General features: G+C 36.6%; 39 protein-coding genes. 26 read left to right on the top strand and 13 right to left on the bottom strand.

Features of this window, described 5'->3' with window-relative positions; translation table 11 throughout:
* Positions 1–1,554: 1,554 nt before the first annotated feature.
* Positions 1,555–1,956, bottom strand: a complete 402-nt coding sequence (locus CD112_RS13935; protein ID WP_373364849.1) for a DUF1828 domain-containing protein — start codon at positions 1,954–1,956, stop codon at positions 1,555–1,557.
* A 252-nt stretch (positions 1,957–2,208) separates the two neighbouring features.
* On the opposite strand from CD112_RS13935, the gene CD112_RS02125 reads away from it, so the two are divergent.
* The 7 genes from CD112_RS02125 (at position 2,209) to CD112_RS02155 (ending at position 9,048) form a co-directional block, all read left to right on the top strand.
* On the top strand, positions 2,209–3,249 hold the full coding sequence (locus tag CD112_RS02125; RefSeq protein ID WP_002481618.1) for a hemolysin family protein: 1,041 nt from the start codon (positions 2,209–2,211) through the stop codon (positions 3,247–3,249).
* A gap of 13 nt (positions 3,250–3,262) precedes the next feature.
* Complete coding sequence (locus tag CD112_RS02130; protein WP_103363766.1) at positions 3,263–4,333, top strand: NAD(P)H-dependent flavin oxidoreductase; 1,071 nt, start codon at positions 3,263–3,265, stop codon at positions 4,331–4,333.
* 120 nt (positions 4,334–4,453) lie between these two features.
* Positions 4,454–5,302 (top strand): DUF72 domain-containing protein, encoded by an 849-nt coding sequence (locus CD112_RS02135; protein WP_057510735.1) that lies wholly within the window; start codon positions 4,454–4,456, stop codon positions 5,300–5,302.
* 11 nt (positions 5,303–5,313) lie between these two features.
* Positions 5,314–6,138 carry a sulfite exporter TauE/SafE family protein gene (locus tag CD112_RS02140; protein WP_002481621.1) on the top strand — a complete coding sequence of 275 codons (825 nt, stop codon included), beginning with the start codon at positions 5,314–5,316 and terminating at the stop codon, positions 6,136–6,138.
* Between the two features lie 14 nt (positions 6,139–6,152).
* Positions 6,153–7,472, top strand: a complete 1,320-nt coding sequence (locus CD112_RS02145; protein ID WP_103363767.1) for a bifunctional metallophosphatase/5'-nucleotidase — start codon at positions 6,153–6,155, stop codon at positions 7,470–7,472.
* 82 nt (positions 7,473–7,554) lie between these two features.
* A complete protein-coding gene (gene lipA / locus CD112_RS02150) occupies positions 7,555–8,484 on the top strand; it encodes a lipoyl synthase (protein WP_002481623.1) in 930 nt (309 codons plus the stop codon).
* Between the two features lie 174 nt (positions 8,485–8,658).
* Positions 8,659–9,048, top strand: coding sequence for a YutD family protein (locus tag CD112_RS02155; RefSeq protein WP_060804870.1), 390 nt, complete (start codon positions 8,659–8,661; stop codon positions 9,046–9,048).
* 55 nt (positions 9,049–9,103) lie between these two features.
* Here CD112_RS02155 and CD112_RS02160 read toward each other — a convergent pair whose 3' ends face one another.
* Entirely contained in the window at positions 9,104–9,397 is a 294-nt protein-coding gene (locus CD112_RS02160) for a DUF3055 domain-containing protein (protein ID WP_002481625.1), read from the bottom strand.
* A 103-nt stretch (positions 9,398–9,500) separates the two neighbouring features.
* Here CD112_RS02160 and hepT point away from each other — a divergent pair, with 103 nt between their 5' ends.
* The 9 genes from hepT (at position 9,501) to CD112_RS02205 (ending at position 17,266) form a co-directional block, all read left to right on the top strand.
* Entirely contained in the window at positions 9,501–9,935 is a 435-nt protein-coding gene (gene hepT / locus CD112_RS02165; protein ID WP_023016020.1) for a type VII toxin-antitoxin system HepT family RNase toxin, read from the top strand.
* On the top strand, positions 9,936–10,715 hold the full coding sequence (nucF, locus tag CD112_RS02170) for a 5' nucleotidase NucF (protein WP_023016019.1): 780 nt from the start codon (positions 9,936–9,938) through the stop codon (positions 10,713–10,715).
* Between the two features lie 8 nt (positions 10,716–10,723).
* Complete coding sequence (locus CD112_RS02175) at positions 10,724–11,689, top strand: 2-hydroxyacid dehydrogenase (protein WP_023016018.1); 966 nt, start codon at positions 10,724–10,726, stop codon at positions 11,687–11,689.
* 425 nt (positions 11,690–12,114) lie between these two features.
* On the top strand, positions 12,115–12,267 hold the full coding sequence (locus CD112_RS02180; protein ID WP_002481629.1) for a teichoic acid D-Ala incorporation-associated protein DltX: 153 nt from the start codon (positions 12,115–12,117) through the stop codon (positions 12,265–12,267).
* Positions 12,268–12,283: 16 nt separating this feature from the next.
* Positions 12,284–13,738, top strand: a complete 1,455-nt coding sequence (gene dltA, locus CD112_RS02185; RefSeq protein WP_103363768.1) for a D-alanine--poly(phosphoribitol) ligase subunit DltA — start codon at positions 12,284–12,286, stop codon at positions 13,736–13,738.
* On the top strand, positions 13,735–14,949 hold the full coding sequence (gene dltB / locus CD112_RS02190) for a D-alanyl-lipoteichoic acid biosynthesis protein DltB (protein WP_023016016.1): 1,215 nt from the start codon (positions 13,735–13,737) through the stop codon (positions 14,947–14,949). The genes dltA and dltB overlap by 4 nt, the downstream gene beginning before the upstream one ends.
* 21 nt (positions 14,950–14,970) lie before the next feature.
* Positions 14,971–15,207 (top strand): D-alanine--poly(phosphoribitol) ligase subunit 2, encoded by a 237-nt coding sequence (dltC, locus tag CD112_RS02195; RefSeq protein WP_002481632.1) that lies wholly within the window; start codon positions 14,971–14,973, stop codon positions 15,205–15,207.
* A complete protein-coding gene (gene dltD / locus CD112_RS02200) occupies positions 15,204–16,358 on the top strand; it encodes a D-alanyl-lipoteichoic acid biosynthesis protein DltD (RefSeq protein WP_023016015.1) in 1,155 nt (384 codons plus the stop codon). The genes dltC and dltD overlap by 4 nt, the downstream gene beginning before the upstream one ends.
* 152 nt (positions 16,359–16,510) lie before the next feature.
* The gene (locus tag CD112_RS02205; RefSeq protein WP_103363769.1) at positions 16,511–17,266 is read left to right on the top strand and encodes a MerR family transcriptional regulator; all 756 of its coding nucleotides are present in this window, start codon (positions 16,511–16,513) and stop codon (positions 17,264–17,266) included.
* A 62-nt stretch (positions 17,267–17,328) separates the two neighbouring features.
* Here the strand turns inward: CD112_RS02205 and CD112_RS02210 are convergent, their stop codons facing one another.
* On the bottom strand, positions 17,329–17,571 hold the full coding sequence (locus tag CD112_RS02210; protein WP_002481635.1) for a NifU family protein: 243 nt from the start codon (positions 17,569–17,571) through the stop codon (positions 17,329–17,331).
* A 92-nt stretch (positions 17,572–17,663) separates the two neighbouring features.
* On the opposite strand from CD112_RS02210, the gene CD112_RS02215 reads away from it, so the two are divergent.
* A complete protein-coding gene (locus tag CD112_RS02215) occupies positions 17,664–17,987 on the top strand; it encodes a YuzD family protein (RefSeq protein WP_002481636.1) in 324 nt (107 codons plus the stop codon).
* A 98-nt stretch (positions 17,988–18,085) separates the two neighbouring features.
* Here CD112_RS02215 and CD112_RS02220 read toward each other — a convergent pair whose 3' ends face one another.
* Entirely contained in the window at positions 18,086–19,150 is a 1,065-nt protein-coding gene (locus tag CD112_RS02220) for an NAD(P)/FAD-dependent oxidoreductase (protein WP_002481842.1), read from the bottom strand.
* A 244-nt stretch (positions 19,151–19,394) separates the two neighbouring features.
* Here CD112_RS02220 and CD112_RS02225 point away from each other — a divergent pair, with 244 nt between their 5' ends.
* The 6 genes from CD112_RS02225 to CD112_RS02250 all read left to right on the top strand — a co-directional run bounded on the left by CD112_RS02225 (position 19,395) and on the right by CD112_RS02250 (position 25,020).
* On the top strand, positions 19,395–19,631 hold the full coding sequence (locus CD112_RS02225; protein WP_103363770.1) for a YuzB family protein: 237 nt from the start codon (positions 19,395–19,397) through the stop codon (positions 19,629–19,631).
* 42 nt (positions 19,632–19,673) lie between these two features.
* Positions 19,674–20,033 carry a HesB/IscA family protein gene (locus CD112_RS02230; protein ID WP_002481844.1) on the top strand — a complete coding sequence of 120 codons (360 nt, stop codon included), beginning with the start codon at positions 19,674–19,676 and terminating at the stop codon, positions 20,031–20,033.
* Between the two features lie 294 nt (positions 20,034–20,327).
* On the top strand, positions 20,328–21,533 hold the full coding sequence (locus CD112_RS02235; RefSeq protein WP_002481845.1) for an NAD(P)/FAD-dependent oxidoreductase: 1,206 nt from the start codon (positions 20,328–20,330) through the stop codon (positions 21,531–21,533).
* 125 nt (positions 21,534–21,658) lie between these two features.
* The gene (locus tag CD112_RS02240) at positions 21,659–23,143 is read left to right on the top strand and encodes a leucyl aminopeptidase family protein (RefSeq protein ID WP_103363771.1); all 1,485 of its coding nucleotides are present in this window, start codon (positions 21,659–21,661) and stop codon (positions 23,141–23,143) included.
* A gap of 159 nt (positions 23,144–23,302) precedes the next feature.
* Positions 23,303–24,616: a Na+/H+ antiporter family protein gene (locus CD112_RS02245; RefSeq protein ID WP_057510771.1), complete on the top strand. Its 1,314-nt coding sequence runs from the start codon at positions 23,303–23,305 to the stop codon at positions 24,614–24,616.
* 29 nt (positions 24,617–24,645) lie between these two features.
* Positions 24,646–25,020 carry a PaaI family thioesterase gene (locus CD112_RS02250; protein WP_103363772.1) on the top strand — a complete coding sequence of 125 codons (375 nt, stop codon included), beginning with the start codon at positions 24,646–24,648 and terminating at the stop codon, positions 25,018–25,020.
* Between the two features lie 155 nt (positions 25,021–25,175).
* Here the strand turns inward: CD112_RS02250 and CD112_RS02255 are convergent, their stop codons facing one another.
* From CD112_RS02255 to kapB, 9 genes are all read right to left on the bottom strand, one after another.
* Positions 25,176–26,324 (bottom strand): NAD(P)-binding domain-containing protein, encoded by a 1,149-nt coding sequence (locus tag CD112_RS02255; RefSeq protein ID WP_103363773.1) that lies wholly within the window; start codon positions 26,322–26,324, stop codon positions 25,176–25,178.
* 134 nt (positions 26,325–26,458) lie between these two features.
* Positions 26,459–26,830, bottom strand: a complete 372-nt coding sequence (locus tag CD112_RS02260) for a Na+/H+ antiporter subunit G1 (protein WP_070848738.1) — start codon at positions 26,828–26,830, stop codon at positions 26,459–26,461.
* Positions 26,808–27,104: a Na(+)/H(+) antiporter subunit F1 gene (locus CD112_RS02265; RefSeq protein ID WP_103363774.1), complete on the bottom strand. Its 297-nt coding sequence runs from the start codon at positions 27,102–27,104 to the stop codon at positions 26,808–26,810. Before CD112_RS02265 ends, CD112_RS02260 begins: the two co-directional genes overlap by 23 nt.
* The gene (locus CD112_RS02270) at positions 27,104–27,583 is read right to left on the bottom strand and encodes a Na+/H+ antiporter subunit E (protein ID WP_002481852.1); all 480 of its coding nucleotides are present in this window, start codon (positions 27,581–27,583) and stop codon (positions 27,104–27,106) included. The genes CD112_RS02265 and CD112_RS02270 overlap by 1 nt, the downstream gene beginning before the upstream one ends.
* Position 27,584: 1 nt before the next feature.
* The gene (locus CD112_RS02275) at positions 27,585–29,081 is read right to left on the bottom strand and encodes a Na+/H+ antiporter subunit D (RefSeq protein ID WP_031262781.1); all 1,497 of its coding nucleotides are present in this window, start codon (positions 29,079–29,081) and stop codon (positions 27,585–27,587) included.
* Positions 29,068–29,418, bottom strand: a complete 351-nt coding sequence (mnhC1, locus tag CD112_RS02280; RefSeq protein WP_002481854.1) for a Na+/H+ antiporter Mnh1 subunit C — start codon at positions 29,416–29,418, stop codon at positions 29,068–29,070. Before mnhC1 ends, CD112_RS02275 begins: the two co-directional genes overlap by 14 nt.
* On the bottom strand, positions 29,418–29,846 hold the full coding sequence (locus tag CD112_RS02285) for a Na(+)/H(+) antiporter subunit B (RefSeq protein ID WP_002481855.1): 429 nt from the start codon (positions 29,844–29,846) through the stop codon (positions 29,418–29,420). The genes mnhC1 and CD112_RS02285 overlap by 1 nt, the downstream gene beginning before the upstream one ends.
* Complete coding sequence (locus tag CD112_RS02290; protein WP_103363775.1) at positions 29,827–32,244, bottom strand: Na+/H+ antiporter subunit A; 2,418 nt, start codon at positions 32,242–32,244, stop codon at positions 29,827–29,829. The genes CD112_RS02285 and CD112_RS02290 overlap by 20 nt, the downstream gene beginning before the upstream one ends.
* Positions 32,245–32,370: 126 nt before the next feature.
* Entirely contained in the window at positions 32,371–32,754 is a 384-nt protein-coding gene (gene kapB / locus CD112_RS02295; protein ID WP_103363776.1) for a sporulation phosphorelay system protein KapB, read from the bottom strand.
* A gap of 72 nt (positions 32,755–32,826) precedes the next feature.
* Between kapB and CD112_RS02300 the strand changes: the two genes are divergently transcribed.
* From CD112_RS02300 to CD112_RS02310, 3 genes are all read left to right on the top strand, one after another.
* The gene (locus CD112_RS02300) at positions 32,827–33,423 is read left to right on the top strand and encodes a peptidylprolyl isomerase (protein ID WP_103363777.1); all 597 of its coding nucleotides are present in this window, start codon (positions 32,827–32,829) and stop codon (positions 33,421–33,423) included.
* A 92-nt stretch (positions 33,424–33,515) separates the two neighbouring features.
* On the top strand, positions 33,516–33,773 hold the full coding sequence (locus CD112_RS02305) for a DUF1871 family protein (RefSeq protein ID WP_002481859.1): 258 nt from the start codon (positions 33,516–33,518) through the stop codon (positions 33,771–33,773).
* Positions 33,774–34,160: 387 nt separating this feature from the next.
* Positions 34,161–48,399, top strand: a 14,239-nt coding sequence (locus tag CD112_RS02310) for a lectin-like domain-containing protein (RefSeq protein ID WP_142380802.1), incomplete at its 3' end; no start/stop codon positions are given.

A 48,399-nucleotide genomic window follows, 5' to 3' on the forward strand; every position in this document is an offset into this window, starting at 1 on the left:
ATTTTTATACATATTTTCGAAAATTTCATAAAAAAATAAACTACCGTTACACTTTTTCAAGTTATAACGGTAGTTTGTCTACGGTCTGAGAGGTTGCTTAGGCAACCTCTTTTTTTAGTTGATAGTAAATATAAGCGTAAATGAATAGTACCATCAACATAGTGCTGTTTTATTTTTGCTGATCTAATAAATTTACTTTTTAATATTTACTTAACATTGGAAATATGTTAAAATGTTCTTTGTTCATCTTTAATTTGCTTAAGTGAACTTGAAGTTTGATTACTTCCATTTCTATTATTTTATATATGCTTTGTGTCACTTGTGTTCCCTTCCTAAAATGCACAAGTGACAATTTTTATTACATATCAATTAGATTAGTACATGACTTTTAATACATTATATTGACTGCATCAAAGTAATGTATTATTATTTGATATACAATACCTTTTTAGGTATTGCCTTACTTATTATTTTTTGCTTTATTTTCTCTTTAATAGAGTGATCCTTACTTTTATTGGTATGACCACTTTTTATGTTACGAATGTTGTTGAAAAAGTCTTGTGTGTAAAGCAATAATAATAAGGAGAGGTTGCTTCGGCAACCTCTTTTTTATTATTGCATGGTTAATACTATTGAAATTATATATTTTTTTGATGAAAAAAGAGAGAAATGTTATAGTAGTTATTGAGTGTTATTCACTCATATATTTTTTTGCGCCTTAAGCGTTATCTGATATAGCCCGCAAACCTACATCAGATGACGCTTTTTAATTTGTAAGATCCCACCATTAAATAGGCAGTTTTTTGATACCATTTTTGATACCATTTTGTTTAAAAACAGAAAAAGTTTAGAAAATTTAAGTGCTTGAAATCGCATGAAATCAACGTTTTAAATTTCAAGAAATCCTAAAAAACTTCATTTTCAATCGAAATGGAAGGTTCTATCGGTTAATCCAATAGTGTTCATTGAATATATGTATTAAAATACGCAGCACGCATACTTAATCGTATGTGTGCTGCTTTTTAATGTCTGAAGTTAAGTGAAAAGATAAGTGTAATGAAACAATAAAGAGATTTACCGAGATTTAAAGAGAGTTAAGTCAGGCATGTCAGACAAGTTCAGGGTTAATACGATTTTTGGTAATTTATTAAGCAAATTAGGACATGTTAGAGTCTACTAATACAATTTATATTGAAATTTAACGTGACGTAAAATTCTGAAATGTGGTATAAGTAAGTGATAAAATAAAGAAAATGTTTAGAGGGGAAACCTATGAAGAATAATCCAACTTTGTTAAAGATTCTAGCAGCAGTATTTATATTGTTAACAATTATCAGCCCGTTATTTGCGATTGGAAGTATAATTTGTAGTGTGAAAATCAAAAAATACAATGATGTCGTTGGAGATCGTTTTCTCACGATTTCTATAATTTGTGCAGTAATATTTATGGCGTTTCATTTTATCTACTATCTCACTTACTTATTTTAAAAGTATATTTTAAAAGCCAGAAAGTAAACAGTTACACTGTATCTTACTTTCTGGCTTTATTTTAGTTCATAAAAGTAAATGATTAAATGATAAAAAGTCGTTAGTTGTATCTTTTAGAGACAAATTCTGTATCGATGTCTTATTGTTGAATAAGTTATTTATACAAATGATTGACTGAGTAAAACTTTGAAGTGATTCATTTAAATTCTGTATAACACATTCAATATAGATTTCTTCAGTGCTTTCATCTATATTTACATTAAATGTTTGAATGTATTTGTATAGTAATTTAAGTGTTGGTTTCTGCTCAAACAACTCAGGTTTTTGAGGTTTTAAATTAAATAGTGTATAGCCATCGTCACAAAGTGTGATAGTCTGCTTATCATCGCTAAAGATAGCATAAAGAATGATGTTATCCATCGTGCAATCTTTAAAAGAAATTTCTACGCGTAGTGTATGTGAATTTATTTTCTTGAAATCTACTTAGTTAGATATCTAACGTTAAAGTGCAGTATTACTCCTAGAGGGATTGTTTTATTAAAAGTATTTTTTAAAGGTACTACAATTCATCTGAAAATTCGGTACAATGGTAATTAATCATTGTACTTCGTGAAAAGCGTGGAACTTGTTCGGTTTACATAAATAGAGAGATGGGAAATTAATAAGAAATATACGCTTTTTGACAGAGTCAATAAGAGTTTTAAGGGAGCGTCGGCCATCATGATTATAGCTATCATTATTTTAATTTTTGTTTCTTTCTTCTTTTCTGGCAGTGAAACGGCATTAACTGCTGCGAATAAAGTGAAATTACAGACTGAAAGCAGGAAAGGAGATCCAAAGGCAAAAAGGTTATTGGCACTTTTAAATAAACCTAGAGATTTTATCACAACGATTTTAATCGCAAATAACAGTGCGAATATCGTGTTGCCTACGCTAGTTACTATTCTTGCTGTACAACATGGTTGGAACGTGGGGATTGCATCTTTAGTGATTACAGTTGTGGTAATTATTGTTTCAGAAGTGATACCAAAATCTATTGCAGCAACTTATCCTGATGCGATTTCTAAATTAGTCTATCCGGTAATTCATTTATTTGTGGTAATCTTAACGCCGATTACTAAAATTTTAAATGGTTTAACTGGTTTGATTAACCGAATGCTTGCGAATGATAAATTCCAAAGCCAAACCATGTCTAAAGAAGAAGTGCGTACAATGGTAACCATTGCAGGGGCACAAGGGGCATTTAATGAGAATGAACGAGATCGTCTTCAAAGTGTTTTAACTTTCCAACAATTGCGTGTTAAAGATGTAGATACAACACCACGTGTCAATGTGACTGCATTCTCAAAAGATACACCATATGACGAAGTGTATGAAATTATTATGTCACACCCATATACACGTTATCCGGTCTATGATGAAGACATTGATAATATTGTGGGAGTCTTTCATTCAAAATACTTATTAATATGGAGTCGTCACTATGATAAAACATTAGAAGATTATATTTCTAAACCACTTTTTGTGAATGAGCACAATAAAGCTGAGTGGGTCATGCGTAAAATGATTGCGACACGTAAACACATCGCCATTGTATTAGATGAATATGGCGGTACGGATGCGATTATTACGATGGAAGACTTAATTGAGCAATTGCTTGGTTTAGATATTGAAGATGAAATGGATCAACATGAACAAAATAAAGTCGATGAACGTTTGAAAAATAGACAAAAGCCAAAAGCGAATCAATCATCTTTATAGGGAGTGTTCACATATGTGGTCAGATACAAAAATCACTGCACAACTTGGAATCAAGTATCCAATTATTCAAGCCGGAATGGCAGGCAATACAACGCCTGAATTAGTCGCTAGTGTGAGTAATAGCGGAGGCTTAGGAACGATAGGCGCAGGGTATTTCAGTTCAGAAAAACTTGCGGAGGAAATAGATAAAGTTAAATTATTAACCACTCAACCTTTTGCGGTTAATTTATTTGTGCCGAGTAAAAAACATATCAAGCGTGCGCAAGTTGATTTAATGAATGCATGGTTAAATCCTTATCGTCGTGCATTGGATTTAGAACAACCCGTAGTGAATTTATCTGAAACACAACAACTTGAACAACAAATTGATATCTTGATTGAAAAACGTGTACCCATTGTTAGTTTTACATTCGGTATTCCAGATGTCCATTTAATTCGTAAAATGCACGAACATCATATGATAGTGATGGGTACCGCGACTTCTGTTGAAGAAGCAATTGTGAATGAAGAAGCGGGTATTGATATTATTGTGACACAAGGTAGTGAGGCAGGCGGACATCGCGGATCATTTTTAAAACAAGAAGACGGAGAATATCCAATGATTGGCAGTATTTCACTTGTACCGCAAGTAGCTGATGCAGTGTCTCTACCTGTAGTCGCAGCAGGTGGTATTATGGACGGCAGGGGTGTACTTGCTAGTCTGATTTTAGGTGCGTCAGGTGTACAGATGGGAACAGCCTTCTTAACATCACAAGAAAGCGGTGCAGATATTGCGTATAAGCAAGCAATTTTAAATAGCACAGAAACATCAACCGTGTTAACAAATGCTTTCAGTGGCAAAATGGCACGAGGTATCCGTAATGATTTTGTAGATTACCTGTCTACATTTCGTGGAGAAGTGCCAGAATACCCAATTCAAAACCAATTGACTTCAGCAATCCGTAAAGCATCGACTGCCAATCATGATCACTCATTAATGTCATTATGGAGTGGTCAGACACCAAGACTTGCGACAAGTCGTAAAGCGAATGAAGTCGTTGAATCTATAGTGCAGCAAATTGAAGATATGCGTTTTCAATCATAGAGATGAAGAGTAATAAGTACTGCGTTGGTCATTGCGCAGTACTTATTTTTACTTCAATTCTAAGATGAAGTGAACAGGTTCTAGACATAAAATATGATAGAATGAGATTGGTGATTATGTATGATAGATATTGGACTGACAGGGTGGGGAGATCACGATTCTCTTTATACTGATCTAAGTCGTAAAACAGACAAATTAAAGACTTATGCGAGTCATTTTCCAGTGGTAGAATTAGATGCGTCGTATTATGCGATTCAACCCGAACGCAACATTAGAAAGTGGATAAAAGAAACACCCGATCGTTTTAAGTTTGTGGTGAAAATTCATCAAGCATTGACTTTGCATGCGGATTTTAAAGACTTTGCTGAGACACGAAATGAACTCTTTGAAGAGTTCAAGTTAATGATTCAACCATTAATTGAAGCGGATAAACTTGCGATGGTACTTGTTCAGTTTCCGCCATGGTTTGACTGCAAGACTCAAAATATTAATTACATACGTTATGTACGTGAACATTTAAAACATGTGCCGGTTTGTATAGAATTCAGAAATCAAACTTGGTTTGAAGGGGAGATGAAAGAACATACTTTAACCTTTTTAACAGAACAAGGCTTGATTCATGCGATTGTCGATGAACCGCAAGTCGGGGAAGGTTCAGCACCTTTCGTCAACCGCATTACAACGGATACAGCCTTTGTACGTTATCATGGACGTAACCGTCATGGTTGGACTAAGCAAGATATGACAGACGAAGCGTGGCGAGATGTCCGCTATTTATATGACTATACAACAGAAGAGTTAGAAGAACTTGCACAACATGTGCGTATTATTCAACAAAAAGCTAAAAAGATTTATGTAGTTTTCAATAACAACTCAGGCGGTCACGCAGCAAATAATGCGAAAGAACTTCAACGAATTCTTGGTATTGACTACGAAGGCTTAGCACCGCAGCAGCTTAAATTATTTTAGGAAGTGATGATATGGTGAGTATTCTCTTACTCATTTTAATAGGAGCCTTATCAGCAATTTTAGGCTCGCTTGTCGGAATTGGAGGCGGATTAATTATAGTTCCGACATTAGTCTATTTAGGTGTGGAACATGATTTACTCCATGGGATTACGCCTCAAATAGCGATTGGAACTTCCTCAATTATTTTAATTGTGACAGGTTTAGTGTCTACATTAGGGTATTTAAAATCTAAGCAAGTAGATACAAAAAATGGTTATATATTCTTATTCGGATTATTACCAGGCTCCTTATTCGGTTCATTTATCAGTCGTTATTTAACGTTAGATTCATTTAATTTGTACTTCGGTATGTTTTTGATTCTGGTTTCGATTTTATTATTAGTACGTAATTCAATTAAGCCGATCAAACTCTTTGAAAAGAAAAAGTATGAAAAAACATATGTAGATAAAGATGGGACGATTTATCATTATCACGTGCCGCCTGTATTTGCGTTCGTGGTAACATTTTTCATTGGAATTACAACAGGACTCTTCGGTATCGGTGGGGGCGCTTTGATGACACCGTTAATGTTGATTGTGTTCAGATTCCCGCCGCACGTTGCGGTAGGTACAAGTATGATGATGATTTTCTTCTCTAGTGTGATGAGTTCTATCGGACATACTTTCCAAGGTCACGTTGCTTGGCATTATGCGCTTGTTTTAGTTATTTCAAGTTATGTCGGAGCTAAAATCGGTGTTAGAATCAACCAATCTATCAAATCTAATACAGTGGTTGCTTTACTGAGAACGGTGATGCTGTTATTAGGGGTTTATCTTATTATTAAATCATTGCTTTAAAGGAGGCGTCGAGTTTGAAATTAACGATTTATCATACGAATGATATTCACAGCCATCTGCATGCTTACGAGCGTATTGCTGCGTATATGGCAGAGCATAGACCATTACTAGACCATCCTTCACTTTATATAGATATCGGCGACCATGTTGATTTATCAGCACCTGTAACAGAAGCAACACATGGCCTTAAAAATATAGAATTATTAAATGACGCACATTGTGATATTGCGACAATCGGTAATAATGAAGGGATGACCATTTCACATGAAGATTTAAATGCATTATATGAAGATGCTGATTTTGCGGTTACTTGCAGTAATGTGTTTGATGAAGATGGCCATTTGCCACACCATATTACATCGAGTTATATTAAAGAAATTGAAGGTGTACGTATCTTATTTGTTGCCGCAACTGCACCTTTCACACCGTTCTATCGTGCTTTAGATTGGGTTGTTACTGATCCGATGGCTGCGATAAAAGATGAAGTAGAGAAACAAGCAGGTAATTATGATGTATTGATGATCATGAGTCATTGCGGTATCTTCTTCGACCGTAAATTATGTGAAGAGATTCCTGAAATTGATGTTATTTTTGGTAGTCACACCCATCATTATTTTGAAGAAGGCGAAATGAAAAATGGTGTTTTAATGGCAGCAGCAGGAAAATACGGTCATTTCTTAGGTGAAGTCAATTTAACGATTGAAAATAAGAAAGTCGTACATAAAACAGCAATCCTGCATCCTGAAGACACCTTGCCAGAAGTTGAAACGAACTTTAAAGAAGAAGGTAAAGCATTGATGAGCACGCCTTTAGTTGATCATCCTGTAAACTTAAAAAGAAAGACAGATATGATTACCAAAACAGCGTATTTACTTGCGGAAAGTGTATGTGAGTTCACACATGCAGATTGTGCAATTATTAACGCTGGGTTAGTAGTCAAAGGCATCGAAGGGCCGAACGTCACTGAATATGATGTGCATCAAATGTTGCCGCATCCGATTAATTTAGTACGTATCAAAATTACAGGCCGTGATTTAAAACAAGTTATCTTAACAGCTGAAGAACAAGCGTATATGCACGAACATGCGCAAGGTTTAGGATTTAGAGGCGATATTTTCGGCGGTTATATTTTATATCAAATGGGTTATATTGAATCAGAATCTCGTTTCTTTGTTCAAGGGAAAGAGATTGTTGATGATCACATCTATACATTAGGAACTGTTGATATGTATACGTTTGGACGTTATTTCCCTCTATTTAAAAACTTGCCGACAGAATATTTGATGCCAGAATTTTTAAGAGATATTTTCAAACAGAAATTATTAGAATTATGAATTATGACTTATAGCGTTTTCATTTTGTTATAAATTCGTTATAATAAGATGAAGATGAGTACACAGGAGGGTATGTGTTGTAATGGCTACAAAAAACAATGAGATTTTACGTAAACCGGACTGGTTGAAGATAAAGCTGAACACGAACGAGAACTATACTGGTCTTAAGAAGATGATGCGTGAGAAGAATTTAAACACTGTTTGCGAAGAAGCAAAGTGTCCGAATATACATGAGTGTTGGGGTGAGCGCCGAACAGCTACATTTATGATTTTAGGTGCAGTATGTACACGTGCTTGCCGCTTCTGTGCAGTTAAAACTGGCTTACCTAACGAATTAGACTTAGACGAGCCGGAACGTGTAGCAGAGTCAGTAGAAATTATGAACTTAAAACACGTGGTAATCACAGCAGTTGCCCGTGATGATTTACGTGATGCAGGTTCAAACGTTTATGCTGAAACAGTAAGAAAAGTAAGAGAACGTAATCCATATACGACAATTGAAATTTTACCATCAGATATGGGTGGCGACTATGATGCGCTTGAAACATTAATGGCATCTAAACCAGATATTTTAAACCACAATATCGAAACAGTACGTCGTTTAACTCCGAGAGTTCGTGCGCGTGCAACATATGACCGTACTTTAGAATTCTTAAGACGTTCTAAAGAATTACAACCAGATATTCCAACGAAATCAAGTATCATGGTTGGATTAGGCGAAACAATTGAAGAACTTCATGAAACAATGGATGATTTACGTGCAGCAGATGTAGATATTTTAACAATTGGACAATACTTACAACCTTCACGTAAACACTTGAAAGTTGAAAAATACTATTCACCATTAGAATTCGGTAAATTACGAAAAGTAGCAATGGAAAAAGGATTCAAACATTGCCAAGCTGGACCATTAGTACGTAGTTCTTACCACGCAGATGAGCAAGTTAACGAAGCTGCGAAAGAAAAACAACGTATTGGTGAAGAAAAATTAAACGAATCAACTGAAGCATAATTGATAAGTATAGATTTGAATGGGGAAGAAGCGGGCTGAATCAGTCCGCTTCTTTCGTCATTCAACTACTGTTATAATGTATAATATAAGTAAATCTTCAAGATTGAAGTCAATAATACACGAGACATTGAAACAAGCAAAAATGCTCAAGAATAGAATTGATAGGTGACATACATGATAAAAGTAGGAGATAAATACTTCGAAATGATCGAACAATATCGTGATTGTTTCGATGAAGAACAATTTGCGAACCGTTATTCAGAAATACTAGATAAATATGATTTTGTAGTCGGTGACTTCGGCTATGAACAATTAAGACTCAAAGGTTTTTACAAAGACTCTAATAAAAAAGTAGAAATCAGTAAACGCTTTGCGACGATTCAAGATTACTTACTAGAATACTGCAACTTCGGTTGTGCTTATTTTATTTTACGTCGCATTCCTGAACGTGAACTGAAAAAACTGCGTGCACAAGAAGAAATAGAAGCCGATGCATCAGATAAATTACATGATGTTAAAATTGCGCCAAGTTTACCTTCTGACCAAAAACAAAAGGACAGCTGATCGATAGCTGTCCTTTTTGTTATATCAATTTTAAAGTTGTTATTAGTGTTTAATATTAGTACTCTCCACTATCAAATGTGCCACTAGGGATAACATCTTTTAAATATGCTGTCAGTTCTTCTCCCTCTGCTTCACTGACACCTAATGTATAAGCAATATAACCATCTTCTGCTAAGTCGTCTGGTCCAATAATTCCAAATTTGTTTGTCTGCATGTTAAGTACAAGTACTTTTCCGTAATGACGATTGGTTTGGAACATCATTAAATCATAACGACTTTCTTCTCCGACCATTCCAACATATTGTACATCAGCTTCTTCGTTATCATCGTATAAAAACATCTCTATCATGATTTCATTGACTCCTTTGTACATTCTCTTTTCTCAAGTATAAACAGAAATGATTTGTACTGCAAAGATGTGATATGATTGAGGGGATGAGGAGTTGAATAACATGTATTTTGTTGATAAAGATAAATTGACGTATAAGCTGAATTACTTACAAAAGTTAACAGAAGATTATTCAGAAAATAAAGAGAACCATTATGCATTTGAAAGAATTGCACAAATGTTGATTGAGTCTTCCGTAGATATTGGAAATATGGTCATTGATGGTTTTGTTTTAAGAGATCCAGGTAATTATAAAGATGTCATTGATATTTTAGAATTAGAAGGTGTGATTTCTAAAGAAACACAACAAGGTATCAATCAAACCGTAGATGTACGTAAACGATTTGTACATCAATATGATCAATTAGATACAAAAGATTTAATCCCTTTATTTGATGCTTCACTTAAAGACTATGAACGTTTTATTGATGAAGTCATCAATTTCTTAAACAATGAAAATGTACCCGTTACAGCATTTGGAAAAGGAGACCAGAAATAAATGAAACAATACAAAGGTTATCTGATTGACTTAGATGGCACAATGTATAAAGGCGCTGATGAAATTGACGGCGCTAAGCAATTCATTGATTATTTAAACCAACACGACATTCCACATTTGTATGTGACAAACAATTCTACTAAAGTGCCAGAAGATGTTGTGAAGAAATTAGCTGGATTCGGCATTGAAGCGAAACCAGAAGAAGTAGTTACATCTGCTTTAGCAACAGCACATTATATTAAACAAGAAAATGCGCAAGCTTCCATTTATGTCATCGGTGAAGGCGGACTTCGTCAAGCATTATTAAATCAAGGTTTAACATTGATTGATGACACACATGTGGATTATGTCGTAGTCGGTTTAGATACTAAAGTCGATTATGATAAATTCTCACAAGGTACACTCGGTGTGCGTAATGGTGCGAAGTTTATTTCGACAAACCAAGATATATCTATTCCGAATGAACGTGGTTTCTTACCAGGTAATGGCGCAATCACAAGTGTGATTACAACATCTACTAAAGTACAACCGACGTTTATCGGTAAACCCCAGCCGATTATTATGGATATGGCAATGGATGTTATTAATTTGCCGAAAGAAGAAGTCGCAATGGTCGGCGATTTATATGAAACTGACATTATGTCAGGTATCAACGCAGGCATTGATACGATTCATGTACAAACAGGTGTAACAAGTAAGGAAGAATTAGCAGAAAAAGATCAACAACCAACTTACACATTCAAAGATTTGAATGAGGTAATCAAAGACTTAGAAGGGTAGGTGTTACGATGACCAAAGTGTTAGTGACACGTAAAGTACCAGATAAATTTATTCAACAATTAGAAGAATTTGCGGATGTGAAAATGTGGGATGAAGAATTCGTTCCGATGCCGCGCGAAAAATTCTTAGAAGAAATCAAAGATGCAGAAGCAGCATTTATCACGCTAAGTGAAAGAATTGATGAAGAAACATTAGAAGCGGCACCTAATTTAAAAATCGTTGCGAACATGGCTGTTGGCTATGACAACATCAATATTGCTTTAGCAGAAGAACATGGTGTAACCGTAACGAACACACCAGGTGTCTTAACTGAAACAACAGCAGAGCTTGGCTTCACATTAATGCTTGCGACAGCACGCAGAATCGTAGAAGCAGCAAAGTATATTAAAGATGATGAATGGAAAAGCTGGGGACCTTACTTGCTTGCAGGTAAAGATGTCCATGGTTCCAATGTAGGTATCTTCGGTATGGGTGATATCGGTAAAGCCTTTGCACGTCGCTTAAAAGGTTTTGAAGCGAACGTCATGTATCATAACCGCAGTCGTCACCGTAGAGCTGAAAAAGAATTGGGTGTACTCTATGTCTCATTTGATGAACTGTTAGAAAACAGTGATTTTGTCGTATGTACAGCACCTTTAACAGAGGAAACAAAAGATAAATTTAATGCGGCAGCCTTTAAGAAAATGCGTAATGATGCAATATTTATCAATATCGGCCGTGGTGCAACGGTTGTTGAAGATGACTTGCTGCAAGCATTAAAAGAGGGTGAAATCGGCGGTGCAGGTTTAGATGTATTCAGAGAAGAACCAATCCGTGCAGATCATCCGTTATTACAATTACCAAACGTTACTGCTTTACCGCACATTGGTAGTGCGTCAGTTGTAACGCGTGATAGAATGATTCAACTTTCTATTAATAATGTGAAATCAGTACTGCAAGGCCAACCGGCTATTACACCAGTTACTGATAAATAATAAACAGAAAAAGAATGCAGTGTACATACGAACAGTGTGTATCACTGCATTTTTCTTATTTTACATTTTAATTTTGTGATAGGGCTGAGGGCGGATGTGACAAGCAAATAAAAAGCATTACAATTCTGTTAGGGTGGAAAGGATTGTATTTCCAACTGAAGAGAAGTAAACTGTAAATGCTAAAATATTAGTGCATTTAATAGATATAAAACCGGCTGATAGCGCATTGGTACAGAACACCAAACTTGGTCTGTATTAATTATGAACAAATGAAAAAGATTGTATGGTTTTTCCAATATACAATTGAAAATACATGAGAAAAAGATTATAATGAATTATAATTTTGTTGAATTGGAGAAGACATTCAGCAGGAAGCATTGAGTCGCAAAAAAGAGAAAAAGATGACCGAGATAGAGGGGTGTAAGATGAAATCCAAAGAACAAAATACTACTTCAGAAACATTTAACAAATTAAAACCATATTTATTGACTGCTCTTTATTTAGCGATATTTATTACATTGTATTTGATATATGGCTCAGGAGACACACACAATAACTTTATATACAATGAATTCTAATTAAAGGAGTATAGTTATGACAGATATTATTAGTGTATTACGACATTTCGCAGATAAACAACCGGATACAGTGGCGGTAAGACACATCGATGATACTTTAACGTATCAACAATTAGATGAGAAATCTGACCAATTGGCTTCTCTTATCGAAGAGAGTCAAAAACCAGTTGTGTTATATGGCCATATGTCACCTTATATGATCGTAGGGATGATGGCTGGTATTAAAGCAGGATGCGGTTATGTACCGATTGATACTTCAGTACCTGAAGATCGTACGGCAATGATTATTGAAAAAACACAACCTGAATTTATTTTTGATGTATCAGAACAAGTATTAACTTTTGAACATGGCAAAGTCTTAACTGTCGAAGCTTTAGAAACAGCTTCAAATGCTTCATTTGAACCACGTATGCAAGCTGAAGATGTGGTTTATACAATCTTCACTTCAGGTTCAACAGGCGAACCTAAAGGTGTTCAAATTGAATATGCAAGCTTAACTGAATTTGCGACATGGATGAAAGATTTGAATCAATTCGGTGAAAATCTTGAGTGGTTGAACCAAGCACCATTTTCATTCGACTTATCAGTGATGGCAATTTATCCATGTTTAGTTACTGGTGGTACATTGAATTTAGTAGATAAAGACATGATTAAAAAGCCTAAATTGCTGAATGATATGTTACAAGCGACTCCAATCAATGTTTGGGTTTCAACACCTTCATTTATTGAAATGTGCTTATTATTGCCAACATTAGATGAAAAACAATATCCAAGCTTGAAAGAGTTCTTCTTCTGTGGAGAAATTCTGCCGCATCGTACTGCACAAGCGTTGCTTACACGCTTCCCATCTGCAGTAGTCTATAATACGTATGGTCCGACAGAAGCTACTGTAGCGGTTACTAGTGTACAGATTACACAAGAAATTTTGGAACGTTTCAATCCGCTTCCAGTCGGCCAAGCACGCCCTGGCACAACACTTTCTACAACAGAGGAAGGTGAATTGCTGATTGCAGGCAACAGTGTCAGCGCAGGTTATTTAAAAAATGAAGAAAAATCTAAAGAAGTCTTCAGTAACGTCGATGGCGTACGTGTCTATCGTTCAGGAGACAAAGCAAAATTTGAAGATGATCAATGGTTCATCCAAGGACGTATCGATTTCCAAATCAAAATGAATGGTTATCGTATGGAACTTGAAGAAATCGAAGCATTGTTGAGACAGTCAGATTTAGTGAGAGAAGCGGTAGTCGTACCGATTTATAAAAACGGCAAAGTCGTTCAATTAATCGGCGCAGTCGTACCGACACAAACAGTGGAAGACAATGCGCAGTATTCGCATGATCTTAAACAACAATTGAAATCCAGCTTACCCGAATACATGATTCCAAGAAAATTTGTATGGATGGATCAATTACCATTAACAAACAACGGTAAATTAGACCGTAAACAAATCGCTGAGGAATTGAATTCATGATTCCTTATGGTACGTTTAGTTTCTTCCTGATTGCATTTATTATTCTTATACCTGTTATTATCTTAGGTTTCTTAGGTAAGCGAAGCTATATTTATAATGGTATCAGTACAGCAATCATGGTTGTGATTATCTTTTCTTCCGATAAGTTGAACTTGTTCGGGCAGAAATATTTAAGTATCCAACTGATTAGCTTTATAATATATGTGGTTTGGCAAGCACTTTTAATTATGTGGTATTACCATTCGCGACCTAAGAAGAATACTTTCTTAAAATTCTTTATCGTGATGGCATTATCAATTTTGCCGTTAGCCATTGTTAAAGTATTGACAAGTACATGGCTCGGTGGTCAGCAAATTCAATTCCACGAACACAAATTAATCCAATTTGTCGGCTTTTTAGGTATTTCTTATGTTACCTTTAAAAGTGTACAGTTGATTATGGAAATTCGTGACGGTTCTATTAAAGAAATTAAGTGGGGGAAAGTTTTCCAATTCATTTCATTCTTCCCGACGATTTCATCTGGACCGATTGACCGCTATAAACGATTTGTAAAAGATGATAAAAAAGTACCGACTAAAGATGAATACCGTGGTTTAATCTTAAAAGCAGTGCATATGATTATGCTAGGGTTCTTATATAAATATATTATCGCGTATTTTGTGAATCAATACGGTGTGATGCCGTTGCAATTGCACTTACATGGTTTCACAAACTATTGGTTATATATGTATGCTTACAGCATGTATTTATTCTTTGATTTCGCAGGTTACAGTTTGTTCGCAATTGCGTTTAGTTACATTTACGGTATCAAAACACCTCCAAACTTTAACCAGCCGTTTAAAGCGAAGAATATTAAAGACTTCTGGAACAGATGGCATATGACGTTATCATTCTGGTTCCGTGATTGTATTTATATGAGATCGCTCTTCTACATGTCTAAAAAGAAATTATTAAAGAGTCAATTCGCAATGTCGAATGTCGCGTTCTTTATCAACTTCTTTATCATGGGTATCTGGCATGGCATCGAAATTTATTACATTGTTTATGGTTTATACCATGCGGCAGGCTTTATTGGTTATGGTTATTATGAACGTTGGCGTAAGACACATCCGCCTCGCTTTAATAACAAGTTCACAACAGCACTCAGTGTTATTATCACATTCCACTTTGTCACTTTCGGATTCTTAATCTTTTCAGGTAAATTGATTTAATAAAGGAGATTTAATAATATTATGGAATTTAGAGAACAAGTTTTAGACTTATTAGCAGAAGTAGCAGAGAACGATATCGTTAAAGAAAATCCAGATGTTGAAATTTTTGAAGAAGGTATTATCGATTCATTCCAAACAGTAGGATTACTATTAGAAATTCAAAATAAATTAGGTATCGAAGTTTCAATTATGGACTTTGATCGTGATGAGTGGGCGACTCCTAATAAAATTGTTGAAGCTTTAGAAGAACTTAAATGAGTTCAAAAATAAAGCCATTTTTGCCGATATTAATCAGCGGTGCCATTTTTATTATCTTTGTATTGCTGCCAGCGAGCTGGTTTACTGGACTCGTTAATCAAAAAACACTTGCTGAAAATCGTGTGTCATTGACTGACCAAGTATTAAAAGGAACTTTAATACAGCAGCGTTTATTTAAACACAACGATGAATTTTACCCGATTTATGGTTCAAGTGAATTAGAGAAAGATGATCCATTCAACCCGGCGATTGCATTAAATTCGCATAATGCATCACGTAAACCTTTCTTAATCGGTACCGGTGGGAATACAGATTTAGTCAATGGTATTGAACTTGCATCAAATTATGATGAATTAAAAGGAAAGAAAATTGCTTTCATTATTTCACCGCAATGGTTCACAAATCATGGTTTGACGAATCAAAACTTTGATGCACGTGTTTCCCAAAACCAAATCAATCAATTGTTCCACCAAAAAAATATGAGTGATGAACTGAAACAACGCTATGCGAAACGATTGCTGCAATTCAAACACGTCCACAATAAAGACTTTTTAAAAGCAACAGTAAAGCATAATGGCAAAACGGATGGCAATTATATTTCTAATTTTAAAGAGAATCAATTAGTTAAAATTGAAGCAATCAAAAGTTTAGCTAATTTTAAAGACGTTCCTTTAGAACATGTAAAACCTGTAACAAGTGAAAAAGCATCATGGTCAGAAATGAGAGATGTTGCGACACAATATGGCGAAGCGCATTCGAAATCGAATGAATACCATATCCGAGATAAGTATTGGAAATTAATTCAAGCGAATAAACGTCGTGTTAAACGTGACTATGAATTTAATATCAACTCACCAGAGTTTAATGACTTGAAATTACTTGTAGATACAATGAGAGAAGCAGGGGCAGATGTTGAATATATCAGTATTCCCGCAAATGGAAAATGGTATGATCACATCGGTGTTGATTTAGAGAAACGTAAACCTGTTTATGAAAAAATCAACCGTGTCGTTACTGAAAACGGTGGCCAAATTTATGACCTGACAGATAAGGACTATGAACCTTATGTCATCACAGATGCAGTCCACATCGGCTGGAAAGGCTGGGTCTACATCGACGAGCGTATCGCACAACACATGAAGGAAAAATAATGAATCAAAACGCAAATGGTATGTGAATATCATTTGCGTTTTTTAGTTTGTTAAAAATGTTGAAATTGATTGTTAAATGTGAAAAATATTGGAAAATGAGTTGACCTTCACGTTACGTCAACCCTTAATGTAAGTATCAGGAGGTGAAAAACATGCAGTATACAGTAAGTGAGCTGTCTGAATTAACAGGACTAAGCAAACGGACGTTACGGTATTATGACGATATTGGTTTGTTTAAAGCACGTAGAATAAAAGAGAATGACTACCGTGTGTATCAATCAGAGGATTTAGATACATTGTCTATAATCATGTTGCTACGTCGACTAGACTTTCCGTTATCGAAGATTCAACAAGTATTAGCACAAAATACAAATACACAACAGCTTTTAGCAGAACAAAAGAGACAGTTATTGGAGAAACAACAGAAAATTCAATCTTTAATTCAGTGGACTAATAAAATAGAACAGGAGGAAGTTATGATGCCAGATAAAGAAAAGTTTGAAGTGTTTAAACAAAAGAAAATAACCGAAAATCGTGAACAATACGGTGAAGAAGTGATCGAACGTTATGGTGAGGAAGCGTTAGGTAAGGCAGAGCATCACTTGAGTCATCTTTCAGAATTAGAATATGAACAAGCACAACAGCAAGAACAAATTATCAAAGAAAAACTAAATCAATTATTAGAACATAATCAAATTGATGTACAAGGTTCAGATGCTGAAGCGGTATTTAACGCACATCGTCAATGGTTGAAATTGATGAGTGGCCAATATAGTGAAGGTTATCATCAAGCTATGGCTGAGCTTTATATAACAGATGATAGATTCAAAAAATATTATGATGATTTAGTAGGTAAACAAGACGCAGCAGAATGCCTAAGTCAGATTATTAAAGCTTATACAAAATAAAAAAGAAGCACAGCTGTTAAAACAGACTGTGCCTATCTCGTCATGCGATTTATTTAAGTTGATTAGAAGACTTGTTCTACTTCAACTACACCAGGTACTTCTTCAAGCAATGCGCGCTCGATACCTGCTTTTAATGTGATTGTAGAACTTGGGCATGTGTTGCATGCACCGTGTAATTGTAATTTAACAATACCGTCTTCCACATCGATTAATGTACAATCTCCGCCATCTCTTAATAAGAATGGACGTAAACGCTCGATTACTACTGCGACTTGATCAAACATTGTTGTATTTTCAGTTGGCATGGATATATCTCCTTCCAAGTATATAATTTCATATTTTGCTTGTTTATTTATTATAATAGACTTAGAGAAAAAAATCTATGGAGGGGAACCAAATGACTAAAGTTAGCGTAGTAGTTTATGGGGCAGATGTAGTATGCGCAAGTTGTGTGAATGCGCCGACATCTCAAGACACGTATGATTGGCTGAAAGCCTTGTTAGAACGTAAATATCCTGATATCAACTTTGAATACACATATATTGATTTTGAAAAAGATACTGAAAATTTAACAGATCACGATCAACAATTTATCGAACAAATTGAAAATGATGAATTATTTTATCCATTAGTTACAATGAACGATATGTATGTGGCAGACGGCTATGTACAACTTAAACCAATTACAAGATTCATTGATGAACATTTTGTAGCACAATAAAATCAACAGCTAAAACAAAAGAGGGCTTGTTTTTAGTTTGAAAACGCTCAAGTACATGTATTTCAGTACTTGAGCGTTTGTGTATAATCATCTTTTTATTAACCGTTATGATATTTATACAACCATAAGACACCTGATTTCAAAATAGAGGCGATGCGTCCTGTGAGTGGACGGTCCATCACATAAGCGAAACCTTGTTTGTCTCCAAGTGACCCTAGGAAGCCTTGTACTTTAAGTTCAGGCATTTTATCAGGTAATGCTTCACCTTGCCATTGTTTCTTCAACACATCAGCAATTTGGTCTCCTTGAACCTCAGCAAGTTGTGCACTTGGTGCATGCGGTAAGTTTGCGCAATCACCAACGACATAGACATTGCGATAAGTCGGTACTTGGTGATATTGGTTAATAATCACTGCACCGTTTTTATTAACATCTACAGGTAAATTTCGCACCACTGAAACAGGTTGAATCCCTGCAGTCCATACGACTAAATCTACTTCTTCAGGTTCATCATGATTATAAATCAGACCTGGTTCTACTTTATTGATATTTGAATTTGGTACGACTGTCACGTTATGCTTACGGAACCACTTTTCAATAAAGCGACTTAATTTTTCTGGGAAACGTGCTAAAATACGTTCTCCGCGATCGTAAAGTTTGATGTCTAAATCTGAACGACTTTCACGCAACTCACTTGCAAGCTCAATACCGCTAAGTCCAGCACCCACAATTGCGACTTTTGCCCCCGCTTGCAATTCGTTAATCGTATGGTAAGTTTTACGAGATTTAGATAGTGTTTGAATACTGTAAGTGAATTCATCAGCACCTGGTACATTATGATACTTATCCTCGCACCCAAGTCCGATAATAAGTTCATCATAATCTACTTTGGTATCACCGACAGAAACAATTTGGTCATCTAAATCAATAGCTGAGATTTCCCCGTAAACAACATTAAGTTTCTCAGATTCCGGAAACTGTAATCGTACATCTTTATCTGATTTGGTCCCCGCTGCCAGAGCATAATATTCTGGTTTCAAACCGTGATAAGGCATACGATCAATCAAAGTGATAGTGTAGTCCTTTGGTAATGCATCTGGTAAAATATGCGATAAAACACGCATGTTACCATAACCGCCACCTAACATTACTAAATTCTTCATTCCGATAACCCCTCTTATCAAGATTTATATAACGCTGCATCACTGCTTGATGACTGAAAGCTATGTTGAATTGTAACCAACGTCATTTTAGAAGCTTTCTCTAAAAATACGCTTTCATTTATTATAATCTTTTTTCACATTTCAGACAAACAATGTTCTAAAAGGAAAAATTCTGTTCAAACCCAAGAGAAAGTCAGTGAAATATGTTATAATTGTATGACTCAAAAATATGAAGAGGTGCATTATGAATCCAATTGTAGAATTTTGCATTTCAAACATGGCAAAAGGCGGAGACTATGTATACAATCAGTTGGACCAAGACCCAGGTATAGATGTCTTAGAATATGGTTGTCTGCAAAACTGTGGTGTATGTTCGAGTGGCTTGTATGCATTAGTGAATGGTGATATTGTTGAAGGAGATTCACCAGACGATTTATTGCAAAATATTTATAAGCATATAGAGGAAACTTGGATTTTCTAAGTTTTATTCAATAGAAAGACGTGTTACAAGGAGGAATATAATATGTCTACAGTGATTTTGACAGAAGCTGCAGCTTATGAAGTCAAAAGTATGTTAGAAAGCAACGATATGCCAGACGGATACTTGAAAATTAAAGTGAACGGCGGCGGTTGCACAGGTTTAACTTACGGCATGTCAGCAGAACAAGAACCAGGGGAGAACGATGAAGTTATCGAATTCTACGGTCTTAAAGTATTAGTCGACAAATATGATAAACCAGTACTTGAAGGTACAACAATTGATTTTAAACAATCATTAATGGGCGGCGGATTCCAAATTGATAATCCAAATGCGATTGCATCATGCGGTTGCGGCAGCTCATTTAGAACAGCGAAAGTAGCTGGACAACCTGAAGATTGTTAATCAATTTTCATTTATACAATTCAGAGTTGGGGATATTCCTCAACTCTTTTTTAGTTGGAAAATGTTTTTACTTTAAAATTCCAACTAACTATGACCATAATAAAGGTACTTGAGAATCAGTAAATTCTGAAATTATCAGTTGTTTTCTTAGTATTACCTTGAAAAAGTGTTTGGTTAATTATAGAATTAAGAGGAATGGCATTTGTCTTTATTTTGACATTTTTTCAATCAAATGGGGTATATATTAAGATAGCGTATACTAACAAAAATTTTAAGAAAGCATAGGTGAATAAAATGGCTGAAACAAAAAAAGTTATTGTTTTAGGGGCAGGTTATGCAGGTTTGCAAACTGTAACAAAATTACAAAAGATTTTACCAGCTGGCGAAGCTGACATCACTTTAATCAATAGAGATGATTATCACTATGAATCAGTACTTTTACATGAAGCATCAGCAGGTACTGTAAACTATGAAGATATTATCTTCCCAATCGAAAGTGTAATCAAGCAAGATAAAGTGAAATTCCTTAAAGCAGAAGTAACAAAAATCGATCCACAAGCTAAAGTAGTAGAAACAAACAATGGTCGTTTCAACTATGACATCTTAGTGGTTGGTTTAGGATTCATCAGTGAAACATTCGGTATCAAAGGTATGTTAGAACATGCTTACCAAATCGAAAACATCCACACTGCACGTGAATTATCTCGTCACATCGAAGATAAATTTGCGAACTATGCATCTTCAAAAGAAAAAGATCCTAAAGATCTTGCATTCTTAGTAGGTGGTGCAGGCTTCACTGGTATCGAATTCTTAGGTGAATTAACTGAACGCGTTGATGAATTATCAAACAAATACGGTGTAGACCGTGACAAAGTTAAAATCACTTGTGTTGAAGCAGCACCTAAAATGCTTCCAATGTTCGACGACGAATTAGTTAACCACGCTGTTAACTACTTAGAAGAACGCGGCGTTGAATTCAAAATCGGTACACCGATTGTTGGCGCAAACGAAAAAGGTTTCGTAGTTAAAGTCGGCGACAAAGAAGAACAATTAGAAGCGAACACTTCAGTATGGGCTGCTGGTGTACGCGGAAGCAAATTAATGGAAGAATCATTCGATGGCGTTAAACGTGGTCGTTTAGTTGTAAACCAAGACTTAACTGCACCAGGTTATAGCGAAACATTCGTAATCGGTGACGTATCAGCTTACATTCCTGAAGGTGAAGAACGTCCATTACCAACAACTGCACAAATCGCAATGCAACAAGGTGAAAACGTTGCTCAAAACATCAAAAATATCTTACATGGTCAACCTAAAGAGCCATTCAACTACGTAAACCGTGGTACAGTATGCTCATTAGGCGCTAATGACGGTATTGGTGTTGTTTACGGTAAAAATATCGTAGGTAAAAAAGCAGCATTCATGAAAAAAGTTATCGATACTCGTTCAATCTTCAAACTTGGCGGTATCGGCTTAGCATTCAAAAAAGGTAAATTCTAATATTAACCTAATATGATAATACGGCTATATGCATAAAAGCCGGCTAATATAGACTTTAAGAGGTTGGCAAAACTGTTGATAAACAGCTTTTACCAACCTCTTTTGTATCTTATGGAGGAGACATTATGCCAATACAAATAACATTTGACGAACAAAATGAATTAATCAGCAACACGTTAGTACTCGGCTTGCCAGATCACTTGAATCAATTAGGAACAGTCACACTTCAAGGTCATGATTTATCGGATGCTTTAGATACATATAAGCACCACCATATGATTCATAGTGAAGTGGGTAAAGTCAGTTCGACGTTCTTTGAAACAGGAGACATTAAAGTTCGTTTGATTACGGTAGGACTTGGCAATTTGAAGCAGTTAGATCGTATTCAAACAATGAAAGTATACGGAAACTTACTGCAGTATTTAAAAGCAGAACATGTAACAGAAGCGGATGTATTATTCTCAACATTCGCATCAAAAGCGATTTCTAAAAATGAAATGGCTGAATTATTCGGCCTACAAGGTAAAAAAGCATTATATGTTTTTGATAATTATAAATCAGATAAGAAAGTACCGTATCACTTAAATCTAAAATTACATCAAGCAGAACCAGACGAAATTACTGCCATTAAAGATGGTGAAGTAGTTGGAGAAGGCATTAAAATTGCGAGAGATTTAAGTAATATTCCGCCTAACATTTTAACTCCTGCTTATTTTGCAGAACTTATTTCAGGTCATTTCGCAGAAACGGCAGTAGAAGTTGATGTGAAAGACGCAGAAACGTTACAAGCGGAAGGGTTCGGTTTAATCCATGCGGTCGGTAAAGGTTCCGCAAATGGTCCTAGATTAATCACAATGACTTATCAAGGTGTAGATGACCCTGACGCGGCACCAATCGCGTTAGTCGGTAAAGGTATCACTTATGATTCAGGCGGTTACTCTATTAAATCTAAACCTGGTATGCAAGAGATGAAATTTGATATGTGTGGCGCGGCAAATGTAGTAGGGATGATTGAAGCGGCACATCGATTAGCTTTACCTGTGAATATCGTAGGTATTATTGCATCTGCTGAAAATATGATTAATGAAGCGGCTATGAAACCAGATGATGTCTTTACAGCTATGAGCGGAGAAACTGTAGAGGTATTAAATACTGATGCTGAAGGGCGTCTCGTATTAGGCGATGCTGTTTTCCAAGCAGTACAACATGAACCTAAAGTCATATTAGACTTTGCGACACTTACTGGAGCTGCTATTGCGGCACTCGGCTTTGATAAAGCAGCTGTCTTTAAAAATAATAACAACGCACCGTTAGATGCTATTACAGCACTGACACAACGTAATGGGGAATGGACTTATGAATTGCCTGTTACGGCTACTGAGCGCAGTTTAATCAAACACAGTGAAGTCGCTGACTTAGTCAATCATACAAATGGCATGGGCAAAGCGCTCTTTGCGGCAGCCTTTATTATGCACTTCAGTGCTGGTACACCGCACTTGCATTTTGACATTGCAGGTCCAGCAACGACATCTAAATCAGACTACAATGGTCCTAAAGGGCCAACGGGTTATTTAATCCATAGTATAGTAGATTGGTTAAGACAATCTTAAAATTTAAATTACCATAAAATGCCTGTCTCAATTTTGATTGAGATGGGTATTTTATATTGTGTTAGAAATACATAATGTTGTATTGACATCTCTAAAGTGGACTGTTATTATACTAACATAACACTTTAGTTCGATAATGTAGTAAAGGGGTAACGCAAAATGGTTAACGCAGTAGTAGTCGCAGTTTTATTAATGATTGTTTTATGTTTATTCAGACTGAACGTTGTTTTAAGTCTGTTCGTCAGCGGATTAGTTGGCGGTCTAGTCGCAGGGATGTCAGTAGAAAAAGTCATCCATGTCTTTACGGATAACATCGTAGATGGGGCAGAAGTAGCCTTAAGCTATGCTTTATTAGGAGGCTTCGCGGCATTAATTTCTTATAGTGGCATTACAGATTACTTAGTAGGTAAAATCATCAACTTAATCAAAGCAGAGAATACGAAAGTTTCTCGCTCTACGATTAAAGTTATTTTAATTGTTGCTTTATTATTATTAAGTATGAGTAGTCAGAACTTGATTCCTGTACATATTGCGTTCATCCCAATTGTAATTCCACCGTTATTAAGTTTATTTAATGAATTAAATATTGATAGACGTCAAATTGCCTTAGTTATCAGTTTCGGTTTGTGTTTTCCATATTTATTACTTCCTTATGGATTTGGTCAAATCTATCACCAAATTATTCAAACTGGATTTACCAAAGCACACCACCAAATTGAATTTGACATGATTTGGAAATCATTATTGATTCCATCATTAGGTTATATCGTCGGTTTAGCTTTAGGTATGTTCTATTACAGAAAACCACGTGAATATAAAAAAGATAAAGCAATTGAAAATGCGCCTAAGGAATTAAAACCATATGTTTTAGGTGTAACAATTGTAGCGATTTTAGCAACATTCTTAGTTCAAACATTCACTGAGTCAATGATTTTCGGTGCGTTAGCCGGTGTGATGGTCTTCTTTCTTTCTCGTTCATTCAAATGGTTTGAATTGGACAAACAATTTACAGAAGGTATTAAAATCATGGCTTACATTGGTGTCGTTATTTTAACTGCGAATGGTTTCGCAGGGATTATGAATGCGACAGGTGATGTTAAAGGTTTAGTAGAAAGTATCGCCAACATGACTGGAGATAATAAATTAATCGCGATTATTTTAATGTATGTAATTGGTTTAATCGTCACATTAGGTATCGGTTCATCATTCGCGACGATTCCAATTATCGCAGCACTGTTTATTCCACTAGGTGAACAACTTGGTATGAGCACAATGGCATTAATCGCACTCATCGGTACAGCAGGTGCCTTAGGTGACTCAGGTTCACCAGCCAGTGATTCAACTTTAGGACCGACTGCAGGACTTGATGTAGATAACCAACACGATCACATTAGAGATACATGTATTCCGACTTTCGTATTCTATAACATACCGTTAATGGTCTTCGGTACGATTGCGGCTATGATATTATAGAAGTAATCTAGTCGATAGGAGAGAATGGGATGACGAATTTATTAGAAACATTAGAAATGGAAGTGCTTAAAGTCGAATCAGGTTACGTTAAAATGAAAATGCCTGTCAGTGATAAAGTAAAACAACCTTTCGGCTACCTTCATGGTGGCGCAACCATGGCACTCGGTGAAACAGCTTGTTCTATTGGTGCTGCTCATATGGTAGATACGGATAAGGTCATTCCAGTAGGGCTTGAAATGAATACGAATCATATCCGTTCAGCTACAGACGGCTATGTATATGCGATTGCGGAATTGATTCATGGAGGTCGCTCGACACAAGTTTGGAATATCAACCTTGTAGATGGTCAAGACAAATTAATTAGTGTCATGCGTGGAACGATGATGTTGAAACCACGTAAATAGATGACTATATTTAAGCAGTAAAGTTACTTTGAGAAGCGTAACTTTACTGCTTTTTAGTGTGTAAGAAACTATAAAAACGCGATGCGTGATTATAAAGATAAATAGATAGAAAAAGGTTCCCTTTGGTCATATGACGAGGGAACCTTTTCTTTATATTAAGAAACTTTCTCTTCTTGATTGATAAATGCTTTTGAAATACGGCTTGCAGCTTCTCTGCCTCCCGCAAAACTTCTCGCAAATGGACCTAATTCAATATCAGCGAGTGCGCCTGAAACAAAAACACCTGGCAACCATTCTAAACTTTCATTTAAGACTGGATGTTTTGTTTCTGTTAAAGGTGCTTGTGTATTTTCCACAAAGCTTTGAATGACAGGCATTTGCATAATGTTATTTTTGAAGCCTGTCGCAAGCAGTATATGGTCATATTCATAACTTTCATTTTCAGTAATAATCCTATGATTTTTTACTGCTTGAATTTCATTCACATGGATTTGAAGTTGTCCATCTTGTACGTGTTTTTTTAGACGTAAATATAACTCTTTAGGCATAGAACCCTTATGACGTTCTTGCGCAATAATACTTAATCGTTCTTTAGATGAATCGATTTCACGATAGCGTGTCATGTTTTTAGGGCCTAACCAACCTGGATCTGCATCGAAGTCATAGACTTCAATGGGCTTATTCATCCATAAGTGAACCGTTTCAGCTTTTGATTCTTCAATCAATTTTAATGTTAAATGGGCTGCTGAAATACCGCTGCCTATGACATGTGAGGCATCTTGATAAGGAATTGTTTCATTATCAAAGATATGTTTCACATCAGGCTGATTGATATACATATCTGGAATATGCGGAATATTGTTACTGCCGATAGCGAGAAGGAGATAATCGCTTGTGACAGTGTCGTGTGCTTTCATATCGACTTGCCATTGACCGTCAACACGGTCTATATTAGTAGCCACGTCTTTAATATGACGACTGTTTAAATCAAATTCATGCAGCATTTTATGCACATGGTCCATAAACATATCGCGTTGTGGACGTTGATATTTGCCATAAGTGGCACCTGTATATTGATTTGTTTTCGCAAAATGTTTCAAATGGAAAGGGTCAGGATGAACATGGTGTACATGTGGTGAGCGTAAAAACGGCATACCGATACGGCAAGAGAAATCATCAAATTGTTCGCATAGTGAATCATGAGGATCTATAATCGTTAAGTCTTCAGCTGCTAAACCTGAAGCACGGAGTTTAATCGCAATAGTAACGGCGTGAATACCACCGCCGATAATTGTCCAAGACATAGCGTCACCTTCTTAAATCGTAATAGTTTCGATTTAATTAATATAGCACATTTCTTTTTGCATCACAAGCTGAAGTCAAAAGAAAAGACGCCGTAATATACTGTTGTCACAGTACTTTACGGCGTCTGAATCTATTAAGATTTGTCAGCTGCTTTTGGCTTATCTTTTTGTAATTCACTCATTTCGTCTAACTTAGTCGAACGTGAGTAAGGTGTTTTAATTTTATAAGATGCTTTGATAATTAAGTGACTGGATAAAGGTCCAGTAATCAAGATGAATAAAATCCCAATAATCAATTGTGGATTCACATAATGATCATGGCCAATAAAGAATAAGAAGACACCTAATAATAAACTCATTGAACCTAAGGTTGCTGCTTTACCAGCAGCATGTGCACGGCCATAAACATCTTTCAAACGTAAAAGACCAATGGCAGAAAGGGCACTGATAATCGCACCGACAACTACAAAGAATAATGACAAACTAATCATTATCGCGTCGATCATGTTCAATCACCTTACCTTCCTGCATGTATTTCGCGAAGACAGCTGTACCTAAGAATGCGATGATACCGATTAACAGGATCGTTACAATCATGTATTTAGTATCTAGGAAGATACTGAACAGAGCAACAATCGCCATAAATTGAATACCGATCGCATCTAAAGCTACGACTCTGTCGGCAAGAGAAGGGCCGAGAATCACACGTACCAACATACCGAGTATCGAAAGTGCAACGATAATCAATGCGATTATAATAACGACATTATAGGCAAACATTATGCTTCTCCCACCTCTCTGACAGCTTTTTCTAAGGAAGATTTAATACCTTCAACTTCCTCTTCTTTCGTGCTGAAATCTAAACAATGAATATAGATTTTCTTGTTATCATCACTGACGCCAAGAACGATAGTCCCTGGTGTAAGGGTGATGAGTGTACTTAATACGACAACTTCCCATGGCTCTTTTAAATCTGTATCGTAGACAAAGAATGCAGGTTCGTTATCCATTTTCGGTTTAATGACAATGCGGATTACATCAATATTCGCTTTGATGAGTTCAACTAAGAAGATGATCATCAATTTGATTACGTAATAAAGTGTAACCACATAGAAACGTCCAGGTAGTAACTTACGCATTAAGAATACGAGTAATAAACCGAAGACGTATCCTAATACAAAGTTATTAAGAGTGTAGCTGTCATTAACGAACAGCCAAAATATAGCAAGTAATAGATTCACGAGTACTTGAATTGCCATATTATTTCACCCCCAGTACGCTGTCGATATATGCTTTAGGGTCATAGAATGTGACAGCTGCTTCTTTAACGAATGGATACAACCATTCTGCTGCGAAACTAAAGACCACACATAGCGCAACAGCTAGAATTGCGACACTTAATAGGCCGCGGTAGTGTAAATGCGGATTAAATGTATAACCTTTTGACTCTCCGAAGAATCCTCTGATAAAAATCTTCATCACAGAATATAAAATTAAGAGACTAGATAATAAGACGACAATACCGCTGATATAAAATCCTTGTTCAAATGCGGCACGAACGATATACATTTTACCGTAGAAACCGCTGAAAGGTGGAATACCTGCAAGGTTTAAACATGCGATAAAGAATGTCCATCCTAAAACAGGATAATGTTTTATCAATCCACCGAACTTTCTGATATCTGTGGTACCAGTGATTTTAAGCATGACACCGATTAAGAAGAATAATGCTGCTTTAATCAACATGTCATTAACTGTGTAATATAACGCGCCGATGATACCAGCTTCATTCATCATTGCTACACCAACTAGGATGATACCAACCGCAATCATGATGTTATATAAAATGATTTTCTTCGTATCATTAAAGCTGATTGCCCCGATAGAGCCGAAGATAATCGTTAATAACGCTAAGATCAGTACTGTGTAGTGCGAGAATGTCAGTGTGTGTGCAAAGAATAAACTTAATGTTCTCGCAATCGCATAAACGCCAACTTTCGTAAGCAAGGCACCAAAGAATGCGATAATCGCAAACGGTGGTGCATAGTAAGCCCCAGGTAACCATACGTACATAGGGAAGGCACCGGCTTTTGTTGCGAATACAAAGAGGAACATCACGAATACAATGCTGACAAGTCCGCTTTGTGTATCAGATAAGTGTCCCAATTTCTGACTGATATCTGCCATGTTCAATGTTCCGACTACTGCGTACAAGATACCGACAGCCACTACGAAGAAGGCTGAAGATGCCACGTTCACAAGTAAGTATTTGATTGTTTCTTGTAATTGTATCTTCGTACCGCCAATAACGAGTAGGGAGTATGAAGAAATCAAGAATACTTCGAAGAATACGAACATGTTGAAGATATCACCTGTGATAAATGCACCGATAATACCTGTTTCCATGAACATGACTGCGAAATAGTAATAATATGTTTCACGGTGTAAACCGATTGATTGATATGAGAACAAAATAATCAATATAGTTACAATTAAACTAGTAATTACTAATGTTGCACTGAATAAATCAAGTACAAATACGATACTGTATGGTGCTTTCCAAGAACCTAATTCTAATTTCAAAGGTCCATGGTGCCATACGTTGATAAAGTTCCAAATGGCAAGACCTAATGCGATTAAAGATCCGCCTAAAGCGACATAACGTTTAATGAAAGGACGCTTGCCGATAAATACAAGAATCACTGCAGTAATCATAGGTGTAATCAACATCGCAGCGATTAAGTTATCTAGCATCATCATCTTCTGGCACTCCCTTCATTTGTTCTACGTTGTCAGTTCCAAGTTCCTTATAGCTTCTGAAAGCAAGTACTAAGAAGAACGCTGTAACCGCAAATGAAATAACAATCGCAGTTAAGATTAACGCTTGCGGGATAGGGTCGACATAACTTTTTGTTCCGTATTTAAAGATTGGAACAGAGCCTTCACCTAAGCCGCCCATTGTGATTAAAAACAAGTTTGCAGCATGTGTTTGAACTGCGGTACCAATAATGATTCGAATCAAGCTCTTAGACAAAATGAGATAGATACTGATTGATGTTAAGATACCGCAAACAATAATCATAATTATTTCCATCACTCATTCTCTCCAATCGCTAAAATAATTGTCATTACTGTACCGACAACGGCTAATAATACGCCTAGGTCAAAGAATAATGCTGTATGGATTTCCATAGGTTTTAAGAGTGGAAGCGGTACTTCGAATACTTTATGTGTAAAGAAGTTTTTGTGATAGAACCAGCTTGCAACAGGTGTCATAACACAAAATGTAAGACCAATCGCAATCAGCTTCTTAAAATCCCACGGGAAAATTTTACGCATTGTTTTCACATCGAAGGCCACCGCAACGAGTACTAATGAACTTGAAACAAGCAAACCTCCAATGAATCCGCCACCGGGTTGGTAGTGTCCATTTAGGAATAGTGAAAAGGCGAACATGACAATTAAGAAGAAAATGACTACTGTTGAGTATTGAAAGATAATATCATTTTTCTGTTTGTTCATTTTCATCCACCCTTTCATAACCATTTTTATGTTTAGAACGTAATTTAATTAACGTGTAAACTGCTAGACCAGCGATACCTAATACAGATGATTCGAATAAAGTATCGGTACCACGGAAGTCAACAAGGATAACGTTAACCATGTTGTTACCATGTGCTAAACTATGGACATTTTCTTTGTAGTAAGCCGCAATAGAATCGAAATGTTTATTACCATATGCGATTAAACCAAGGATTGTTACTGCGATACCGACACCAGCCGCGATTACGGCGTTTGTTACTTTAAATGAAGTCGTTTCGTTATAACGGTTCAAGTTTGGTAAATGGTAGAAACATAATAAGAACAATGCGGTTGAAATTGTTTCAACTACGAATTGTGTTAATGCTAAGTCTGGTGCGTTAAAGAAGATATAGAATATCGCCATAGAATAACCCACAGCACTCAGCATGATAATACTGAACAGTCTTGAACGTGCAAAGACTAACATAATTGCAGATGCTAAAATCATCACAACAATGATAACTTCATATGAACGTACACGACTGACATGACTGAAATCAAATGCAAATGGCAATGCAAGTACAGTAACAGCAGTTAATACGATTAAACTCCCCATAATGACAACAAGTTTATTACGGATAAATCCGCTCATATAAGTATGTGTCACTTGTTTAGAGAATACTGGTAAGTTGTCTGCTGAACGATCATAGAAATGATTTAGTTCGAGACGCTCTGGGATATTCTCTAGAACTTTAACCCACTTATGATAAGTGAAGATTAATAGAATACCGATTGCGTAAATAACTAAAGTTGAGAAGAATGCAGGTGTGAATCCATGGAATAAATGGAATTCTGCATCTGGCAACTTCGCATTACGTATTGCTTGGCTTGCCGGATCAATAATCGGTTTTGCTAATAATGTTGGGAATAAACCGAATACCACTACTAATACTGCTAAGAAAGCAGGAGCAATCCACATTAACACTGATGGTTCGTGTGGTTTATGTGGTAAAGATTCAGGTTTGTATGAACCCCAGAAAATTTGACCGATAAATCTGACTGAATATACAAATGTAAAGATACTACCTAAAATCGCAACAATTGGAATCAAGACACCTAACGTGTTCAAGCTGAAAAGAGGTGCTTGTGTAACATTAATCATTGCTTCAAGGAAGCTCTCTTTTGATAAGAAACCGTTAAATGGCGGCACACCAGCCATACTTAACGCTGAAATGACTGTAATTGTAAATGAAATCGGCATAATTGTCATTAAACCACCGAGTTTACGTACGTCACGTGTTCCGGTTTCGTGATCGATAATACCTGCAACCATGAAGAGTGCACATTTGAATGTGGCATGGTTAATTAAATGAAAGACTGCTGCGATAAACGCGGCTGCATAAAATTGGCTTTGTGAACCTTGGAAGTGGAAGCTGACAGCTCCGATACCAAGCATTGACATGACCATACCGAGTTGTGAAACAGTTGAGAAAGCTAAGATACCTTTCAAATCTGACTGTTTTGTCGCATTTAAAGATGCCCAGAATAATGTGACTAATCCAATTGCAGTGACTGTCCAAATCCAACCTTGTGATAATGCAAAGATTGGTGTAAGTCGTGCAACTAAGTAAATGCCCGCTTTGACCATTGTTGCAGAGTGCAGATAAGCACTGACTGGCGTAGGTGCTTCCATTGCATCTGGTAACCAGATATAAAATGGAAATTGCGCTGATTTTGTCATTGCACCAAAGAGTATTAAAATCATAGCCAAGATAAAGAACGGGCTTGATTGAATCTCAGAGGCATGTGCAATAAGATGGCGAATACTTGTTGAATGTCCTGAAAGTGTCATTAAGATAAAGCCGCCGAGTAAAGATAAGCCGCCAAATACTGTAATTAATAATGACTTTTGAGCACCGTAGAGTGAAGCCTCTCTAGTGCGCCAAAATGAAATTAATAAGAAACTAGAAAATGATGTCATTTCCCAGAATAAATACAGCATAAAGACGTTATCTGATAACACGACGCCTAGCATTGCACCCATAAAGAGTAATAAATAACAATAGAAATTACCCAATTGTTCCTTTTTGCTTAAATAGCTAATTGAATAGAAGGTAACTAAAGCACCGATACCTGTAATCAATAAACTGAACAATAAGCTTAATCCATCAACATATAAATTGTAGTTCATACCAATTTGCGGCATCCATGGTAATTCCGCAAAACGTGTTTTACCTGACATCGTTGTCGAAATATAAGTTAAGAAATAAATAAATAAAACGACGGGGACAGGTAATGTGAACCATCCTATATGTATACGCTTAATGAAACGATAAACAATAGGGATAATGAGTGCAAAAATGAACGGCAACAATACCGCTGCATGTAACCAACTCATTATTTGTCCTCCTTTGAATATAAGATAACCTCATTATACATCAATGTGAAGTGTGTAAAAACCTTGTTTTCCGGTAACACGCTTACATTTCGGGGGTCTTTTAAATAAGAAGAAACCCATAATAAATTATTTAAAATTTTGTTTGTACTGAATGCCATAATCATTCTTTAGCGTATTTAAATTGTGTAAAGACATTTTCGCATGTTCAGTATTTTCTTGTTTTAATTGTTCTTCATAATTTGTAATCGCTTGTTGTAAAGAATCTACATAATTTAAAGGTTCAAGATTGAATTCACGTAATTTTGATTTAGGTGTGAATCTTTTTTCATAATGACTGAGTGCGCGACGTTCATGGAAGAAGACGCCCTCTGTTGCTGTTGGATCATGTAAATCACCTTGTTTAGGATGTTTGATGACTTGTTCAACTTGAACTAAGACTTCACCGTTGTCTTTCTCTTCTACAATTGAAACACCATAGCTTCCTGTTTTATGTGAAAAACGATATAACATTTTAATACTTCCTTTCTGTGGTATATGTTAATATTGAGATACATCAATCTTAACATGAATGGAGTATTAATTATGGCAAACTATCCTCAATTAAATAAAGAAATCCAAGATAATGAAATTAAAGTCGTAATGCACACAAATAAAGGTGACATGACTTTTAAACTATTTCCTGATTTAGCACCAAAAACTGTTGAAAACTTTGTGACACATGCCAAAAATGGTTATTATAACGGCATTACTTTCCACCGTGTTATCAACGATTTTATGGTACAAGGCGGCGACCCAACAGCAACTGGTATGGGCGGTGAAAGTATTTACGGTGGAGCGTTTGAAGATGAATTCTCTATGGAAGTATTCAACTTATATGGCGCATTATCAATGGCGAACGCTGGACCTAACACAAACGGTTCACAATTCTTCATCGTACAAATGAAAGAAGTACCTGAAAACATGTTGAATCAATTAGCTGATGGCGGTTGGCCAAAACCAATCGTAGAAGCATACGGTGAAAAAGGCGGAACACCTTGGTTAGACCAAAAACACACAGTATTTGGTCAACTTGTTGAAGGTGAAAATACTTTAGAAGATATCGCAAATACTAAAGTAGGTCCTCAAGACAAACCAGTTCATGATGTAGTTATTGAATCAATTGACGTTGAAGAAAAATAAGTAGACAAGCATTTCAAATAGATGATGCAGCTCGATTTGTGGTGACGCAAATCGGGCTTATTTTAAGAAAAGATAAAGGAGGTTAATTCTCAGTGGAAAAGAACGAGGTCAATATTGCGTTATATCAACAACTCGCAGATTGGAATCCGATGAACTTTCAGGATCAAACGATGGGGGATGCTGAAGTGTATGAAATGATGGATGCAGTTCATCAAATTGACGATACACAGGCATTAGCACAAAAGTTCCAGGATATCTTTATGTATTCATTTGAAGAAAAACTTCCTATAGAAGAATGTCAGAAACAAGCTGAAGCGGCATTGTCATTAGAAGGTACATGCGGGTTATAAATAGACAGTAAGCTTAAACTAAAAAACATTATATGTATTAAAAATAAGCGAGATTATAGAGTGCTATAAGGTTTAACCCTTAAAGTATACTATAATCTCGCTTTGTTTTATTACGTTTGTGTTACGTTTTTGTAAATTTTATATGTAGAAATTATGTTGATGCTTATAAACTATAATGTTGAAAGTCTTATTGCGCACATTAAAATATGCCGTTAATAGTAGATGCAACCGTAGTTTATATGTATTATGCACCATTATTTTTAAAATAAATAACTGAATACTATAAAATACCATTAAAACTTCATGGAACCTATTTTATATACAATTGTGTCACTCCGTTTTATAATTATAAAGTAGTTCAAAATTTAATATATCGGAGGACATCAAATGAAGAAGTTGGATTTTTTGCCTAACTTAAGAAATCGCTATTCAATTAGAAGATTTACTGTAGGTACAGCATCTATTCTTATTGGATCACTTTTATTCTTAGGTCACAATGGCGAAGCCAAAGCAGCGGAGAGCACAAACGATAACACAGTTGTAGAGGCATCTAAAGATACAAGTACATCCCAACAAGAACCGGTAGAGAACACAGTGCCACAAGATAAAACAACAGACACTACTCAACAAGCTGGAAACACTCAAACTACATCAAATGTATTGGAGACAGTTAAGACAGACGCATTGTCTAAACTTTCTACATTTACACATTTAACTGAAGAAACAGTTAAACAATATACTGCTGAAGTCAAACAAGCTCAAACTGAAGCTGACGTTCAAGCAGTTGTTGACAAAGCACAAAAAGCAGAAGCTGAAGCAGTGAAACAAGCTGAAGCCGAACAAACGAAAACAGTTGATTCTACAAAAGAACAATCAGCAGCTACTACTGAAGCTCCTAAATCAACAACTGAGTCAGTTAAAGAAGAAACTAAAGCTGATACAACATCAGCAACAACTTCTGAAACAAACAATACTTCAGAAGCTAAAACAGTGACTTCAACAGACCAAGCAACACCAACAATAGAATCAACACCGCTATCTACCGAACAAAAGGTAGATAAAGTAAAAACTGAACTTGCCTCAGATTATGACAGTTCAAAAGTAGATGCAGCATTAGCTGTTATCGATACTACAGATTTAACAGAGGACCAAATTAAAGCAGAAGTGTTAAAACTTTTACTTGAGCAAGGTTCAGCACAAAAAGACTTATACAGCCCACAAGCGACAAAATTAAGATCAGCAGTAGAAGAACCAACGACAGCAGTACGTACATTTTCAGTTGATACCTCTTTAAAAGATGATGTCGTGGTGACGCCTGAAAACTTTAATCAATACTTCATTACTCATGGGATTGCATACTATGATCAAACAAAAGGTATTGCTACATTAACTCCTGATTTTCCAAGTTTCAGAGGTTCAATTACTTTAGATACAAAAATGAACGTTAATAAAGACTTCCATTTTACCGGAGCAGTTAACTTGGGAGACAAATATGAAGGCCATTCTAGAGATGGGGATCCAGGTGGCGATGGACTTGCCTTTGTTTTCAACCCAGGTGATCCTAACGTCATTGGTGAGTACGGTTCAGGACTAGGAATGGGCGGATTGCCTTATGCATTTGGATTCAAATTAGACACGTATGTTAATAAAAGCTTTGACCCTAAAGGTAAAACTAAACCAGACCCGATTGATTTCTATAATAAAGGAGCATTTGGAGCATTTATATTCGCGGACAAAGCAGGAACAGTAACTACTCAAACAGGTTTACCTGGATGGAAGGCCGCATTGTTAGATGTACAGCCATCAAATAACCAATTCCAACCATTTACGATTGATTATGATGGTGATACGAAAGAAATGACTATCACATATGCAGGTCAAACCTGGAAACAAAGTTTACAAAAATACTTTAGTTATACACGTAAAAATGAGTATTCTTTATCCATTTCTGCTTCAACTGGTGGGGCATATAACCTACAACAAGTAAAACTTGAAAAATTCACATATACTGCAGCTGCCTTATTAGAAGAAGATTTTGTAGATACAGATTTACAAGAATTAATCGATCGACCACTTCGTACATCTGGTGATGTTGATAAGATTATTACTGTACAAGACCCTAGCACATACTTAGCAGACAAAGGCTATAAATTATTAAGTGAAGATACGTCACATGCGCCTACTTATGATAAAACTAAAAAAACAATTAAATTAACAAATGCGAGTCAATTTCTTGTTTACTATGTTAAAGATATTGAAGCACCAAAAATTGGTGATATAGCAGCGCCAACAGTCGATGTTAATACAGAAATGAAACCGTTAGTTTTAGATATTACAGATAATAGTAAGCATCTTAATACGAAAACAGTGACAGGTTTGCCTGCCGGTGTAACATTTGATGAAGCTACAAATACAATCTCTGGTACACCGACTGCAGTGGGTACGTCAACAATAACTGTAACTGCAACTGACCATGCTGGTTTAAGCACTACTAAAACATTTACGTATACAGTAGTGGATACAAAAGCGCCAGATGTTACTATGGTTGTAGAACAAACAACTGAAGCATATACACCAATGACACCAATTAATGTAAATGCTGAAGATAACTCTAAAGTTGCACCGACATTAGCAGTAACAGGTTTACCAACTGGATTATCATTTGACCCAACAACAAAACAAATTACAGGTACACCGACAACTGTTGGTACATCTACAGTAACAGTTAGCGCAACTGATGGTTCAACAAATGTTGGTACTTCAACATTTAATATTGTAGTAACGCCTAATAAAGCGCTTGAAGCATTAAAAGCAGCAGTCGCAGATGCGAAAACTGTAAATAAAAATGACTACACACCAAATAGTGTTGCAGCATTAGATGCGAAGTTAACTGAGGCAGAAGCATTAATTGCTCATCCTGAAAATGGTTCAACAGATCAATTTAATGCGAAAACTCAAGAAGTTAAACAAGCTAAAGATCAATTAGTGCGTAAAGCAGATAAAACAGACTTAGAAAAAGCTATTGCAGAAGCAAGTAAATATACAAACTTAGATCCAACTAAACCAATGGATCAACAATTAATTACAGCTTTAGCTAATGCGAAAAATACAGATGCAGATCAAAATGCGACTCAAAAAGCAGTAGATGACAGTAAAAATAGTTTAAATAACGCTATCCAAGAAAAATTAAGAGCGGATGCATATGAAAAACTACAACAAGCTGTGATGAGAGGTGTACAAGTCGCAAAAACAGATGGTTATACACCAAACAGCTTACAAGCCGTTAAAGATACGATTCAAAAAGTAAATCCATTAGTAACAGCGTCTATGTCTGATGATCCAACAGTACGTAAACAATATACTGTTGACCAAATCGAACAAGCGACAAAAGACATCAATGATAGTATTTCTGGTTTAGTACGCCAAGCAGATAAAACAGAATTACAAAAAGCAATCGATAAAGCAGGTACTTTAGGTACATTAAATCCAGCAGATACTGAAGATAAAGCTGTTCAAGATAAATTAGCAGCAGCAAACACAGTTAAAGCAGATGGCAATGCCACAAAAGCACAAGTTGATCAAGCGACAGCTGATTTAAATAAAGCGATTGATCAAAAACTTTATCAAGATGCTTTAGATCGTTTGAATGCGGCAATTAAGGATGCGAAAGGTGTAAACCAAGCAGATTACACACCAGCTTCAGTGACACCATTTGATGCAGCAATTAAAGCAGGTGAAGCGAAAGCAGCAGATAAAACAGCTACACCTGAACAATTAGATGCAGCAGCAAAAGCAATCACTGATGCAAAAGCACAATTACAACATAATGCAGATAAATCAGCATTAGAAGTGGCAATTAATAAAGCCAAAGCATTAGGTGCATTAAATGAAGCAGATGCTGAAGATAAAGCAGTCAAAGATGCCCTAACAGCAGGTGAAGGTGTTAAAGACAATGCGAACGCAACAACACAACAGGTAGCTGATGCGACAAAAGCTATTAATGATGCAATTGCGGCTAAAGAACATGCAGATGCATTAGATGCTTTAAAAGCAAAATTAGCTGAAGTCAAAGCGTTAGATAAAGCACCATTCACGCCTGATAGTGTGAATGCTTTAAATGCACAAGTGACAGCTGGAGATGCAGTAGTTGCAGCTGAAAAATCTAAAACAACAGAAGAAATCAAAGCAGCAACAAAAGCATTAACAGATGCACAAAAAGCACTTGTGAAACAAGCAGATAAAACAGAATTAGAAAAAGCTATTGCAAAAGCGGGTACTTTAGGTCAACTTAATGCAGCTGATACTGAAGACAAAGCAGTTCAAGATGCTTTAGCAAAAGCAAACCAAGTCAAAGCAGATGGTAATGCAACTCCACAACAAGTGGCAGAAGCAACAGATACTTTAAATAAAGCAATCGACAAAAAACTTTACCAAGATGCCTTGGATGAATTAAATGCAGCAATTAGAGATGCAGAAGCTGTTACAAAAGCTAATTACACACCTGAAACTGTGACACCATTTGAAAAAGCAGTTACAGATGGTAAAGCAAAAGCAGCAGATTCAAATGCAACACCAGAACAACTTAAAGCAGCGGCACAAGCAATTAAAACTGCGAAAGATGCGTTAAAACAAAAAGCAAATAAAGCAGAGCTTGAAAAATCAATCGCAACGGCTGAAGCATTACAACCGTTAAAAGCAGGAGATCCTGAAGATGACGCAGTTAAAGCAGCTTTAGACAAAGCAAAACAAGTTGATGCGAACCAAAACGCTGACCAAGCATCTGTAGATGCAGCGAAAGTCGAATTAGACAATGCAATTAAAGCAAAACAAACACAAGATGCAGCAGATGCATTAAAACAAGCAGCACTTGATGAGTTAAAAGCAGAACTTGCAAAAGTCGCTAAAATTGATAAAAACAACTTTACACCTGATAGCGTTGCACCATTAACTGAAAAAGAAACAGCAGGCAATGCGATTGTTGCTAACCCTGAAAATAAAACAGTTGATGAAATTAAAACAGCAACACAAGCGTTGAAAGATGCTGAAAAAGGATTACAAGCTAAATCTGATAAAGCAGCATTACAAGCAGCAATTGATAAAGCAGAAGCATTAACAGGTTTAAATCCCGCAGATGCAGAAGATAAAGCAGTCCAAGATGCTTTAGCAGCAGCTAAAAAAGTGAATGATAATCCAAATGCGTCACAAGCTGAAGTTCAAGCAGCTACAAAAACATTAAATGATGCCATAGCAGCTAAGGAACATTCAGATGCATTAGATGCTTTAAAAGCAGAACTTGCAAAAGTGGCTGGTCTTAATAAAGATCAATACACACCAAACAGTGTAGCGCCTTTAAATACAAAAGAAGCAGATGGTAAAGCCATTGTTGCAGCACCAGAAGCTAAAACAACTGAAGAAATTAAAGCGGCAACGCAAGCGCTTAAAGAAGCAGAAGCCGGTTTAGTAGATAGAGCGGATAAAACTGCATTACAAACTGCGATTGAAAAAGCAGAAGCCTTACCAAACTTAGATGCAGCGGATAAAGAAGATAAAGCAGTTCAAGAGGCCTTAGCAGCAGCTAAAACTGTTAAAGAAGATGCTAATGCTACACCTCAAGCGGTTCAAGCAGCTACAAAAGCATTAAACGATGCTGTAGCAGCGAAAGAACGTCAAGACGCTTTAGATGAATTGAATAAAGCAATTAAAGCAGCAGAAGCTGTTAACAAAGATAGCTTTACTCCAGATTCAGTTGCACCATTCACAACAGCCTTAAATGACGGTAAAGCGAAAGCAGCAGATACAAATGCAACACCTGCAGAATTAAAAGCGGCAGCTAAAGCAATTACTGATGCACAAAATCAATTACAACCTGTAGCAGATAAAGCAGCATTACAAGCAGCCATTGCCAAAGCAGAAGCATTAAAAGATTTAAATCCAGCAGATAAAGAAGACAAAGCAGTTCAAGATGCTTTAGCAGCAGCTAAAACTGTAAATGATAATGCCAATGCAACACCTGATCAAGTCGCTCAAGCAACTAAAACATTAACTGATGCTTTAGCAGCAAAAGAACGTCAAGATGCATTAGATGAATTACAAAAAGCATTAGACGCAGCTAACGCAGTTAAGAAAGATGACTACAAACCAAGCACTGTAGCACCGTTCGAAGCAGCCGTTCAAGCTGGTGAAGCAGCCAAAGCTGATACTTCTAAAACTCCAGAACAGTTGAAAGCAGCAGCACAAGCAATCAAAGACGCGCAAAATGCATTACAAGCGAAAGCAAATAAAGCTGAACTTGAAAAATCAATCGCGACAGCTGAAGGTTTAGGTCAATTAAACGCAAATGATCCGGAAGACAAAGCAGTTCAAGATGCATTAAATAAAGCTAAAGAAGTTCAAGCAGATCAAAATGCGGATCAAGCAGCAGTTGATGCAGCTAAAAAAGCGTTAGATGACGCGATTAATGCTAAAAAAGCTCAAGATGCAAAAGAAGCTAAAGAAGCAGCGGATGCAAAACAAGCAGCGCTTGATGAATTGAAAGCTGAACTTGCGAAAGTCGCTAAAATTGATAAAAACAACTTTACCCCTGATACAGTATCACCTTTAACTGAAAAAGAAGATGCAGGTAAAGCTATCGTTGCAGCACCAGATACGAAAACAACTGAAGATATTAAAGCAGCAACGCAAGCATTGAAAGATGCGCAAAATAACTTAGTTCAAAAAGCTGATAAAGCAGAATTACAAAAAGCAATCGATAAAGCAAAAACTTTAGGTCAACTTGATCCTGCAGATAAAGAAGATAAAGCACTTCAAGATGCAGTAACTGCTGGTGAAGCGGTTAAAGCTGATGGTAATGCAACACCACAACAAGTGGCAGAAGCAACAAAAGCAATTAACGATGCCATCGCAGCAAAAGAACGTCAAGATGCATTAGATGAATTACAAAAAGCATTAGATGCAGCTAACACAGTTAAGAAAGATGACTACAAACCAAATACAGTTGCACCATTTGAAGCAGCAGTTCAAGCTGGTGAAGCAGCGAAAGCTGATACTTCTAAGACTCCACAAGAGTTGAAAGCAGCAGCACAAGCAATCAAAGACGCGCAAAATGCATTACAAGCGAAAGCAAATAAAGCTGAACTTGAAAAATCAATCGCGACAGCTGAAGGTTTAGGTCAATTAAACGCAAATGATCCGGAAGACAAAGCAGTTCAAGATGCATTAAATAAAGCTAAAGAAGTTCAAGCAGATCAAAATGCGGATCAAGCAGCAGTCGATGCAGCTAAAAAAGCGTTAGATGATGCAATTAATGCTAAAAAAGCACAAGATGCAAAAGAAGCTAAAGAGGCAGCGGATGCAAAACAAGCAGCTTTAGAAGCATTGAAAGCAGAGCTTGAAAAAGCGAAAGCTGTTCAAAAAGATAATTTCACACCAGACAGCGTAAAACCGTTAACTGATGCAGAAACTTCTGGACAGGCGATTGTCGATGCACCAGATGGCAAAACAACTAAAGAAATTGAAGCGGCTACTCAAGCATTAAAAGATGCTCAAAAAAATTTAGTTCAAAAAGCTGATAAAGCTGAGTTACAAAAAGCAATCGATAAAGCAACTGGTTTAGGACAATTTGACCCTGCAGATAAAGAAGACAAAGCAGTCCAAGATGCTTTAGCAACAGCTAATACAGTGAATGATAATCAAAATGCGACACCTCAAGAAGTTCAACAAGCAACAGAAGCATTAAACAATGCAATTGCGGCTAAAGAACGTCAAGATGCATTAGATGAGTTACAAAAAGCATTAGATGCAGCTAACGCAGTTAAGAAAGATGATTATAAACCAAGCACTGTAACTCCTTTCGAAACAGCCGTTCAAGCTGGTGAAGCAGCGAAAGTTGATACTTCTAAGACTCCACAAGAGTTGAAAGAAGCCGCACAAGCAATCAAAGATGCACAAAAAGCTTTAGAAACTAAAGCGAATAAAGCTGAACTTGAAAAATCAATCGCAACAGCTGAAGGTTTAGGTCAATTAGACCCAACTGATACTGAAGATAAAGCAGTCCAAGATGCTTTAAACAAAGCGAAAGAAGTTCAAGCTGATCCTAATGCTTCACAAGATGCTGTAGATGCAGCTCAAAAAGCATTAGATGACGCAATTAATGCTAAGAAAGCACAAGATGCGAAAGAAGCTAAAGCAGCAGCTGACGCAAAACAAGCAGCATTAGACGCATTGAAAGAAGAACTTGCTAAAATCGATAAAGATAACTTTACGCCTCATACAGTTGCACCTTTAACTGAAAAAGAGGATGCAGGTAAAGCTATCGTTGCAGCACCTGAAAATAAAACAACTAAAGAAATTGAAGATGCTACACAAGCATTAAAAGATGCAGAAGCAGCGTTACAAGCTAAATCTGATAAAGCGGCATTACAAGCAGCCATCGATAAAGCAAATGCTTTAGGTCAACTTGATCCTACTGATAAAGAAGATAAAGCTCTTCAAGACGCAGTTACTGCAGGTGAAGCTGTCAAAGCGGACGGAAATGCAACACCACAACAAGTTCAAGAAGCAACAAAAGCAATCACTGATGCTATCGCAGCAAAAGAACGTCAAGATGCATTAGATGCATTACAAAAAGCATTAGACGATGCGAAAACTGTTAAGAAAGATGACTACAAACCAAATACAGTTGCACCATTTGAAGCAGCTATTACTGCAGGCGAAGCAGCCAAAGCAGATGCGACTAAGACTCCTGAAGAGTTGAAAGCAGCAGCTAAAGCAATCACTGATGCTAAAAACAATCTTGAAGCGAAAGCTAACAAAGATGAATTGAACAAAGCAATTACTACTGCAGAAGGCTTAACTTTAGATCCAAACGATAAAGAAGATAAAGCGGTCCAAGATGCATTAGCTAAAGCGAAAGAAGTTCAAGCAGATCAAAATACTACGCAAGCAGCAGTCGATGCAGCAAAAGCAGCATTAGAAGATGCAATTAACGCTAAAAAAGCACAAGATGCAAAAGAAGCTAAAGAAGCAGCTGACGCAAAACAAGCAGCGTTAGATGCATTGAAACAAGAGTTGGCTAAAGCAGCACAAGTTGATAAAAACAACTACACACCAGACAGTGTGAAACCATTGACTGATTCACAAACAGCAGGACAAGCGATTGTTGACGCACCTGAAAATAAAACAACTGAAGAAATTGAAAAAGCAACACAAGCATTGAAAGATGCACAAGCAGGTTTAGTTGCAAAAGCGGATAAAGCAGAACTTGATAAAGCAATCACTGCAGCAGAAGGCTTAACTTTAGATCCAAATGATAAAGAAGATAAAGCCGTTCAAGATGCATTAAATAAAGCAAAAGAAGTTCAAGCAAACCCTAACGCAACTCAAGAAGAAGTTAATGCAGCGAAAGATGCTTTAAATAAAGCAATCGAAGCAAAAACTGCTCAAGATCAAGCAGATGCAGTCAAAGCAGCACTTGATGCATTAAAAGCAGAGCTTGAAAAAGCGAAAGCTGTTCAAACTGATAAATTCACTCCAGATAGTGTGAAACCATTAACTGAAGCTGAAACAGCAGGACAAGCAATTGTTGATGCTCCAACAGGTAAAACTGTTGAAGAAATTAATAAAGCAACACAAGACTTAAAAGATGCCCAAGCAGGTTTAGTCGCAAAAGCGGACAAAACTGAACTTGAGAAATCAATTGCAACTGCAGAAGGTTTAGGTCAATTAGACCCAGCTGATAAAGAAGATAAAGCCGTTCAAGATGCCTTAGCAGCAGCTAAAGCAGTAGAACAAAATCCTAATGCGACACAAACTGAAGTTGATAATGCGAAAGCAGCGTTAGATGAAGCAATTAATGCTAAAAAAGCACAAGATGAGAAAGAAGCGAAAGCAGCAGCAGATGCCAAACAAGCAGCATTAGATGCGTTGAAAGCAGAGCTTGAAAAAGCGAAAGCAATCAACAAAGATGAGTACACACCAGACAGTGTGAAACCATTAACTGATGCACAAACAGCAGGACAAGGAATTGTTGATGCACCGGATAATAAAACAACAGCAGAAATTGAAGCAGCAACCCAAGCATTGAAAGATGCTCAAAAAGACTTAGTTCAAAAAGCTGATAAAGCTGAGTTACAAAAAGCAATCGATAAAGCTAATACTTTAGGTAACCTTGACGCGAATGATCCAGAAGACAAAGCGGTTCAAGATAAATTAGCAGATGCTGAAAGAGTTAAAGCTGATGATAATGCAACGCCACAACAAGTAGCAGAAGCAACAAAAGCTTTGAACGATGCTATCGCAGCGAAAGAACATCAAGATGCTTTAGATGAATTAAATAAAGCAATCGACGCAGCAAACGCAGTCAATAAAGATGACTACAAACCAAATACAGTGAAACCTTTAGAAGATGCGGTTAAAGCGGGCGAAGCTGCAAAAGCGGATGCGACTAAGACTCCACAAGAGTTGAAAGACGCAGCCAAAGCAATCACTGATGCTCAAAAAGCTTTAGAAGCAAAAGCTAATAAAGATGAGTTAAACAAAGCTATTACAAATGCTGACGGTCTAACTTTAGATCCAACAGACGCAGAAGATAAAGCAGTCCAAGATGCTTTAAATAAAGCGAAAGAAGTTCAAGCAGATCCTAATGCTTCTCAAGCAGATGTTGATGCGGCAAAAGAAGCTTTAGAAAATGCAGTGAACGCTAAGAATGCACAAGATGCAAAAGAAGCTCAAGCAGCAGCGAAAGCTAAACAAGACGCTTTAGATGCATTAAAAGCAGAGTTAGAAAAAGTCGCTAAAATTAACAAAGACAACTTCACTCCAAACACAGTTGCACCATTAACTGAAAAAGAGGAAGCTGGTAAAGCGATTGTTGCAAATCCAGATGCGAAAACAACTGAAGAAATCAAAGAAGCAACTCAAGCATTAATTGATGCAGAAAATGCATTACAAGCTAAGTCAGACAAAGCCGCTTTACAAGCAGCGATTGATAAAGCGAACGCTTTAGGTGAATTGAATCCTGCTGATGCTGAAGATAAAGCCGTTCAAGATGCTGTAGCGGCGGGTGAAAAAGTTAAAGCTGACGGCAACGCAACACCACAAGAAGTGGCAGATGCTACAAAAGCTATTAACGATGCCATCGCAGCGAAAGAACGTCAAGATGCTTTAGATGAATTAAATAAAGCAATTGAAGATGCAAAAGCTGTTAATAAAGATGACTTCAAACCAAATACAGTGAAACCTTTTGAGGATGCGGTTAAAGCAGGTGAAACTGCAAAAGCAGATGCGACTAAGACTCCACAAGAGTTGAAAGACGCAGCAAAAGCAATCACTGATGCTAAAAACAATCTTGAAGCAAAAGCTAATAAAGATGAATTGAACAAAGTAATCACTACTGCAGAAGGTTTAACTTTAGACCCAGCTGACAAAGAAGATAAAGCTGTTCAAGACGCATTAACTAAAGCAAAAGAAGTTCAAGCAGATCCTAACGCTTCACAAGCAGATGTAGATGCAGCGAAAGCAGCATTAGAAGATGCAATTAATGCTAAAGCTGCTCAAGATGCAAAAGAAGCGAAAGAAGCAGCAGATGCCAAACAAGCAGCATTAGATGCGTTGAAAGCAGAGCTTGAAAAAGCAAAAGCAATCAACAAAGATGACTACACGCCTAATAGTGTGAAACCATTAACTGATGCAGAAACAACAGGACAAGCAATTGTTGATGCACCAGACAATAAAACAACAGCAGAAATTGAAGCTGCTACACAAGCATTAAAAGATGCTCAAGCAGGTTTAGTTGCAAAAGCAGATAAAGCAGAACTTGATAAAGCTATCACAACTGCTGATGGATTGAATTTAGATCCAATTGACAAAGAAGATAAAGCTGTACAAGATGCTTTAGAAAAAGCAAAAGAAGTTCAAGCAAATCCAAATGCGACTCAAGATGAAGTTAATGCGGCGAAAGATGCATTAAACAAAGCAATTGAAGCTAAAACTGCTCAAGATCAAGCAGACGCAAAACAAGCAGCGCTTGATGAGTTGAAAGCAGAACTTGCGAAAGTCGCAAAAATCGACCTTAATCAATACACACCTGATAGTGTTAAACCTTTAACTGATAAAGAAATCGAAGGTAATGCAATTGTAGCTATTCCAGATGCAAAAACTACAGAAGAAATCAAAGCTGTAACACAGGCGTTGAAAGATGCTCAAGCAGGTCTAGTTCAAAAAGCTGATAAAGCTGAATTACAAAAAGCAATCGATGCGGCAAATGCTTTAGGTAACCTTGATGCTGCTGATAAAGAAGATAAAGCACTTCAAGATGCAGTATCAGCAGGTGAAAAAGTGAAAGCTGACGGCAACGCAACACCACAACAAGTGGCAGATGCTACAAAAGCAATTAATGATGCAATTGCAGCAAAAGAACATCAAGATGCTTTAGATGAATTACAAAAAGCAATCGATGCAGCAAATGCCATCAATAAAGATGACTTCAAACCAAATACTGTGAAACCATTAGAAGATGCAGTTGCAGCGGGTGAAGCAGCGAAAGCAGACGCTACTAAGACTCCAGAAGAGTTGAAAGAAGCGGCTAAAGCTATCACTGATGCGCAAAAAGCTTTAGAAGCAAAAGCTAATAAAGATGAGTTGAATAAAGTAATCAATAATGCAGAAGGTTTAACATTAGATCCGACTGACAAAGAAGATAAAGCCGTTCAAGACGCGTTAGCTAAAGCAAAAGAAGTTCAAGCAGACCCTAATGCTTCTCAAGACGCAGTAGATGCAGCGAAAGCAGCTTTAGAAGATGCAATTAATGCTAAAAATGCCCAGGATGCAAAAGAAGCTAAAGAGGCAGCAGATGCTAAACAAGCAGCATTAGACGCATTAAAAGCAGAACTTGAAAAAGCGAAAGCAATCAATAAAGACGATTACACACCAAACAGTGTAAAACCGTTAACTGATGCAGAAACAACAGGCCAAGCAATTGTTGATGCTCCAGATGGTAAAACAACTGAAGAAATAGAAGCAGCTACACAAGCATTGAAAGATGCCCAAGCTGGATTAGTAGCGAAAGCAGATAAAGCGGAACTTGATAAAGCTATCAATAACGCAGAAGGTTTAACATTAGATCCAACAGATAAAGAAGATAAAGCCGTACAAGATGCGTTAGAAAAAGCGAAAGCTGTTCAAGCAAATCCAAATGCAACTCAAGATGAAGTTAATGCAGCGAAAGATGCGTTGAACAAAGCAATTGAAGCGAAAACTGCTCAAGATAAAGCAGACGCAGTGAATGCAGCATTAGACGCATTAAAAGCAGAACTTGAAAAAGCGAAAGCAATCAATAAAGATGATTACACACCAAACAGTGTAAAACCGTTAACTGAAGCTGAAACAACAGGTCAAGCAATTATCGATGCACCAACTGGCAAAACAGTAGAAGAAATCGAAGCAGCAACACAAGCATTAAAAGATGCGCAAGCTGGTTTAGTTCAAAAAGCAGATAAATCAGAGTTACAAAATGCTATTGATAAAGCTAACGCAATTGATAATCTTGAAGCGACTGACAAAGAAGATAAAGTAATCTTAGATGCAGTTGCAGTAGGTGAAAAAGTAAAAGCAGACGGTAACGCAACACCGCAAGAAGTGGCAGATGCTACGAAAGCAATTAATGATGCGATTGCGGCTAAAGAACATCAAGATGCCTTAGATGAATTGAATAAAGCTATCGAAGATGCAAAAGCTGTTAATAAAGATGACTTCAAACCTAACACAGTGAAACCTTTAGAAGATGCAATTAAAGCGGGTGAAACTGCAAAAGCAGATGTGACTAAAACACCAGAAGAGTTAAAAGAAGCGGCTAAAGCAATTAACGATGCAAAAAATAATCTTGAAGCGAAAGCGAATAAAGATGAATTGAACAAAGCTATTACTGAAGCTGAAGGTTTAACTTTAGATCCAAAAGATAAAGAAGACAAAGCAGTTCAAGACGCATTGGATAAAGCAAAAGCTGTTTTAGAAGATCCAAATGCGACACAAGAAGCAGTGGATGCAGCGAAAGATGCGTTGAATAAAGCGGTTGAAGCTAAGAAAGCTCAAGATGCAAAAGAAGCAGCTGAAAAACAAGCAGCACTTGATGCATTAAAAGCAGAGCTGGAAAAAGCGAAATCAGTAGATAAAGATGCATACACACCAAATAGTGTGAAACCATTAACTGATGCTGTAACAGTGGGTCAAGCAATTGTTGATGCTCCGAAAGATAAGACTGTTGAAGAAATCAAAAAAGCTACACAAGCATTGAAAGATGCACAAGCTGGATTGGTTGCGAAAGCAGATAAAACAGAACTTGATAAAGCAATCAATAACGCAGAAGGCTTAACTTTAGATCCAGCAGACAAAGAAGATAAAGCAGTACAAGACGCATTAGAAAAAGCGAAAGCAGTACAAGCAGATGCTAATGCGACACAAACAGAAGTAGACGCTGCTAAAGATGCATTGAATAAAGCAGTTGAAGCTAAAGCAACTCAAGATAAAGCTGATGCAGTCAATGCGGCACTTGAAGCGTTGAAAGCAGAACTTGAAAAAGCGAAAGCTATCAATCAGGCTGACTTTACTCCTAACAGCGTTGAACCATTGGTAG

The organism is Staphylococcus simulans (assembly GCF_002902285.1).
Classification (GTDB): Bacteria; Bacillota; Bacilli; order Staphylococcales; family Staphylococcaceae; genus Staphylococcus; species Staphylococcus simulans.

What these genes read in the sequence shown, in the direction of transcription:
- CD112_RS02125 (WP_002481618.1), top strand. Translation starts at nt 2,209, where the DNA reads ATGATTATAGCTATCATTATTTTAATTTTTGTTTCTTTCTTCTTTTCT.
- CD112_RS02130 (WP_103363766.1), top strand. Translation starts at nt 3,263, where the DNA reads ATGTGGTCAGATACAAAAATCACTGCACAACTTGGAATCAAGTATCCA.
- CD112_RS02135 (WP_057510735.1), top strand. Translation starts at nt 4,454, where the DNA reads ATGATAGATATTGGACTGACAGGGTGGGGAGATCACGATTCTCTTTAT.
- CD112_RS02140 (WP_002481621.1), top strand. Translation starts at nt 5,314, where the DNA reads ATGGTGAGTATTCTCTTACTCATTTTAATAGGAGCCTTATCAGCAATT.
- lipA (WP_002481623.1), top strand. Translation starts at nt 7,555, where the DNA reads ATGGCTACAAAAAACAATGAGATTTTACGTAAACCGGACTGGTTGAAG.
- CD112_RS02155 (WP_060804870.1), top strand. Translation starts at nt 8,659, where the DNA reads ATGATAAAAGTAGGAGATAAATACTTCGAAATGATCGAACAATATCGT.
- CD112_RS02160 (WP_002481625.1), bottom strand. Translation starts at nt 9,397, where the DNA reads ATGATAGAGATGTTTTTATACGATGATAACGAAGAAGCTGATGTACAA.
- hepT (WP_023016020.1), top strand. Translation starts at nt 9,501, where the DNA reads ATGTATTTTGTTGATAAAGATAAATTGACGTATAAGCTGAATTACTTA.
- nucF (WP_023016019.1), top strand. Translation starts at nt 9,936, where the DNA reads ATGAAACAATACAAAGGTTATCTGATTGACTTAGATGGCACAATGTAT.
- CD112_RS02175 (WP_023016018.1), top strand. Translation starts at nt 10,724, where the DNA reads ATGACCAAAGTGTTAGTGACACGTAAAGTACCAGATAAATTTATTCAA.
- CD112_RS02180 (WP_002481629.1), top strand. Translation starts at nt 12,115, where the DNA reads ATGAAATCCAAAGAACAAAATACTACTTCAGAAACATTTAACAAATTA.
- dltA (WP_103363768.1), top strand. Translation starts at nt 12,284, where the DNA reads ATGACAGATATTATTAGTGTATTACGACATTTCGCAGATAAACAACCG.
- dltB (WP_023016016.1), top strand. Translation starts at nt 13,735, where the DNA reads ATGATTCCTTATGGTACGTTTAGTTTCTTCCTGATTGCATTTATTATT.
- dltC (WP_002481632.1), top strand. Translation starts at nt 14,971, where the DNA reads ATGGAATTTAGAGAACAAGTTTTAGACTTATTAGCAGAAGTAGCAGAG.
- dltD (WP_023016015.1), top strand. Translation starts at nt 15,204, where the DNA reads ATGAGTTCAAAAATAAAGCCATTTTTGCCGATATTAATCAGCGGTGCC.
- CD112_RS02205 (WP_103363769.1), top strand. Translation starts at nt 16,511, where the DNA reads ATGCAGTATACAGTAAGTGAGCTGTCTGAATTAACAGGACTAAGCAAA.
- CD112_RS02210 (WP_002481635.1), bottom strand. Translation starts at nt 17,571, where the DNA reads ATGCCAACTGAAAATACAACAATGTTTGATCAAGTCGCAGTAGTAATC.
- CD112_RS02215 (WP_002481636.1), top strand. Translation starts at nt 17,664, where the DNA reads ATGACTAAAGTTAGCGTAGTAGTTTATGGGGCAGATGTAGTATGCGCA.
- CD112_RS02220 (WP_002481842.1), bottom strand. Translation starts at nt 19,150, where the DNA reads ATGAAGAATTTAGTAATGTTAGGTGGCGGTTATGGTAACATGCGTGTT.
- CD112_RS02225 (WP_103363770.1), top strand. Translation starts at nt 19,395, where the DNA reads ATGAATCCAATTGTAGAATTTTGCATTTCAAACATGGCAAAAGGCGGA.
- CD112_RS02230 (WP_002481844.1), top strand. Translation starts at nt 19,674, where the DNA reads ATGTCTACAGTGATTTTGACAGAAGCTGCAGCTTATGAAGTCAAAAGT.
- CD112_RS02235 (WP_002481845.1), top strand. Translation starts at nt 20,328, where the DNA reads ATGGCTGAAACAAAAAAAGTTATTGTTTTAGGGGCAGGTTATGCAGGT.
- CD112_RS02240 (WP_103363771.1), top strand. Translation starts at nt 21,659, where the DNA reads ATGCCAATACAAATAACATTTGACGAACAAAATGAATTAATCAGCAAC.
- CD112_RS02245 (WP_057510771.1), top strand. Translation starts at nt 23,303, where the DNA reads ATGGTTAACGCAGTAGTAGTCGCAGTTTTATTAATGATTGTTTTATGT.
- CD112_RS02250 (WP_103363772.1), top strand. Translation starts at nt 24,646, where the DNA reads ATGACGAATTTATTAGAAACATTAGAAATGGAAGTGCTTAAAGTCGAA.
- CD112_RS02255 (WP_103363773.1), bottom strand. Translation starts at nt 26,324, where the DNA reads ATGTCTTGGACAATTATCGGCGGTGGTATTCACGCCGTTACTATTGCG.
- CD112_RS02260 (WP_070848738.1), bottom strand. Translation starts at nt 26,830, where the DNA reads ATGATCGACGCGATAATGATTAGTTTGTCATTATTCTTTGTAGTTGTC.
- CD112_RS02265 (WP_103363774.1), bottom strand. Translation starts at nt 27,104, where the DNA reads ATGTTTGCCTATAATGTCGTTATTATAATCGCATTGATTATCGTTGCA.
- CD112_RS02270 (WP_002481852.1), bottom strand. Translation starts at nt 27,583, where the DNA reads ATGGCAATTCAAGTACTCGTGAATCTATTACTTGCTATATTTTGGCTG.
- CD112_RS02275 (WP_031262781.1), bottom strand. Translation starts at nt 29,081, where the DNA reads ATGATGCTAGATAACTTAATCGCTGCGATGTTGATTACACCTATGATT.
- mnhC1 (WP_002481854.1), bottom strand. Translation starts at nt 29,418, where the DNA reads ATGGAAATAATTATGATTATTGTTTGCGGTATCTTAACATCAATCAGT.
- CD112_RS02285 (WP_002481855.1), bottom strand. Translation starts at nt 29,846, where the DNA reads ATGAACAAACAGAAAAATGATATTATCTTTCAATACTCAACAGTAGTC.
- CD112_RS02290 (WP_103363775.1), bottom strand. Translation starts at nt 32,244, where the DNA reads ATGAGTTGGTTACATGCAGCGGTATTGTTGCCGTTCATTTTTGCACTC.
- kapB (WP_103363776.1), bottom strand. Translation starts at nt 32,754, where the DNA reads ATGTTATATCGTTTTTCACATAAAACAGGAAGCTATGGTGTTTCAATT.
- CD112_RS02300 (WP_103363777.1), top strand. Translation starts at nt 32,827, where the DNA reads ATGGCAAACTATCCTCAATTAAATAAAGAAATCCAAGATAATGAAATT.